60 protein-coding genes (2 of these 60 cut by a window edge) are annotated in these 54,788 nt (G+C 61.6%); 43 read left to right on the forward strand and 17 right to left on the reverse strand.

Features of this window, described 5'->3' with window-relative positions:
• The 17 genes from ATY02_RS10750 to ATY02_RS10830 all read left to right on the forward strand — a co-directional run.
• Window positions 1-748, forward strand: the 3' portion of a protein-coding gene (locus tag ATY02_RS10750) for a major capsid protein (protein ID WP_068577820.1). 248 nt of this gene lie to the left of the window's left edge; the window shows 748 of its 996 coding nt (coding positions 249-996); its start codon lies off the left edge, out of view; the stop codon is at window positions 746-748.
• A gap of 2 nt (window positions 749-750) precedes the next feature.
• Window positions 751-1,065: a hypothetical protein gene (locus ATY02_RS10755; RefSeq protein WP_068577818.1), complete on the forward strand. Its 315-nt coding sequence runs from the start codon at window positions 751-753 to the stop codon at window positions 1,063-1,065.
• Window positions 1,062-1,712, forward strand: a complete 651-nt coding sequence (locus ATY02_RS10760; RefSeq protein ID WP_068577816.1) for a hypothetical protein — start codon at window positions 1,062-1,064, stop codon at window positions 1,710-1,712. The genes ATY02_RS10755 and ATY02_RS10760 overlap by 4 nt, the downstream gene beginning before the upstream one ends.
• On the forward strand, window positions 1,705-2,232 hold the full coding sequence (locus ATY02_RS10765; RefSeq protein WP_068577814.1) for a hypothetical protein: 528 nt from the start codon (window positions 1,705-1,707) through the stop codon (window positions 2,230-2,232). The genes ATY02_RS10760 and ATY02_RS10765 overlap by 8 nt, the downstream gene beginning before the upstream one ends.
• Window positions 2,229-2,819 (forward strand): phage baseplate assembly protein V, encoded by a 591-nt coding sequence (locus ATY02_RS10770; RefSeq protein WP_068577811.1) that lies wholly within the window; start codon window positions 2,229-2,231, stop codon window positions 2,817-2,819. Before ATY02_RS10765 ends, ATY02_RS10770 begins: the two co-directional genes overlap by 4 nt.
• A gap of 43 nt (window positions 2,820-2,862) precedes the next feature.
• Window positions 2,863-3,078: a hypothetical protein gene (locus tag ATY02_RS10775; protein ID WP_068577807.1), complete on the forward strand. Its 216-nt coding sequence runs from the start codon at window positions 2,863-2,865 to the stop codon at window positions 3,076-3,078.
• Window positions 3,079-3,082: 4 nt separating this feature from the next.
• On the forward strand, window positions 3,083-3,409 hold the full coding sequence (locus ATY02_RS10780; protein ID WP_068577805.1) for a GPW/gp25 family protein: 327 nt from the start codon (window positions 3,083-3,085) through the stop codon (window positions 3,407-3,409).
• Window positions 3,406-4,287, forward strand: a complete 882-nt coding sequence (locus tag ATY02_RS10785; protein WP_068577803.1) for a baseplate assembly protein — start codon at window positions 3,406-3,408, stop codon at window positions 4,285-4,287. The genes ATY02_RS10780 and ATY02_RS10785 overlap by 4 nt, the downstream gene beginning before the upstream one ends.
• A gap of 1 nt (window position 4,288) precedes the next feature.
• Entirely contained in the window at window positions 4,289-4,900 is a 612-nt protein-coding gene (locus ATY02_RS10790) for a phage tail protein I (protein ID WP_068577801.1), read from the forward strand.
• On the forward strand, window positions 4,897-6,618 hold the full coding sequence (locus tag ATY02_RS35960) for a phage tail protein (RefSeq protein ID WP_228022264.1): 1,722 nt from the start codon (window positions 4,897-4,899) through the stop codon (window positions 6,616-6,618). The genes ATY02_RS10790 and ATY02_RS35960 overlap by 4 nt, the downstream gene beginning before the upstream one ends.
• A gap of 1 nt (window position 6,619) precedes the next feature.
• Entirely contained in the window at window positions 6,620-7,048 is a 429-nt protein-coding gene (locus ATY02_RS10800) for a phage tail assembly chaperone (RefSeq protein ID WP_164823637.1), read from the forward strand.
• A gap of 97 nt (window positions 7,049-7,145) precedes the next feature.
• The gene (locus tag ATY02_RS10805) at window positions 7,146-8,309 is read left to right on the forward strand and encodes a phage tail sheath family protein (protein ID WP_068587727.1); all 1,164 of its coding nucleotides are present in this window, start codon (window positions 7,146-7,148) and stop codon (window positions 8,307-8,309) included.
• A 12-nt stretch (window positions 8,310-8,321) separates the two neighbouring features.
• Window positions 8,322-8,831 carry a phage major tail tube protein gene (locus ATY02_RS10810; RefSeq protein ID WP_068587724.1) on the forward strand — a complete coding sequence of 170 codons (510 nt, stop codon included), beginning with the start codon at window positions 8,322-8,324 and terminating at the stop codon, window positions 8,829-8,831.
• Window positions 8,832-8,842: 11 nt separating this feature from the next.
• Complete coding sequence (locus tag ATY02_RS10815) at window positions 8,843-9,145, forward strand: phage tail assembly protein (protein ID WP_068587723.1); 303 nt, start codon at window positions 8,843-8,845, stop codon at window positions 9,143-9,145.
• Window positions 9,146-9,281: 136 nt separating this feature from the next.
• Entirely contained in the window at window positions 9,282-11,900 is a 2,619-nt protein-coding gene (locus ATY02_RS10820; RefSeq protein WP_068587721.1) for a phage tail tape measure protein, read from the forward strand.
• An 8-nt stretch (window positions 11,901-11,908) separates the two neighbouring features.
• Window positions 11,909-12,754 carry a phage tail protein gene (locus tag ATY02_RS10825; protein ID WP_068587719.1) on the forward strand — a complete coding sequence of 282 codons (846 nt, stop codon included), beginning with the start codon at window positions 11,909-11,911 and terminating at the stop codon, window positions 12,752-12,754.
• Window positions 12,729-12,935 (forward strand): tail protein X, encoded by a 207-nt coding sequence (locus ATY02_RS10830; protein ID WP_068587717.1) that lies wholly within the window; start codon window positions 12,729-12,731, stop codon window positions 12,933-12,935. The genes ATY02_RS10825 and ATY02_RS10830 overlap by 26 nt, the downstream gene beginning before the upstream one ends.
• On the opposite strand, the gene ATY02_RS10835 is transcribed toward ATY02_RS10830, so the two are convergent.
• Window positions 12,932-13,402, reverse strand: coding sequence for a hypothetical protein (locus tag ATY02_RS10835; protein ID WP_068587715.1), 471 nt, complete (start codon window positions 13,400-13,402; stop codon window positions 12,932-12,934). The genes ATY02_RS10830 and ATY02_RS10835 overlap by 4 nt on opposite strands.
• A gap of 79 nt (window positions 13,403-13,481) precedes the next feature.
• Between ATY02_RS10835 and ATY02_RS10840 the strand changes: the two genes are divergently transcribed.
• From ATY02_RS10840 to ATY02_RS10850, 3 genes are read left to right on the forward strand one after another with little or no spacing between them, the layout of a single operon-like run.
• Window positions 13,482-14,525, forward strand: a complete 1,044-nt coding sequence (locus ATY02_RS10840; RefSeq protein ID WP_068587714.1) for a phage late control D family protein — start codon at window positions 13,482-13,484, stop codon at window positions 14,523-14,525.
• 27 nt (window positions 14,526-14,552) lie between these two features.
• Entirely contained in the window at window positions 14,553-15,104 is a 552-nt protein-coding gene (locus ATY02_RS10845) for a glycoside hydrolase family 19 protein (protein WP_068587712.1), read from the forward strand.
• The gene (locus ATY02_RS10850; RefSeq protein WP_068587710.1) at window positions 15,101-15,622 is read left to right on the forward strand and encodes a lysis system i-spanin subunit Rz; all 522 of its coding nucleotides are present in this window, start codon (window positions 15,101-15,103) and stop codon (window positions 15,620-15,622) included. Before ATY02_RS10845 ends, ATY02_RS10850 begins: the two co-directional genes overlap by 4 nt.
• A gap of 1,157 nt (window positions 15,623-16,779) precedes the next feature.
• Here ATY02_RS10850 and ATY02_RS10855 read toward each other — a convergent pair.
• From ATY02_RS10855 to ATY02_RS10870, 4 genes are all read right to left on the reverse strand, one after another.
• Window positions 16,780-17,460, reverse strand: coding sequence for an SOS response-associated peptidase family protein (locus ATY02_RS10855; protein WP_068577339.1), 681 nt, complete (start codon window positions 17,458-17,460; stop codon window positions 16,780-16,782).
• 30 nt (window positions 17,461-17,490) lie between these two features.
• Complete coding sequence (locus tag ATY02_RS10860) at window positions 17,491-18,210, reverse strand: hypothetical protein (RefSeq protein ID WP_068577337.1); 720 nt, start codon at window positions 18,208-18,210, stop codon at window positions 17,491-17,493.
• 348 nt (window positions 18,211-18,558) lie between these two features.
• Window positions 18,559-18,963, reverse strand: coding sequence for a hypothetical protein (locus tag ATY02_RS10865; RefSeq protein ID WP_068577335.1), 405 nt, complete (start codon window positions 18,961-18,963; stop codon window positions 18,559-18,561).
• Window positions 18,960-19,268, reverse strand: coding sequence for a hypothetical protein (locus ATY02_RS10870; protein WP_068577333.1), 309 nt, complete (start codon window positions 19,266-19,268; stop codon window positions 18,960-18,962). Before ATY02_RS10870 ends, ATY02_RS10865 begins: the two co-directional genes overlap by 4 nt.
• 126 nt (window positions 19,269-19,394) lie before the next feature.
• Here ATY02_RS10870 and ATY02_RS10875 point away from each other — a divergent pair, with 126 nt between their 5' ends.
• Together ATY02_RS10875 and ATY02_RS10880 are read left to right on the forward strand one after the other, a co-directional pair.
• On the forward strand, window positions 19,395-20,219 hold the full coding sequence (locus tag ATY02_RS10875; protein ID WP_206600610.1) for a hypothetical protein: 825 nt from the start codon (window positions 19,395-19,397) through the stop codon (window positions 20,217-20,219).
• An 85-nt stretch (window positions 20,220-20,304) separates the two neighbouring features.
• The gene (locus ATY02_RS10880; RefSeq protein ID WP_068577328.1) at window positions 20,305-20,742 is read left to right on the forward strand and encodes a hypothetical protein; all 438 of its coding nucleotides are present in this window, start codon (window positions 20,305-20,307) and stop codon (window positions 20,740-20,742) included.
• 4 nt (window positions 20,743-20,746) lie between these two features.
• On the opposite strand, the gene ATY02_RS10885 is transcribed toward ATY02_RS10880, so the two are convergent.
• A complete protein-coding gene (locus ATY02_RS10885) occupies window positions 20,747-21,754 on the reverse strand; it encodes an alpha/beta hydrolase (RefSeq protein WP_068577326.1) in 1,008 nt (335 codons plus the stop codon).
• Window positions 21,755-21,846: 92 nt separating this feature from the next.
• Here ATY02_RS10885 and ATY02_RS10890 point away from each other — a divergent pair, with 92 nt between their 5' ends.
• Complete coding sequence (locus ATY02_RS10890) at window positions 21,847-22,485, forward strand: TetR/AcrR family transcriptional regulator (protein ID WP_164823638.1); 639 nt, start codon at window positions 21,847-21,849, stop codon at window positions 22,483-22,485.
• A 66-nt stretch (window positions 22,486-22,551) separates the two neighbouring features.
• On the forward strand, window positions 22,552-22,884 hold the full coding sequence (locus ATY02_RS10895; protein WP_068577323.1) for a DUF2388 domain-containing protein: 333 nt from the start codon (window positions 22,552-22,554) through the stop codon (window positions 22,882-22,884).
• Window positions 22,885-23,161: 277 nt separating this feature from the next.
• Here the strand turns inward: ATY02_RS10895 and ATY02_RS10900 are convergent, their stop codons facing one another.
• Window positions 23,162-23,380: a hypothetical protein gene (locus tag ATY02_RS10900; RefSeq protein WP_164823639.1), complete on the reverse strand. Its 219-nt coding sequence runs from the start codon at window positions 23,378-23,380 to the stop codon at window positions 23,162-23,164.
• Window positions 23,381-23,812: 432 nt separating this feature from the next.
• On the opposite strand from ATY02_RS10900, the gene ATY02_RS10905 reads away from it, so the two are divergent.
• The 3 genes from ATY02_RS10905 to ATY02_RS10915 all read left to right on the forward strand — a co-directional run bounded on the left by ATY02_RS10905 (window position 23,813) and on the right by ATY02_RS10915 (window position 25,290).
• A complete protein-coding gene (locus tag ATY02_RS10905) occupies window positions 23,813-24,178 on the forward strand; it encodes a glycine zipper domain-containing protein (RefSeq protein ID WP_083235850.1) in 366 nt (121 codons plus the stop codon).
• Between the two features lie 105 nt (window positions 24,179-24,283).
• Complete coding sequence (locus ATY02_RS10910; protein ID WP_164823640.1) at window positions 24,284-24,445, forward strand: hypothetical protein; 162 nt, start codon at window positions 24,284-24,286, stop codon at window positions 24,443-24,445.
• A gap of 149 nt (window positions 24,446-24,594) precedes the next feature.
• Complete coding sequence (locus ATY02_RS10915) at window positions 24,595-25,290, forward strand: HAD-IA family hydrolase (RefSeq protein ID WP_068577318.1); 696 nt, start codon at window positions 24,595-24,597, stop codon at window positions 25,288-25,290.
• A gap of 81 nt (window positions 25,291-25,371) precedes the next feature.
• On the opposite strand, the gene ATY02_RS10920 is transcribed toward ATY02_RS10915, so the two are convergent.
• On the reverse strand, window positions 25,372-26,118 hold the full coding sequence (locus ATY02_RS10920) for a 3-oxoacyl-ACP reductase family protein (protein WP_068577316.1): 747 nt from the start codon (window positions 26,116-26,118) through the stop codon (window positions 25,372-25,374).
• A 125-nt stretch (window positions 26,119-26,243) separates the two neighbouring features.
• Between ATY02_RS10920 and ATY02_RS10925 the strand changes: the two genes are divergently transcribed.
• Entirely contained in the window at window positions 26,244-27,167 is a 924-nt protein-coding gene (locus ATY02_RS10925; RefSeq protein WP_068577314.1) for a LysR family transcriptional regulator, read from the forward strand.
• A gap of 12 nt (window positions 27,168-27,179) precedes the next feature.
• Here ATY02_RS10925 and ATY02_RS10930 read toward each other — a convergent pair whose 3' ends face one another.
• The 3 genes from ATY02_RS10930 to ATY02_RS10940 all read right to left on the reverse strand — a co-directional run bounded on the left by ATY02_RS10930 (window position 27,180) and on the right by ATY02_RS10940 (window position 30,699).
• On the reverse strand, window positions 27,180-27,908 hold the full coding sequence (locus ATY02_RS10930) for an aspartate/glutamate racemase family protein (RefSeq protein WP_068577312.1): 729 nt from the start codon (window positions 27,906-27,908) through the stop codon (window positions 27,180-27,182).
• Between the two features lie 58 nt (window positions 27,909-27,966).
• A complete protein-coding gene (locus ATY02_RS10935; protein ID WP_068577310.1) occupies window positions 27,967-29,514 on the reverse strand; it encodes an NCS1 family nucleobase:cation symporter-1 in 1,548 nt (515 codons plus the stop codon).
• A gap of 450 nt (window positions 29,515-29,964) precedes the next feature.
• Entirely contained in the window at window positions 29,965-30,699 is a 735-nt protein-coding gene (locus ATY02_RS10940) for a phosphoadenylyl-sulfate reductase (protein ID WP_068577308.1), read from the reverse strand.
• Window positions 30,700-31,140: 441 nt separating this feature from the next.
• Here ATY02_RS10940 and thrH point away from each other — a divergent pair, with 441 nt between their 5' ends.
• Window positions 31,141-31,758: a bifunctional phosphoserine phosphatase/homoserine phosphotransferase ThrH gene (gene thrH, locus ATY02_RS10945; protein ID WP_022643230.1), complete on the forward strand. Its 618-nt coding sequence runs from the start codon at window positions 31,141-31,143 to the stop codon at window positions 31,756-31,758.
• A gap of 133 nt (window positions 31,759-31,891) precedes the next feature.
• On the opposite strand, the gene pabB is transcribed toward thrH, so the two are convergent.
• From pabB to ATY02_RS10965, 4 genes are all read right to left on the reverse strand, one after another.
• Window positions 31,892-33,235: an aminodeoxychorismate synthase component I gene (gene pabB / locus ATY02_RS10950; protein ID WP_164823641.1), complete on the reverse strand. Its 1,344-nt coding sequence runs from the start codon at window positions 33,233-33,235 to the stop codon at window positions 31,892-31,894.
• Window positions 33,236-33,387: 152 nt separating this feature from the next.
• Entirely contained in the window at window positions 33,388-34,374 is a 987-nt protein-coding gene (locus ATY02_RS10955; RefSeq protein ID WP_022643231.1) for an alpha-L-glutamate ligase-like protein, read from the reverse strand.
• Window positions 34,374-35,906, reverse strand: a complete 1,533-nt coding sequence (locus ATY02_RS10960; protein ID WP_068577304.1) for an inactive transglutaminase family protein — start codon at window positions 35,904-35,906, stop codon at window positions 34,374-34,376. Before ATY02_RS10960 ends, ATY02_RS10955 begins: the two co-directional genes overlap by 1 nt.
• Window positions 35,907-35,911: 5 nt before the next feature.
• The gene (locus tag ATY02_RS10965) at window positions 35,912-36,448 is read right to left on the reverse strand and encodes an ATP-dependent zinc protease (RefSeq protein WP_068577302.1); all 537 of its coding nucleotides are present in this window, start codon (window positions 36,446-36,448) and stop codon (window positions 35,912-35,914) included.
• A gap of 267 nt (window positions 36,449-36,715) precedes the next feature.
• On the opposite strand from ATY02_RS10965, the gene ATY02_RS10970 reads away from it, so the two are divergent.
• The 6 genes from ATY02_RS10970 to prpD all read left to right on the forward strand — a co-directional run bounded on the left by ATY02_RS10970 (window position 36,716) and on the right by prpD (window position 45,062).
• Window positions 36,716-37,438, forward strand: a complete 723-nt coding sequence (locus ATY02_RS10970; protein ID WP_068577300.1) for a GntR family transcriptional regulator — start codon at window positions 36,716-36,718, stop codon at window positions 37,436-37,438.
• Entirely contained in the window at window positions 37,435-38,319 is an 885-nt protein-coding gene (prpB, locus tag ATY02_RS10975) for a methylisocitrate lyase (protein WP_068577298.1), read from the forward strand. Before ATY02_RS10970 ends, prpB begins: the two co-directional genes overlap by 4 nt.
• Before the next feature lie 82 nt (window positions 38,320-38,401).
• A complete protein-coding gene (prpC, locus tag ATY02_RS10980; protein WP_068577296.1) occupies window positions 38,402-39,559 on the forward strand; it encodes a 2-methylcitrate synthase in 1,158 nt (385 codons plus the stop codon).
• A gap of 2 nt (window positions 39,560-39,561) precedes the next feature.
• A complete protein-coding gene (acnD, locus tag ATY02_RS10985) occupies window positions 39,562-42,174 on the forward strand; it encodes a Fe/S-dependent 2-methylisocitrate dehydratase AcnD (RefSeq protein WP_068577294.1) in 2,613 nt (870 codons plus the stop codon).
• 61 nt (window positions 42,175-42,235) lie between these two features.
• Entirely contained in the window at window positions 42,236-43,426 is a 1,191-nt protein-coding gene (gene prpF / locus ATY02_RS10990) for a 2-methylaconitate cis-trans isomerase PrpF (RefSeq protein WP_068577292.1), read from the forward strand.
• 151 nt (window positions 43,427-43,577) lie between these two features.
• Window positions 43,578-45,062: a 2-methylcitrate dehydratase gene (prpD, locus tag ATY02_RS10995; protein WP_068577290.1), complete on the forward strand. Its 1,485-nt coding sequence runs from the start codon at window positions 43,578-43,580 to the stop codon at window positions 45,060-45,062.
• A gap of 98 nt (window positions 45,063-45,160) precedes the next feature.
• On the opposite strand, the gene ATY02_RS11000 is transcribed toward prpD, so the two are convergent.
• Window positions 45,161-45,979, reverse strand: coding sequence for a pyruvate, water dikinase regulatory protein (locus ATY02_RS11000; RefSeq protein ID WP_068577288.1), 819 nt, complete (start codon window positions 45,977-45,979; stop codon window positions 45,161-45,163).
• A 174-nt stretch (window positions 45,980-46,153) separates the two neighbouring features.
• Here ATY02_RS11000 and ppsA point away from each other — a divergent pair, with 174 nt between their 5' ends.
• The 8 genes from ppsA to ATY02_RS11040 all read left to right on the forward strand — a co-directional run bounded on the left by ppsA (window position 46,154) and on the right by ATY02_RS11040 (window position 54,287).
• Window positions 46,154-48,529 carry a phosphoenolpyruvate synthase gene (ppsA, locus tag ATY02_RS11005; RefSeq protein ID WP_068577286.1) on the forward strand — a complete coding sequence of 792 codons (2,376 nt, stop codon included), beginning with the start codon at window positions 46,154-46,156 and terminating at the stop codon, window positions 48,527-48,529.
• A gap of 101 nt (window positions 48,530-48,630) precedes the next feature.
• Window positions 48,631-49,620, forward strand: a complete 990-nt coding sequence (locus ATY02_RS11010) for an alpha/beta fold hydrolase (protein ID WP_068577283.1) — start codon at window positions 48,631-48,633, stop codon at window positions 49,618-49,620.
• A gap of 255 nt (window positions 49,621-49,875) precedes the next feature.
• On the forward strand, window positions 49,876-50,367 hold the full coding sequence (gene rraA / locus ATY02_RS11015; protein WP_068577280.1) for a ribonuclease E activity regulator RraA: 492 nt from the start codon (window positions 49,876-49,878) through the stop codon (window positions 50,365-50,367).
• Between the two features lie 25 nt (window positions 50,368-50,392).
• Complete coding sequence (locus tag ATY02_RS11020; protein ID WP_068577277.1) at window positions 50,393-51,388, forward strand: zinc transporter ZntB; 996 nt, start codon at window positions 50,393-50,395, stop codon at window positions 51,386-51,388.
• A gap of 63 nt (window positions 51,389-51,451) precedes the next feature.
• Window positions 51,452-51,697, forward strand: a complete 246-nt coding sequence (locus ATY02_RS11025) for a CrfX protein (RefSeq protein ID WP_068577275.1) — start codon at window positions 51,452-51,454, stop codon at window positions 51,695-51,697.
• A 2-nt stretch (window positions 51,698-51,699) separates the two neighbouring features.
• Window positions 51,700-52,524, forward strand: coding sequence for a mechanosensitive ion channel family protein (locus ATY02_RS11030; protein WP_068577274.1), 825 nt, complete (start codon window positions 51,700-51,702; stop codon window positions 52,522-52,524).
• Window positions 52,525-52,611: 87 nt separating this feature from the next.
• Window positions 52,612-53,202 (forward strand): RNA polymerase sigma factor SigX, encoded by a 591-nt coding sequence (gene sigX, locus ATY02_RS11035; RefSeq protein ID WP_068577272.1) that lies wholly within the window; start codon window positions 52,612-52,614, stop codon window positions 53,200-53,202.
• 107 nt (window positions 53,203-53,309) lie between these two features.
• Window positions 53,310-54,287, forward strand: coding sequence for an OmpA family protein (locus ATY02_RS11040; RefSeq protein WP_068577270.1), 978 nt, complete (start codon window positions 53,310-53,312; stop codon window positions 54,285-54,287).
• A gap of 71 nt (window positions 54,288-54,358) precedes the next feature.
• On the opposite strand, the gene cobA is transcribed toward ATY02_RS11040, so the two are convergent.
• Window positions 54,359-54,788 carry the 3' portion of a uroporphyrinogen-III C-methyltransferase gene (gene cobA / locus ATY02_RS11045; RefSeq protein ID WP_068577268.1) on the reverse strand. It continues 311 nt past the right edge of the window, so the window shows 430 of its 741 coding nt (coding positions 312-741); its start codon lies beyond the right edge, outside the window; the stop codon is at window positions 54,359-54,361.

A 54,788-nucleotide genomic window follows, 5' to 3' on the forward strand; every position in this document is an offset into this window, starting at 1 on the left:
CGTGCATTTGCCGCAGCGCTTCGCTATCAAGGCCGATGAGATCCAGGGCATTCGTGCTTTCGGCACCCGCAGCGAGCTGCAGTCGGTTCAGGATGTGGTTAACAAGCGCCTGGCCAAGTGCCGTCGACAGTTGGATGTTACTCACGAGTTCCAACGTATGGGCGCCTTGAACGGTCAGATCCTCGATGCCGATGGCAAGACGGTGCTGCTGGACATCTACAAGACCTTTGGGGTGAGTCGTAAGAAGATGTCGATGGGGCTCAACGACCCTGCCACTGAAATCCGCGTCAAATGCGGCGAGGCCCTGGACCTGCAAGAGGATGCCTTGGGCAGTATCACCAGCACTGGAGCAAGGGCTTTCTGTGGCAAGAATTTCTGGCCCAAATTGATTGCCCACGCGAAAGTCAAAGAAACCTTCGTCAACACTCAGCAGGCGGCAGCACTGCGGGGGGATGCCCGTGAGAGCTTCGAATTCGGCGGTATTGTCTGGGAGCGCTATCGCGGCAAAGTTGCTGGGGTTTCGTTTGTTCATGACGACAAGGCGCTGCTGATCCCCGAAGGTGTGCCAGATCTGTACATCTCGGTGTTTGCTCCAGCCGACTACATGGAAACGGTCAACACCGAGGGCTTGCCGTACTACAGCAAGATCGAGCCGCTGCCGTTCAACAAGGGCATGGCCGGCGAAGCTCAGTCGAACCCGCTGCACCTGTGCACGCGGCCGCTCGCGCAGATCATGCTGGAGATGTGACCGTGGGCATTCGCGACTTGGTGGCGGATGTCGACGAGGTGGTGTTTGAAGTGCTGGCGGACACCGCCTACATCGAGGGGCGCGAGGTGCGGGGGATGTTCTCCGCGCCTTGGCTGCAACCCAGGCTCGGCAAGATGTCTACGGCCCTGCGCGAGCCGCATGTGGTGATTCGTGTGGCAGACGCCGAGGGCGTAGAGATCCGGCAACAGGTGCGGATCGACCTGCCGGAGCCTGATGGCGGTGGGGTTTACACCCTGATCCAGGTGGAGCCGACGGGGGATGGCCTGGTGACGCTTGTTCTGAGGATCAACCCATGAATGTTAGCTATGCTCGGGTAGCCGCCAGCAATGGCGTTATCACTTTGCAATCGTCGCCTGCGGATCTACAGGCGTTCAAGGACTTTGCCGCTCTGGTCCCGAAAGCGGCGGCGGTGGCCCAGCGCCGGGCGATCAACAAGACGTTGCGCTGGCTGCGCACCTACATTTCCCGGGGAGTTAGTAGCAAGGAGCGTATAGCGGTGGGGGCTGTTCGCCAGCGCCTGCGGGCCTATCCGATCAACAGCGCCGGGCAGGGCAAGCTCTGGTTCGGTATCAACCCGATTGAGTCCAGCCGAATCGGCCGCGCCCGCCAGAACCGGTCGGGTGTGTCGGTGGCGGGCAGGCGTTATCAGGGGGCGTTTTACAAGCAGGTCTATGGAAGTCAGGCGGATATCTGGATTCGTACCGGCAGCCGCCACTATGACCCAGCTGACTATCCCGAAACCCGCGAGGGGCGACGGCGCTCGGGCTTCATCAACGAGAACGACAACCGCTTCCCCCTGGCCAAGGCCAAGGTATCGCTGGATGACGTGCGGCCCATCTTCGATGAATGGGTTAAACGGGCAGATCAGCGGCTGCTGGAGATCCTGGAGCAGGAGCTGAACTTTGAGCTGCAAAAATACTTGAGAGGTAGCAAAGGTGTCTGAACCCCTCGATCTAGACCAGCTCTACCAGGCCATCGAACAGCATATCCGCGAGGCTATTCCCGGCCTGTTTGATGTAGCCGTGATGCCTGACAAGCTTGGGCGCATAGCACTTCCGGCCGTGATTGTTGAGCTGGTCGAACTGGAGCCTGGAACCGACCCGCTGACCGGTGAGACGGCGCTGGAAGCCCGCTTTGAAGCGCGGGTGATGGTGGGAGCTGAGCAACCTCAATCTCAACGGCAGGCGCTGTTCATTGCCTCGCAGCTTGCGGTTTTGCTACGCATGCAGACCTGGGGTCAGCCGGTAGAGGCTGCGCAGTTTGTCCGCTCTGGCCAGGATTGGACGCGGCCCGAGCTGGACGGCTACACAATCTGGGCTGTGGAATGGACCCAGGGCTTATACCTCGGCCTCGAGGAGTGGCCATGGCCCAACCAGCCACCTGGAACTCTGGTGTTTGGGTTCAGTCCTGACATCGGCCCGGATCATCAGGGCGGTTACCTGGGCCCGGAGGAGATGGCATGAGCTACGTTTCAGCAGCGCATGACCGCATGATCGCCGGCCTGATCATTCCCTGTAGCGTGGTCGCGGTCGATCTGGCCGCCGCCATGGTGCGGGTGTCTGATGGTGCCGGCTGGACCAGCGCCTGGGTGCGTTGGCACAGCCAGGCCGCTGGTAAGGCCCGGCACTGGCGGGCGCCGAGCTTGGGCGAGCAGGGCGCTTTGATCAGCCCCAGCGGTGAGCCTGCTCAGGGGACCTTTGTACCGGGGTTGTACGGTAATGCTGGGGCCCAGCCGGACAACCGCGACCACGTCGAGGTTTGGCGCTTCGACGATGGCGGCTCGCTGGTCTACGACTGGCAGGCCAAGAGCTACAGCATCAACCTACCCAGCGGCACGGTGACTATCCAGGTTGGCGGTAGCTCGGCGGTGATCACCGATAGCGCGATCACCGGCAAGGCCAACACCATCACCCTGACCGGGCAAATCACCTTGAACGGTGACGTACAAATCAACGGCGCGAGCCTAAAGCACAACGGGGTCAACGTCGGTTCGACTCATACCCATTCGGGCGTGATGCCCGACAGTGGATCGACAGCAGCACTTCAATAACCAGCGGCCCGCAGCAGCGGGCTTTTTTTCGCCTGGAGCAAACATGACCACAACCAAGAAACCCGCCGAGCAAACCGGCGGGGAGCCGGCAGCGCCCGGCGCTTCGGTGTTCCTCGACACCCTCTATACCTCCCGCGTGCTGATCCTGCCGGATGGCCGTCAACTGCCGGTGAAGCAGGGCCACGTAATGGCCGAGGCAGGCGACCAGGTGGCGCTGGACTACCTGCGCTCGCATTCGGATTTACTGCCGCAGGGGTGACGCGATGATCGGAATGGATCGCCGAACGGGCCAGCCGCTGTCGGGCCTTGAGCATGTGCGGCAGTCCATCGAGGACATCCTGACCACGCCGCTGGGCAGCCGGCGGATGCGCCCGGAGTACGGCAGTGACCTGCGCCGCTACGTCGACTTGCCCGTCACCGGCGGCTGGAAAAGCGCCGTCCAGGCCGAGGTGGCTCGGGCGCTGTTGCGCTGGGAGCCGCGCTTGAAGCTGGAGCGGGTGCAGGTGGTGGCAGTGGTAGGTGGGCAGATCAGCTTTCAGCTGGTGGGCCAGTACCTGGGGGATAGCGCAGTGTTGGAGGTGACGGCATGAGCATACTGGACTTGTCGGCGTTGTCGGCGCCGCAGGTGCTGGAGCCCCTGGACTATGAGAAGTTGTACCAGCGCAAGCTGGCGCTGTTCCGCTTGGCCATGGGCGAGAACTGGACCGCCGCGGTCGAGAGTGACTCGGTCGTCAAGCAGTTGGAGCTGGTGGCCTACGGCGACATGCAGATGCGCGCCCGGGTCAACGACGCGGCCAAGGCGCTGCTGCTGGCTCATGCCAAGGGCTCGGACCTGGATCACCTGGCGGCAAACGTCAAGCTTCCTCGCCTAGTGATCCGTCCAGCCGATCCGCAGGCGGTGCCGCCTGTAGGGGAGGTCAAGGAGACCGATGATGCTTTGCGCGAGCGCGTCCAACTGGCCTACGAAGGGCTAACAACGGCAGGCCCACGCAACAGCTACATCCTGCATGCGCGCAACGCCTCGGCACTGGTGGCCGATGCCGAGGCTGAAAGCCCCTCGCCGGCGTGTGTCACGGTGACAGTGTTGGGGCTCGATGGTGACGGCCAGGTCGGGGCCGAGCTGTTGGCGACGGTCGCGGCGGCCCTCAATGACGAGAACGTTCGGCCGCTGGGGGACCGGGTTACGGTACAGAGCGCGCAGGTGCTGCCGTACCGCATCGATGCGGTGTTGCATATGAAGGGCCCAGGCCCTGAAAGCGATGCTGCCTTGGCCGAGGCCCAGCGCCGCTTAGCCGACTGGGTGAATCCGCGCCGGCGGCTGGGGCTTGAGGTTGCCCGTTCGGCCATCGATGCCCAGTTGCACGTCGCCGGAGTTTCCAGGGTCGATCTGGCCAACTGGCGCGACATCACTCCGACTCGGGCCCAGGCTGCGTACTGCACCGGCTACAGCGTCACGCTGGGGGGCTGATATGACCAGCCTACTACCGATCAACAGCACGCCGTTGGAGCGGGCCATGGAGGCCGCAGGGGCTCGGCCAGGGGAGGTTTCCCAGATCCTGCGCACGCTCTACAACCCCGACACCTGCCCGGCGCATCTGCTCTCGCAATTGGCTTGGGCCTGGTCAGTGGATCGCTGGGACCCGGCCTGGTCGGAGACGGTCAAGCGCAGCGCTATCAAAGCGTCGTTTTTCATTCATGCCCGCAAGGGAACCATCGGCGCGCTACGGCGGGTAGTGGAGCCTCTGGGCTATCTAATCGAGGTGATCGAGTGGTGGCAGGCGGTGCCGCAAGGCCCGCCGGCCACCTTCGCCCTGAAAGTTGGGGTTCTGGATACCGGTATCACGGAAGCGATGTATGCCGAGCTAACGCGCCTGATCGATGACGCCAAACCGGTTAGCCGCCACATGACTGGCTTGGCCATCAGCCTGGAAACCTCGGGGGTGATCCATTTCGGCGCCTACGTGGACCAGGGCGAAGTGATCGACGTGTATCCGCCTGCGCCCCGTGATATCGAGGTGACCGGCCGTTATGGTCAGGTCGTTTGCATTGACGAAATAGACACTCTGGATGTGTACCCATGATCGATTCCAACAGTCAGTTTTTCGCTATTCTGACGGCGGTGGGGGAGGCGAAACAGGCCAATGCCACCGCCCTGGGCATTCCCTGGACCTTCAAAGATATGGCGGTTGGGGATGCCAACGGCACAGCCCCCATGCCAGATCGCAGCCAGACCAAGCTGATCAACGAGTGGCGCCGGGCTGCGGTCAACCAAGTGCGTACCGATCCCGCCAATCCGAATGTCATTATCACCGAACAGGTGATTCCGTCGGACGTCGGGGGGCGCTGGATACGCGAGATCGGCTTGTATGACGCTGCCGGCGACTTAGTGGCGGTGGCCAACTGCGCGCCGAGCTTCAAGCCCTTGCTGGCTCAGGGCACCGGCAAGACCCAGATCATCCGCATGAACTTCATCGTGTCGAACACCGCCCAGATTGTGCTCAAGATCGATCCGGCGGTGGTGTTGGCCACTCGGCAATATGTCGATGATTCGCTGGCCGCTGCGCTGCCGGCGAACAAGACACCAGGCACTTACCGACAGGTGACCATCGACAAACGGGGCCTTGTTGTCAGCGGCGATAACCCGACGACTCTGACTGGTTATGGCATCACCGATGCCTTCACCAAGTCGGAAGCGTCGGCGGCGGTCAATCAAGCGGTGGCTGCTCTTGTTGCATCTGCACCTGGCGCACTCGACACATTGAAAGAGCTTGCAGATGCGCTCGGCAATGATCCGAACTTTGCCACCACCATGACAAATGCTCTGGCTGGCAAGGCGAACAAGGCCGCCACTCTCGCTGGCTACGGTATTACTGATGCATTCACTAAGCCTGAAACCACAACGGCTATTCAACAAGCGATAGCGAGTCTGGTGGCATCGTCACCTGCAGCACTTGATACCTTGAAAGAGCTGGCCGATGCGCTGGGCAATGACCCGAATTTTGCCACCACCATGACAAATGCTCTGGCAGGCAAGGCGAACAAAGCAGCCACTCTCGGTGGCTACGGCATTACTGATGCTTATACAGCTACCCAGACTAATAGTCTGCTTTCAGCAAAATTGTCTCGCGAATCAATTCTGAGTGTAGGGTTTCAAAACGATGACGTTAGACTCCCTTACATGTTGCGCGAGTCAGACTTAGGGATGTATTTCCTTGAGCCGAAAATTGGCTATACCACCGTTCAGCAAGGCGGAGGCATTGATCAGCTACCGAACAAAATTAAAATCGGTTACTCCCTACAAGGGGTACGAATAACGGTCGATACGACTGACGCGGGCATAATTTGGACTTCTGGAAATTACGATCCAACCAAAAAGGCCGATGCTGATTCCGTATTGCAAGCAACTGAGAGCAAACGAGGCACAGCCCGCATAGCTCCAATCGCTGATGTAAATGCAGGTGTCGATGACGCAGCGTTTGTAACTTCAAAAAAATTGCGTTGGGGCTTTTCAGCCAGTCTCGCCATCAATGGCTATATCGCGCTGCCCAGCTGGCTCGGCGGTCTGGTCATTCAGTGGGGGAGATCTGATCTTGCAGGATCGCAATTCGGCAATGTGGCGTTTCCAGTCGCGTTTCCAAACAATGGATTTATCGCACTTGCAGTAGATGCAGTTGTTGCGGGTACTCCGAGCACTCTCTCCGCTGTTGGTGTAACAGTTCCAACGACTGCGGGATTCAGTCTTGTTTCAGCGTCTGCATCTGCAGCAGGCATCCAGATGTGGGCGGCAATAGGTAACTAAAATGGCCAGTAAAAATCGACTCTATAGCCAAACAACTCAGACCACGTATTTAAAGGGGATACATTCAGATATACCAACCGATGCCGTTGAGATATCTGAGGAGTTGTATTTGAAAGTTATTGGAAATCCGCCACCTGGCAAGATACGAGAGCATGACGAAAAAGGTTTACCTTATCTCGTAGATGCTCTCCCTGATCGGCAGACCGTCGAACGTGCCTGGCGGGATGGCGAGTTTGCCGGCGTGTTGTGGTTGCGTGAGCGGCATCGAGATCAGTTGGAAGTGAGCGCCAATCCTACGCTGAGTGTTGAGCAGTTCCAGGAGCTGCTGACATACATTCAGGCCTTGCGAGACTGGCCGCAATCAAAGGCCTTTCCGGATACCGATCACCGCCCAAACCCGCCGCCCTGGCTTGCCGAGCAAACCCGCTAAACGCCCCGCACAGTCGGGGCGTTTTCATTCCCGCGCTTCGGCGCCTGTTCCACCCACGGCCTCGCACATGCGGGGCCTTGTCATTTCTGGAGACTCTATGAGCTTTTTCCACGGCGTCACTGTCACCAACGTGGACACCGGCGCACGCACCATCGCGCTGCCCACGTCCTCGATCATCGGCTTGGTGGATACCTTCACCGAGGGTCCAGGCGTTAGCGCCAAGGCCAATGACCTGTTGTTGATCACCAGCGAGCGCGAGGCGATTGCCGCCTGGGGCCCGGATGCGGCGATCACTAAGGCCTGCCAGGCCATCTACCAGCGGGCCAAGGCGGTGATCGTCGCCTGTGGCGTGGCCAAGGTCGCGGACGCGGCGCAACAGACCTCGGCGATCATTGGCGGGGTCCTGGCCAGCGGCAAACGTACTGGTCTGCAGGCGCTGCTCGATGGCAAGAGCCGTTTCAACGCCCAGCCACGCCTGCTGGTGGCGCCTAAGCACAGCGCGACCCTGGCAGTCGGCACGGCCCTGGTGGCCCTGGGGGACAAGCTGCGCGGTCTGGCCATCATCGACGGGACCAGCACCACCGACGAGGCGGCCATGGAGTACGCCAAAAACTTTGGCGCCAAGCGCGCCTACCTGGTTGACCCAGGTGTTCAGTATTGGGATGGCCAGGCCAGCGCCACCGTCGACGCCCCGGCCTCGGCCTGGGTCGCTGGCTTGTTCGCCTGGACTGATAGCGAGTACGGCTTCTGGGCCTCGCCATCGAACAAGGAGTTCGTCGGAATCACTGGCACAGGCCGGCCTGTCGAGTTTCTGGACGGCGACGAGACCTGCCGCGCCAACCTGCTGAATAACGCCAACATCACCACCATTATTCGCGACGCCGGCTTTCGTCTGTGGGGTAACCGCACGCTGTCCAGTGATCCCAAATGGGCGTTCGTCACCCGCGTGCGAACCATGGACATCGTCATGGACGCGATTCTCTACGGGCACAAATGGGCGGTGGATCGGTCGATCACGGCCACCTATGTGAAGGACGTCACCGAGGGCCTGCAAGCCTTCATGCGCGACCTCAAGAACCAGGGGGCGATTATCAATTTCGAGGTCTATGCCGACCCGGAGTTGAACACCGCCAGCCAACTGGAACAGGGCAAGGTGTACTGGAATATCCGCTTCACCGACGTACCGCCCGCCGAGAACCCGAATTTTCGTGTCGAGGTTACCAACCAGTGGTTGACCGAAGTCCTCGATAAAGCCGCTTAAGGAGCCGCAGCAATGGCAATGATTCCCGAAACCCTGGCGAACATGAATTTGTTTGTCGACGGCATCAGCTTTCAAGGCGACGTGCCGAGCCTGACCCTGCCCAAGCTCACCCTCAAGACCGAGGAACACCGGGCCGGCGGCATGGATCTGCCGGTGGAACTGGACATGGGCATGGAGAAGCAAGAAGCCGGCTTCACCACCACCGGCGTGCGCCGCGAGTCGCTGCGCATGTTCGGTCTGTCTGATGGGACCGCGTTCAACGGCGTGTTCCGGGGGGCCTTCAAGGGCCTCAAGGGCAAGACCACCCCGGTGATCGTGACCCTGCGCGGCCTGCTCAAGGAAGTCGACATGGGCGACTGGAAGGCGGGCGACAAGGCCGAGATCAAGCACAACGTGGCCTTGACCTACTACAAGCTGGAGGTCGACGGGCGCCTGATCTACGAGATCGATGCCCTCGGCATGAAGCGCGTGATTAACGGTGTCGACCAACTCGCCGCCCAACGTTCGGCCCTGGGCCTGTAAGGAAAACCCTCATGACTCAAGCAAAGAAAACCCCGGCCTGGATGACCCTGACCCCCGATAGCGTCGCAGTGACCCTGACCAAGGCTGTCGAGCTGAACGGCGTGCGGTGCGACACGGTCACCCTGCGGGCCCCCACCGTGCGCGACGTGCGCGCAGCGAACACCGCCGCCGGCGGTGATGACGAACAACGCGAGCTGGCGCTGTTTGCCAGCCTGGCCGAGGTCGGCAGTAAGGACCTGGAGGGCATGACCCTCAAGGACTACCAGCGCTTGCAGGCCGGCTATTTTCGCCTGGTGCAAGACGACGAACTTTGACCCGGCGGTGTTGAAGATGGCGGCAAAGCGGCTCGCGAGCGAGCTGCATTTTTCCGCCGAGGAGATTATGACCATGCGCTTTTCCGACATGGTCTGGTGGCTCACGGATTGAGCCTCACGCGTGTAGGGGGATCAGATGGCACGCAATATTGCGTTGGGGCTGGTGATCGGCGGCGCCGTGAGTGCAACAGTCGGCGCCGCATTCAAGACCGTTGAAAACCGCATCAAGAAGCTGGAAGAGCAGGGCAGCAGGGCCAAGGTGCTGAAAAGCACCATCGGCGAAACCATGCGCCTGCGCGATGAATGGAAGCGAGCCCACGACAGCGGCGCCGCCTCTGCGGCCGGCCTGCTTAGCAAGCTGGAGCGCAACCTAAGCAGCCTGCAAAAGCAGGGCGTTCAGGTCGGCAAGCTGCGCCAGGAATACCAGGCCCTCGGCCGGGTGGCCAAGGGCGCAGATTTGCAGCTCAAGGGGCACCAGCAGATCCAGCAGGGCAAGGAAGGGTTCAAGTCGAGCATTGGCCAGGCCGTGGCCGGGACTGCGGCTGTAGCGATCCCTACCAAGATCAGTGCTGACTACCAGGCAATCATTCGGGATATCGCGATCAAGGCTGGCATTGCCAACAAGCCCGAAGAGCAGCAGATGACACGGACGATCATCGAGACTTCCCAGCAGACTGGAATGGGTCGAAACGAGGTGGCGGACCTTGTGAACCAATTGGTGGCTGCTGGCCTGGAGCTGGACAAGGCGCTGTCCTATGCGCCGCTCGCTGCAAAGTTCGCGGTCGGTCAGGGCTCGGGCGGTGAAGAGACGGCGAAAATGATTTTTGCGTTGCAGCAGAACGCCAAGATCAACGATCCGAAAATCATGGAAAAGGCGCTGGAGGCTATCGCCGTGCAGGGCCAGTCGGGCAGTTTCGAGGCGTCCGACATGGCGCGCTGGTTCCCCAAACTGCTGGCCAACATGGGTAACACCCAGTTGTTTGGCATGGATGCTGTTGTGCAGTTGGGGTCGATGCTGCAAGTGCAGATGAAGACTGCCGGCAGTGCGGACGAGGCGGCCAACAACCTGATGAACTGGATGGCCAAATCGGGGGCGGAAGATGTCGTGAAGGCCTACAAGGACGTTGGCATTGATTACCAAGCGTCGTTGAACACGGGGATTCAGGGCGGAAAGTCGACCTTTGAATCGACCTTTGAACTGGCCATGCGATACATCAAGGCCACGGACCCGGCGAAGGCCGCGAAGATGCAGGAAGCCCAGGCCAAAATCAGCAAGGAAGCCGATCCGGAGGCGGCCAAGGCGCAGTTGATCGCGCTGGAGGAGTCGTTGCGTACCGGAAACCTGTTCGCTGACATGCAAGTCAAGATGGCCCTTCTGGCGTACTCGCAGAACCGCGAGCTGTACGAGCAGCAGAAAAAGAACTCGCTCAACGGCAAGGGCATCCTTGATCAAAACCTGGCCGAGCGGCGCGAGACGTCCGCCCAGCTTTGGACCGAAACCGTCCAGGCAATTAACGACGGCATGCGTGCGGTGGGTGATGCGCTGCGGCCGGCGACGGATGCGGTGGCCAAGGGTGTTCGAACGGTGGCCATGTCGTTGACCGGGCTCACGGAAAAGATGCCGGGTGTTGTCGCCGGAGTGGTGGGCGTAGGTGCGGCGTTGGTCGCGCTGGGTTCAGCATTCAGCATGTTCAAGATGGGGAAGGGGCTTTTCAACGTTGCCCGGGGTTCGCTGATGGGCAACCCGAATGTGATCCAACGGGTGTTCGTCACCAATGCCGGTGCCATGGGGGGCGGTGATTACGACTTCGATGGAGGCCGTGACAAGAAGGGCGGAAAAGGGGCTAAGGGCGGCAAGGCGGGCGGCGGTGTACGTGGTCGGCTCGGCCGGGTCGGGCGTGCGTTGCGCTCTGCGATCCGGCCCGGCGTTCTGGGCCGCACGGCGCGGTTGGGTGGCGCAGCATTGAAGGGTGCTACCAGCTTGGGCTTGTCGGCAGTGAAAAGTATCGGCGGGCTGGTCAAAGGGATGTCACCCTGGGTGAAAGGTGGCGGTGCGCTTGCGGCTCTGGGGGCGGGGATCAAGATTGCAGACACCTATCAGAACGCAAAGACCAAGGACGAAAAGGCAGAAGGCTATGGTGGCGCCGCCGGTGGATTAGCCGGTGCAATGATCGGCACCAAGGCAGGCATGGCGTTTGGTGCTGCCATTGGCACGATTGTTCCGGGGCTCGGCACGGCCATTGGCGGGGCTGTGGGGGCCGTGGTAGGTGGCGCTTTGGGTTACTGGGGCGGTGATGCCCTGGGCGCAATAGCCGGGAAAGCGCTGTTCGGTTCTGACGACTCGCTTAAACGAATGCCCTATGCAGGCCCGCTGATGATGCGCGATGCCGGCAAGAACATCCCGCCCGTCCTGGGCGATATCGCCAAGTCCTTCAAGGCCAGCCCGGCCCCGCTGATGCTCAAGGCCCCCGAGGCAGCTAAACCCATGATGGGGCAGGTGGTGCGCTCGATGGCGGGGACAGCGTCGCCAGTCGCAACGCCGGCGATGATCAAGCCGCCTGAGTTGGCGAAACCATTGCCGCCGAAGGTCGACCAGCAATTCAGTTTTGCTCCGGCGCTATCGGTCACGGTCCAGGGTGATGTTAAGGACCCGGCGCAGTTGGCCCGGGAGCTGACCCCCCATCTGCGTTTACAGTTCGATGAATACAGCCGCCAGGCCGCTGCTCGGCAGCTGTCGGATGAACCACATGTTTAGGAGGCCCCATGGCTTATATGGAACAGCTGCAATCGGGGCTCCAGTCCCTTGTTGCAGCCGGGGAGGCCGGGCGCACTAGCGCAGACGGCATGTTGACCCCGTTGAACGGAGCCATCGGCGATATTACGGGAGCTGCGTCCGAGCTGGAGAATGTGCCGTTCGTGGGCCCGGAGATCGGCGCGAAGCTGCAACGGACCCTACGCGGTATCACGGCTGCGCAATCGGTCGTGGGTCAGGCCGCCGCCGGCTACAGCCAGGCCGTGTCGGCGGCGGGGCAGATCCAGCAGCGCTTGGGGTCCTTGCAGGAGCAGACGGCCAGGGCGGGGGCTGCGATCAACCGCATAGGCGGGCAAGTCAGCCCGGCCCTGGGGAACATCCTACCCAGCGGTGCCCTGGGCGGCCTCGGCACGCCGGCAGCGGCCGCAGTGAAGCCGTTCCCGCACCTGCTGATCATTCACCCGCTGCGCCCAGGGGCACAGCCCTACTACTTCAACCTGGACACGGCGGCCTTCGACGAACTGCGCCGGCAGACGGCGTTTCGCTGGGCGGGTCAGGAGCGTCTGACCCGCAGCATTGCCCAGCAGGCTGTGGGGCAGGGGGACGATAAGATCACGCTCAAGGGCGCGGTGTTCCCGGGTTTCAAGGCCGGCCTCGGCCAGTTGCAGAAGCTGCGCAGTATTGGCCGGCGGCTCCAGCCCTTGAGCCTTACCACCGGTTATGGCGAGGTCCTGGGCACCTGGTGTCTGACAAGCCTTGAGGAAGAACAGAGCCACTTACTGGCCGGCGGCGTGCCACGCAAACAAGGCTTTTCATTGGAGTTCGTGAGCTATGGCGACGACCTGCAGAACGTCTAGCGGGGATCTGCTCGACACGATTTGCTATCAGTTCTACGGCCATCTGAACGGCAGTGTGGAGGCTGTGCTGGATGCCAACCAGGGGCTGAGCGATGAACCCCAGCCATTCCGGGCTGGGGTGCTGATCGTGCTGCCGGAGTTGCCGGCGGCAGTCGATGCGATGGTTCAGCTCTGGGACTAGCTTGCCGCCTTGGCGCACTGCGCGGCGTTGGCCAAGTAGGACTTATGGTAATCAATGAACTCTTGGGTTTTCTTGAAAATCATTCCCTGCCAGGACATCGCAGCATCAATAGCGGCTGAGTGGCATTTGGCGAAGGGGGCGAACATTGTTCCAAATCGGTCGCTTTCATCTTGCAGCTTGTTCAGCGCAATGGCCTGGTCCCGAGATTGCTTGCCATTCATTGTTCCCGACCGCGCAAGGTCATGGCCGTATTCCACTCTTTCGGCCAGACGTTTAAGGAATTCTAGGGCCTCTTCGGGCTTGATCTTTTTAGCGGCTTCCTGGGCCGCCATGGCCTGCCTTCCGCGCTCTGCGGCTTCGGCGCTGACAGGCTGGCCGTCGTTCAGGTCGATGACTCGCAGTTTCTGCTCGGCATGAGCCATCGAGGCGGCCAGCAGGCAGAGCGTTAATCCAAAAATCCTTTTCATTACTTCAACTCCTGTAGGGCAATGGTTGCCGGATTCTATGCAGTCCTGGCGGCCCCGTCACTTGGGGGAGGTCTATTGCATGACACCCATTTTCCGAATTGTCGCCGATGGTAGCGACATAACGGCTCTGATCAATGACCGGCTGATAACCCTGCGCACCTCGGACAAGCCGGGCATGGAGTCGGACGAGTTTGAATTGCGCATCGATGATCGCGCCCAGGCCGTGGCGCTGCCCAGCCGGGGCGCCAGTATCGAGGTGTTCATGGGCTACAGCGGTCAGGCGCTAGCGCGGCTGGGGCGCTATACCGTGGATGAAGTGGTGGTCAGCGGCCCACCGGACACCATCGAGATACGCGGCAAGGCCAGCGACATGCGAGGCAGTGGCAAGACCACCCGCAGTGGCAGTTGGGAGGATGTACCGCTGCAACAGATCGTGCGCGACACTGCCGCCCGCAACGGCTGGACGCCCGTGTGCCCGGTCACAACCAAGGTGCCTCGGGTCGACCAGCTCAACGAGTCCGACTTTAACTTCATCACCCGCCTGGCCAAACAGTACGACTGCACGGCCAAGGTGGCCGACGGCAAGCTATTGGTGTTGCCCCGCCAGGCCGGCCAAAGCGCCAGTGGTAAAGCCCTCGGCATGGTCACCATCACTCGCCGGGACGTGAGCCGCTACCAGTTCCGCTTTGGCGATCGCAGTACGCATAAGGCCGTGCAGACCAAGCACCAGGACAAGAAAAACGGCAAGTTGCGGGTGGTCGACCTGGGTAACGACGACTCCCCAGATGGCCTGCCACCGGTGCATACCGACCGCCATATCTACCCCAACAAATCCGCCGCAGAGCAGGCCGCTAAGGCCCGGCTGGCTGCATTCAACCGCAGCACCGCCGGCGTGCGCCTGGAGATGCCCGGGCGTACCGACCTGTTCGCAGAACGCATGATCAACGCCCAGGGCTTCAAGGTTGGGCTGGATGGTGAATACCTGGTCGACTCGGTCGAGCAGGTGTTTACCCAATCGGGCTGGAGTACCACCGTCGAATGCAACGGCGGCAAGAAGGGCAAAGCGAAAGCCAAGGGCAAGAAAAAGAAAGCCACCAAGCCGCTCAGGGTCGAGCAGCTTTAAACCCCATCACCACTGGAGACACGACATATGCCAATCACCGAGCAGCAGTTGCTGCAAATCCTTCCCAACGCCGGCGCTAAAGCCGGCGTTTTTGTTCCTGCCCTCAACGCGGCCATGAGCAAGTACGCGATCATTACCCGACTTCGAATCGCGGCGTTCATCGCACAGATCGGCCATGAGTCCGGCCAGCTGCGTTATGTCCGCGAGCTAGGCAACGACCAGTACTTGAGCAAGTACGACACCGGCACCCTGGCCGCTCGCCTGGGCAATACGCCGCAGGCCGATGGCGACGGCCAGAAGTACCGGGGGCGGGGGCTGATCCAGGTCACCGGCCGGACCAACTATGAAGCGTGCAGCGAAGCGCTGTTCGGCGACTCGCGATTGCTCAATACCCCTGAGCTACTGGAAAACCCGGTCTATGCAGCGCTGTCGGCGGGCTGGTTCTGGCAGAAGGCCGGCCTGAACACCCTCGCCGACAAGGGCGACTTTCTCACGATCACCAAACGCATTAACGGCGGCACCAACGGCCTGGCAGATCGCCAGGCGCTGTATGAGCGTGCCCTTAAGGTGCTGGCGTGAAGGCCCCGGGCTGGTTGTTGCCAGCCCTGGCCCTGGTGCTGGGGTTCGCCCTGGGCGGTTGGCTGGCCTGGTCCTGGCAGGCCAACGCCTACGGCAAGGCCCTGGCAGAACAGGCCGAGGCGTACAGCACGGACCGTGAGCAGGCCGCTACGGCGGTGATCAACTGGCAGGGCGAGCAGCAAGACGCCCGCCGGGCTCTGGAGGATCGCCAGCAAGAAAGCGATAAAACTCACTACAAGGAATTGCGCGATGTTCAATCGAACCAGGTTCGCCTGCGTGACAAGCTTGCTACTACTGAGTTGCGGCTGTCATTCCTACTCAACACCGCCGCCTCGGCTGGTCGCTGTGGGGTGCCAGCCACCGCCGGCGCCGGCGGCATGGATCATGGAGCGGCGAGAGCCGAACTTGACCCAGCGGCTGCTCAACGAATTGTCGCCATCGCGGGAGACGGTGACCAAGGATTGATCGCCCTGGCCGCGTGCCAGGACTACGTGAAGGGAGTTGTTTCAACGAAGTGAAAAGGCGCGGCCAGTAGAGATACACCAATATCTTTACTGGCCACACAGCCGCAGAAACAAATGCGGATCTAGTCAAAAAGGGGGGGGTGAAATGGTTAATGTTTGAATGGTTTAATTGCTAGTTGGAGTAGGCGAACGGTTTCGATATAAGCGATTAGCAATAGTGTTTTCATCATTTTTTTTACCTCTAATATTGGTCAGGCACCGCATGTGTTGCGGTGTCCGAAGGTTTATTTTTGTGCTGCCTTAACAATCTATGTTGGGTGTAGCTAGTTGGTCAATACTTGGCAGGGATTTTTTTGTTCGCACACTTTTTGTGTTTGTGTTTTTGTTAAATCCGATTATGGGAAGTGAAGAATAAATGTGGCATTTATATGCCACTGAAATCCGAAGCTGGGAAGTGAAGAATAAACGTGGCATTTATGTGCCACTGAAATCCGAAGCTGGGAAGTGAAGAATAAACGTGGCATTTATGTGCCACTGAAATCCGAAGCTGGGAAGTGAAGAATAAACGTGGCATTTATGTGCCACTGAAATCCGAAGCTGGGAAGTGAAGAATAAACGTGGCATTTATGTGCCACTGAAATCCGAAGCTGGGAAGTGAAGAATAAACGTGGCATTTATGTGCCACTGAAATCCGATGCTGGGAAGTGAAGAATAAACGTGGCATTTATATGCCACTGAAATCCGATGCTGAGAAGTGCAGAATAAACGTGGCATTTATATGCCACTGAAATCCGATGCTGGGAAGTGAAGAATAAACGTGGCATTTATGTGCCACTGAAATCCGAAGCTGGGAAGTGAAGAATAAACGTGGCATTTATGTGCCACTGAAATCCGATGCTGGGAAGTGAAGAATAAACGTGGCATTTATGTGCCACTGAAATCCGAAGCTGGGAAGTGAAGAGTAAGCATGGCATTTATATGCCACTGAAATCCGATGCTGGGAAGTGAAGAATAAACGTGGCATTTATATGCCACTGAAATCCGATGCTGGGAAGTGAAGAATAAACGTGGCATTTATATGCCACTGAAATCCGATGATGGGAAGTGAAGAATAAACGTGGCATTTATATGCCACTGAAATCCGATGATGGGAAGTGAAGAATAAACGTGGCATTTATATGCCACTGAAATCCGATGATGGGAGGTGCTGCCTAGGTTAAGGGAGTAATGATTGAGGGGGATTGGCTTCTCACCTTTCCAACCTCAGTACTGACACGGAACCACTCGAAGGCGTCGGCGGGCTCGCCCTGGTGCAATGCTAACTGTTCGGCACGCTCCTTCGGCGTTGCCGGATCGAGCCATTCCCTGGCCAGGTCCGGTGCTAGGACTACAGGCCGTCGGTCGTGGATATCGACCATGCCGCCCTGGGCGTCGGCGGTGATGATCACAAAGCCGTCGCGCTCTCCGGCCCCTTCGTCCGGATCTGGAAGTTGCCCGATTGAGGTGCAAAGGATAGGGGAGCCGTCGCGATGCCGGATCAGGTAGGGCTGCTTCTTTGGGCCTCCTTCGTCTACCCACTCGAACCAGTTGTCTATCGGGCAGATAGCGCGATGCGGCCAGATCTGCCGGAAGAAGGGCCCATGCGCGACTTTCTCGACCCGGGCATTGATCGGCGCGGCGCGGTCTTTCGCCCAGTGCGGCCGCCAACCCCAGCGGACAGCGTCGGCGTGTAGCTGGTCGCCGGCAGCATGAAGGAGGGCGAGCTGCATCGTTGGTGCAGCGTTGTAGCGCCCTAGGGGCAGATCACCGACGTTGTTCTGCCAGGCGCCGGGCATGCTGAGGACAGCCACAAAATCGTGAATGCCGCGATACTGCGAAAGTCGTCCGCACATCTTGAGACCTCGACCCAGCGTAGGCGATTTTTACACTGTAGACCCTGGGCCACCCCTGACAACGAACCCCCGACCGGCGCAGGCCTTGCAGTCTTCGCGGGCAGCGAATTGGTCCAGGCATTCGGGGCACTTCTTGAATGCTGCGGCTAGAAGCAACGGGCGTGCGCGCCGGTACGTTTCGAAGTGGTGATTCTCAAGTGCCAGGGTGGCGCTATCGGCAAGCGCCCGATAGACGTCCGGATCATCGATGTTCGTGTATTCGATGCCGTTGATTCGTTGGCCGGTGATCACCAGATCATGCGCTCGCCCGTCCGGCGTTGTGATAGTCATGCCGTCCATTTTCCATGCGTCGCCGGTCATGCGGAAAACCAGGCGCCGGCTTCCCCGTTCCCCAATGACTTGCGCGGCATAATCGCTGCTGCCAGCAGGATAGTAGATGCTGCCCGAAAGCCGGCCGATGCTAGGGCTGCCGTCGCGCGCAACCAGGTCGTAGAAACCCGACGGCATGAAGTCCGGCTCACAGTCGATCAGCGTTTCGACGGCGTGCCAGTACGCCGCATCTGCGATCTCGTCGAGTTCGAATTTTTCTGCGGCGCTGATGATCTGCTCGTTGAGCATGTCTTGCGAGATGAGGCGGCACATTGAGCGATGCACTTCTGGGTAGTTGAAGCGACTGTCATGGTCGTCAAGGTAGCGTCGCCAGTGTGCCATCCGCTCGGCTTTCGCGTGTGCAGGGGGTGGGGTTTTCATGGGATCAGACTACATAACTGATACTGGTTTTATATACAGTAATTGATGTACAAGCAGTCTGCGATTTCAGCCGACGAATTGCGTGAGGGGGAGGGGAATGTTTAGGGCAAATTTAGGGCAAAACCGAGGCCGCTACTGTCCGTTTTAGGCTGCTCGCCTTGGCTCGATACCTAGCATTTGCTGGCCTGTACCGGCCTGTCGGTTCACGCGAAGGGGTTCGAATCCCTCCTTCACCGCCATATTCGATACAAGAAACCCCTGAAGGCTCTTAGCTTCCAGGGGTTTTTTGTGGCCTGCAGAAATAGCCTCCCGCCGAGAACTTCATCGTTCTCGGTTGCACTGATGCGCTCAGGCGGGGTGCCTGTCCCTGGGCAATTCCACGCTTGCCCTTTCCAGCATCGCCTCCACCTGCGCCACGAAGTGCCGGGGTAGCGTCGAGTCCTGGCCGTACATATCTACCAGGCCGACTTCCACGACATTGCAGGCCAGCGCCTGCAACTGTTCGGCTTGTTGCGTATCGAGCATTGCACAGAGCGAGGCCGGCATGTCGTCGCCCCGGCCGTTCAGAGCCAGGCCGGCGCCGGCCTGTTCCCACAAGGCCAGGTTCGGGTAGCCGGCCATGGATCGCAGATGCTCCAGCAGTTCGTCGATGCACGGGTGCGCGATGCCTTGCGCCTGGCAGTAGGCATCCAGGCAATGGGCGGCGTACTCCTGTAAGGCCGATAGGGATGCACGCGAGGGACTGGCGTTCATCGGTGGCATCCGTGGGGAGTGCCGGCGCTGTCGCCGGTCGTGGTTTGCGGGGCGTGTTCGCTGGCCTGCTCGCTATTCACCAGCACCAGGTCCACGTGGAGCCGAGGATCGAAGTCGGCCCAGGCATCCTGCAGGTGCAGGTGTTCCATGCCGTCTTCCTCCATGCATTGTGCCGCGTGCACCAGGAAATCCCCCAGCGCCTTGAGAGTGGCGGGCGAGGCGAGCAGGGTTATTTCGTCCAGCGGTATTTGCGTAGGCGAACCGGTTCGGGTGCCGTATGCCTTGAAGGCGTCGATCGTTATCATTGCGCGATTTTCCCGGGGCAGGTGCTTGGCTGCAGGCCGCCATTGAAACAAACAACGGCCACAGCGGATATGCCTGCTGTAGCGCCCCGGATGGCACTGGACAATGCATCGAATGGAGATGAGCTTGTGAAACATCAGCAGTTGCTGGAGAAACTGGCCGCCAGGCACCTGGTCCAGGCCTTGGACGAGGATCTTGCCCGGCTGGCCTGGAAGGCGATGGTCGCACAGCAGCAGGGTCACCAAGGCTCGCTGAACGATGCGGTGTTGCCAAGCCTCCTGGCTCGCTGGAATTGCGTGTTGCTGGCGGATGAGTCGCAGGTGGCGCCGCTTTACCGGCACAAGGCCTGGCTCGCGTTGGCCACGCTGCTGCATAAATATGGCTTGGCCGAGCCGAGTATTACCGCCCGGGCCGTGGAAGCGATCGAGGAGCTGAATCGAGCGGTGGCCCTGGGGGACAAGTTTCATCAGCGCTCGCAGGAATTCAGCGCTGGCCTGCAAGCGCCTCCCGTGGCCCTGGCGCGCAAGCCGGCGCTCCCTGACTCCATAACGTTCTACCGCGCTGGCGATGTCTTGGCCATCCACCTGGAGGGCAGGTTCTACGCCGCTTATGTGCATCGCCTGGGCAGCATCAACGAAAGCCCGATCATCGAGTTCTATGCCCAGGTGTTCGACCAGGTGCCGACGCTTGAACAGTTGCAGCAAACGCCCGCCCGGGGAGAGTTGTACAACGATGGCATCCGGCGCAAGAGCCTGTATGGCGTGAGTGGCATCAAGTTCCAGCCCGATCCTGCCGGCCAGGTGACGCTGATTGCCGCCTGTGTCGCCCATCCTCCGGATAGCAGCCATCTGGCGCCTTCGGTGGGGCTGTACGCGGTCTCGGATATCTTGCGTATCCAGGACACTATCCGCCGTATGTTCGAAGTCCCCGTCCCGGCGACGGCACAGGCCTGAAGAGCTGGATTGCCTGGCGCCCGGGTGTTCGCCGACGGGCCCGACAGATCATCCACGGCGGATAACCACTGGCAGTGGAGACACCATGACGATTTCAAAGAAAGGCCGCTACAGGTACGGCAGCGAAGACGCGGATATCCAGCCGGAGATCCGCCGCTATAGCCAATCAAGCTACGAAGCGGTGAGGTTCAACGCTGCCCGATGCGCCTGCGGGAACGACCGGTTCACCCTGGAAACCGACGAGGAGGTCGGCGCCGGCAGAAGCACCTGCACCCGGTGCGCAGCCGTCAAGCTGCTGGGCGACAGCGCCGACTACGCAGTGCAGGCGGCTTTCGAGAACCATATCTGTGTCTGTGATCACGAACATTTTGCGATCACTTCGGCAGTCGCGCTCTATGCCGACAGCAACGATGTGCGCTGGTACTACATTGGCTGCCGGTGTGATTCCTGCAATCTGGTCGGGGTGTTCGCCGACTGGAAATGCGAAGGCGGCGACGCCGACAGCTTCCTGGCCCGGACCTGAGGGCTCAACTGCGTTGGCCCAGGGACTCGGGGTGGTTCTGGGCACCGGGGGTGGGCGGCGTCCCGCTGGTACTGGCCAGGACCGCCTCGATGAATTGAAGAATGGCCTGGTTCATCTGGGTCAGCCCCGGCTCTTCCAAGGGATAGTGCCCGGCGTTCTCCAGCAGGCGGGTCTGCACCTCGACCTGTGCCAGTCGCTCGAGGAACGGTTGGCTGAGCTTAAGTGGGGTCCAGCGGTCCGCTGCCGGCTGGGTCAGCAGGACCGGACAGGCCTTGAAGTCTTGGGGGGCGATCACTGGCACGTAGTTCAGGTAGGAGCTCAGAAAGCGCAAGCTGGCCCAGTTGCCGGCCGAGGTACGGTCCTTGAGGCAGGCTTTTAATGCGGCTCGGTCATTGACCAGGGTATGCATCTTGCTGGCCAGCCACATCGGTATCTTCAGCCCGGCCAGCGGAGTGTTCGCCAGAGCGTGTATCAGTGGCCCACCCAACCGGCCCAGCAGCGGGGTTAGGGCGGTCTGTTCCCTGACCAGGGGCACGCGCTGATCGAGGAAGGTCATGCCGATGATGCCCGCCACCTTCTGGTTCATGGCAGCTGCGTGGTAGGTGAGCATGCCACCGGCGCTCAGACCATAGAGAAAGATCGGCCGCGAGTCCCGGCGATGCTCGTGTTCAATGAGCGCGTGGGCCAGTTCCACCCAGGTGTCATAGCGTACCTGGGCCTTTGGGGCGACCTGGGTCTCGCCGTAGCCGGGCATGTCGATCGCCACCGTTTCCAGCCCCAGGCGTGCAAGAGGCAAGCCGGCTATCGTTGACATCTGCCGCCCGTTGGTACCCACGCCATGGAACAGGATGACCTTGGCCGGTGCTGTCGGATTGACGAAGCGATCCAGATGCACATCATGGCCACGCCACGACCAGTATTCCTCCAGTGGGGCGTTGTTGGCGTCGATCTGGTAGGCCTTGGGCAGGAAGGCTTGGATGGCTTTCCACTGATGCTGGTCTTGGTAGCTCATTGCGGACCTCGCTCTGGACAGGGAAGATAGGGCGCTTTGTCAAAAGTGACATTTGTCACGTTTAAACATAACTTATGTCGGATTTTTCTCCCATGCAAGACACTTCGTCGGCTCCCAAGGGCAAGAAGGGCGCAAGGCTGCCTCAACAGGAGCGCTCGCAATCCCGCATGGCCAAGGTGCTGGCGGCTGCCGAGCAACTGCTGCAGGAGGTGGGTCCCGATGCTGCATCGATACCCGAGATATCCAAGCGCTCCGGGGTTCCGAGGGCGAGCATCTATCAGTTCTTTCCGGACAAATACGCGTTGCTCGCCCACCTGGCGAGCCTGCAGATGGAGCGTATCGCCGCGCTGATCGATAACTCCCGGCCCGGCCCCGAGGGCGACTGGAAGCAGGCCATCGGTCGGGTCATCCGCGGCGTTGCCGGTTACTACAACGCTCACCCGGCCGCCAGCCTGCTGCTCCTGCGCGGTAACTTCACCCCGCTGGACAGCCAGGCCCACGAGCGCAAGGACGCCATGATCGGTAGCTTGCTGCGCGACTACCTGCTGGCCCGGGGTGGCTTCGACAGCCTGCCCCGGCAGCCGGACGTGACTACCCTGGCGGTGGAAATCGCATTTGCCTGCATGAAGTACGGCTACCTGGCCGAAGGCAGCATCAGTGAAACCATTTGCGTCGAGGCGGAGCAGGCAATGATCGCCTACCTATCTCGCTGGCAATCACCCGCAGCTTGAGGCTGCGTTTGGACACGCCGGATGCTAAGTTGCGCGCTTGCCTTGGCCCAGGATGGCGATCCATTGATGAAGAGTTGCAATCAGGCGTTATTGATCTGTGCGTTGTGCGTCGCCCCGTTCGTGGTGGTGGCGGGAGAGGAGAGGAACCCCGTGGACCGCGCCTCGATGATGGTCACCGGGGTAACCGGCCTGACCACGTTCGGCACCTTGGGCACCACATCCAATCCTGGCGAGATCTTTCATTCGGCCAAAGGCGATGCCCTGGCCTTCGTCGGTTCCGGGGGCCAGATTCGCGGCGCCCAGCTGGAGCAGGCACTGCGTTGCTATCGGACACTGCATCCTGCCAGTGAGGCTGACGACATGCGCCTGGCCCGGGCCCTGGCGGCGTACGACAGCTGAGCACCGACGGAAAATTTGCCCTGGATCAGTTTTTCTTCCACTGGCTGGCCGCTCGTCGGCGTCCGCGGTGCTTTGGTCGGCAGGTCGGTAAATGACTGTCTAGTCTGAAGCGCCGTGACGATCAGTATTTTCCAGGCCACCGGGAGCGTCGCCGGTACTGATCGGTTGTTGGAGGGAGCTGGGAGATGAGGAGTCTTGCTTATATCGAAGACAACGGGGATGAGTTCCCAATCAACAACTTGGTGCGCTGTGGACAGGCGGCATTCGAAGCCGATGCTCAGGTTTCCTTGAGTGCTGTCAGGAAGAAATCCACCGCGGCAGCGGTCGCCAGCAATACGATGTTCTTCCCCAGGGCACAGCCTAAGCGAAAGCGTTCCTGACGACCGAAAGCCTCGCCTTTGCGGTAATTGTAGGAGCGAGGCTTGCCCGCTATGAGTTTCAGAGCGCTGCGTGTATCCCGTAAACGCGCACTCCTGTTAACCACCATTGCGAGCAAGCTTCGCTCCTACAGGGGATCACTTCGCTTTGAGTGAACAGCGTTACGCCTTGGCGGGGCTTTCTATTGGGCCTGAGCCAGCACGTTCAGTGTGTTGGCTCAGATACCCTGGGAAATTTTTTACATTTCCGATGGCCGGCCCAACCCCGGGCTCCCGGGCGCAATAAGCAGAGGGTAGGAGAATGTATGGTCGGCTGGGGATTTTTTTCACGATTTCTTCACATCTGCCTGAGTAGGCTCAAACCATCCGTTAAAAACGCAACACCCTAGCCCGTTCCCCAGCGGGCTTTTTTTTGCGTGGTCATTAAACTCTTTTAAAATCAGCGGTCCAACTCCCCGGCAATTCACTGGGGGTTGTCGCGTCGAGCCATCCTGGCTGGCGCGGCCCTGGGTTTTTGTGTCGGTCCGACAGTCTTTTTCGAGGTTCAACTCATGCGTTTAACTCTACCTGCCCTGGTTATGGGACTTCTCCTGGCTCAAGGGGCGATGGCCGGTGACGGCGGTGCAGCCGTTGGCGGCGGCCTGGGTGGCGCGCTGGGCAATGTGGTGGGGCAGAAGCTCGGTGGCAGCACCGGTGCCGCCATCGGTGCAGGTGTCGCCGGAGCGGCTGGCAGCGCAGCCGGAGCGCGCAAGGGAAGCCGGGCCAAAGCGGCTATCGGCGGTGGCCTGGGCTCGGCCGGTGGTTCGCTGATCGGCAACCAGCTCGGTGGTAAGACTGGCGCTACCGTGGGTGCTGGTATCGGTGGTGCGGCAGGTGGTGCCTTGGGTAGCAGCATGGGTCACAAGAAACGCCATTGATCCTTGCGATCAACCTGAGAACCCGGCCCTGTGCCGGGTTTTTTGTGCGCCTTGGCCGGGCTTCGCCATACTTGGGGTCATGGCCCATAAGGCGAGGAGGCGACCATGGCCCAGCAGACTTCAGAGGGTGCTCAGCCGGGGGACGACGATCCCCAGGTAATCAATGATCCGGGCAACGAAGACCCCGGCTCCCTGCTCGACGATGCGCGAGTGCCCCTGCAAGAAGAGACCGACGCGCAAGATCGCCAATCCGACAAGCGCGACTGATGGCTGTCGTCTTGTCGTCCCAGCCCAGGTTGCCCCTGACACAATGCCACCGCTATGCTGCTGAACCCTTTAACCCAAAGGCTTCCCAGTGCTACGGGTCGTACCTGAGCCGCTCCCTGGAATGTACTTTTGCTAACGGATCAGATGCGATGAATGCACAGTTGAACGATTTAGGACCGATCAAGGCGGTCATATTCGACATGGACGGTCTGCTTCTGGACACCGAGGGCATCTACACCGAGATCACCCAACTGATCGCCGAGCGTTATGGGCGTACCTACGATTGGAGCATCAAGCAGAACATCATCGGGCGTGGGGCTGGCGATCTGGCGCGCTATATAGTCCAGGCCCTGGACTTGCCGATCAGTGCCGAGGAATTCCTGGTGATGCGCGAGCCGCTCATGCGCGAGCGTTTCCCCCGGGCGCAGGCGATGCCCGGTGCCCGGCAACTGGTGCAGCATCTCAAGGAGCACCGCATTCCGATTGCCGTGGGTACCAGTTCTTCGCAGATGTCCTTCGCTGAGAAAACTACCCGCCATGGCGACTGGTTCGCGCTGTTCGACACCATCGTCACTGCCGACGATCCAGAGGTGACGGCGGCCAAGCCCGCGCCGGATATCTTCCTCACGGCCGCCCGGCGCCTGGGGGTGGAACCTGCAGAGTGCCTGGTATTCGAGGATTCGCCCTTTGGCGTGACGGCGGCCAAGGCCGCTGGCATGAGCGCCATTGCGATACCCGACCCGGCCATGGAGGATGGCAAGTTCGCCCACGCCGATGCGATCCTGCGCTCGTTGAAGAGTTTCCAGCCCGCGGCCTGTGGGCTGCCGCACCTGGTGTGGAGCTGAAGCTGAAGGCTGGCTAGGTGGCACTCGGGTTATGACGCCGGATCGACCGCGAGGGGATCCGGCGTTTTTGTGTCGGGCTGTTCAGGCGCCGAAGCCACCGTCGATGCTCAGGCTGGCGCCAGTGATATAGGCGGCTTCAGCACTGGCCAGGTAGGCCACGAAGCCTGCCACTTCTTCGGCACGGCCATAGCGGCGCACCGCCATGAAGTCCATCAGGCTGGCGGCAAAGTCGCTGTCGGCCGGGTTCATGTCGGTATCCACTGGCCCTGGCTGCACATTGTTGATGGTGATGCCCCGAGGGCCCAGGTCCCGGGCCAGGCCTTTGGTCAGGCCTACCAGGGCAGCCTTGCTCATGGCGTAGGGCCCGCCACCGGCAAAGGGCATGCGATCGGCATTGGTGCTGCCGATGTTGATGATGCGACCGCCTTCGCCCATGTGCCGGGCCGCTTCCTGGGTGGCGATGAAGACGCTGCGGATATTGATCGCCAGGGTCCGATCGAAGTCTTCCAGCGAGAACTCGTCCAATGGCGCCACGGCCAGTACGCCAGCATTGTTGACCAGGATATCCAGGCGCCCGAAAGCCTCGACCGTACTGCCCACGGCGCGACGAATGGCTGTGGCATCGGCACTGTCGGCGCGGATTGCCAGGGCCTTGCCACCCCGGGCGATGATGCGCTCCTGCAGGGCTTCGGCCTTGCCTGCGGAACTGATGTAGGTGAAGGCCACGCTGGCGCCCTCGGCGGCCAGGCGCTCGACGATGGCCGCGCCGATGCCGCGGGAACCGCCCTGGATCAGGGCCACTTTGCCACTCAGGTTGAACGTGCTCATGTGTATCTCCAGAAGTCGAAGGCGGATTGCCTCGTGTCTGGGGTCGAGTATCGGCCGCTGATCCAGCCCTGTGTAGCGGGTAATCCTTATACTCTGTGTAAACCAAAAGTTTAGAGTGAGGCAGTATGGAAGCCTTCGGCAGTATCGAGTGTTTCGTTCGCAGTGCCGAGGTCGGCAGTTTTGCCGAAGCGGCGCGGCGCCTGGGCCTGACGCCGGCGGCGGTGGGCAAGAGCGTGGCCAAGCTGGAGGCGCGGGTGGGCGTCAGGCTGTTCCAGCGCAGTACCCGACGCTTGGTCCTGACCGAGGCCGGGCGGGTGTTCCTGGCTGAGGTCAGCGACAGCTTGCATACGATCCAGAATGCAGTGGGTAGCCTGGCCAATGCCCAGGGGCGGCCTGCCGGCACGCTCAAGGTCAGCGTGGGCACGGTGTTCGGCTGCCTGTATATCGTGCCGCTGCTGGGGGTGTTCCTGGCGCGCTATCCGGACATCCACCCCGATTGGCATTTCGATAATCGCCAGGTGGACCTGATCGGCCAGGGGTTCGATGCCGCCATCGGTGGTGGTTTCGAATTACCGCCAGGCGTGGTGGCTCGGCGTTTGTCGCCTGCCCATCGCGTGTTGGTGGCCAGCGACGCCTATCTGCGCTCCCGGGGGGCGATCGAGGAGCCCGCCGACCTGCGCGACTGCCGCGGCATCCTGATTCGTTCGCCCCAGACCGGGCGCATCCGTACCTGGCAGCTGACGGGACGAGCAGGGGCCATGCAGCCCTTGGAGCTCAAGGCCGCGATGACCATGAGCGACTCCGAGGCGGCTTGCATCGCCGCAGGCCAAGGGCTGGGGGTAGCCCTGGTGAGCATGCCGTTCGCCGTCAACCACCTGCGCTCCGGCGCCTTGCAACGGGTACTGCCGGACTGGTACGTGGACGATGGCTTCACCTCGATCTACTACGCCGAGCACAAGATGTTGCCGGGCAAGACCCGGGCCTTCGTCGATTTCGTGATCCAGCAGTTTGCCGAGCAGGGCCTGGCCCAAGCCTTCAGCGCCGTATAGCGGTTGGCTGGTTCAGCGTCCCTGGCGCATCGGCCAGCCGATCACGCGCTTGGGGCGTGGCGTGGCATAGGTGCGTACCTTGGAGGTCGACAGCCCCTGGCGTACCAGGGACTCGGCGATGGTCACGGCGGCGGTCACCCCATCCACCACCGGCACTCCAGTGCGCTGGCGGATCTGCTCGTCGAGCCCGGCCATGCCGCCACAGCCCAGGCAAATGACTTCGGCCTTGTCCTGGGCCACGGCCAGCTCGGCCTGGTGGACGATGGCTTGCACTGCCCGCGCCGGATCTTCCTCCAGCTCCAGCACCGCCAGGCCACTGGCTCGCACCGAGGCGCAGCGTTCGTACAGGCCCGACAGCCTGAGGCGGTCCTCGATCAGCGGCACGGTGCGGTCCAGGGTGGTGACCACCGAGTAGGCGTGGCCGAGGAACATGGCGGTGCTGGCGGCGGCATCGGTGATATCCACCACCGGTACATTCAGCAGCTCCTGCAAGCCTTCGCGGCCGTGCTCGCCATAACCGGCCTGGATGACCGCGTCGTAGGGCTGGTCGTAGGCCAGAACCCGGTCCATCACGGCGATGGCGGCCAGGTAGCTTTCGAAGTTGCCCTCTACCGATTCGGCGCCGAAGTAGGGGGTGAGGCCGACAATCTCGGTGCCGGGGGCGGCTATGGCTTGGGCCTGGCGGGCAATGGCCTGGGTGATGCTGTCGCTGGTGTTGACGTTGACCACGAGAATTCGCATTGGGGTTCCTTGGTGGTTGGCTGAGTCCAGGCCCGGCATGCCGGGCCATTTACATCGATCAATGGCTGGCGTTGTCCACGGCGATCGATTCGCCGTCGATGTCCGCATAGTAGGGTTGGCGCCTGGCGATGATCAGGTACAGCAGGCCGGCGATGCCGGCGCCGATCAGCCAGGAGAATGGCGAGACGCTGGCAAACCCGGGCACCAGGGCCAGGGTAATGGCGATCAGCGCGGCGGGAACGAATGCCGCCACTGCTCGCAGGTTGACGCCGTGGCTGTAGAAGTACGGTCCTTGAGGGTCTTCGCTGTACAGCTGCGGCACGTTGACCCGGCCTTTGCGCAGGATCCAGTAGTCCACCATGATCACGCCGTACAGTGGCCCCAGCAACGCCCCCAGGCCCGACAGGAAGTACACGATCACCAATGGGCTGTTGTACAGGTTCCACGGCAGGATCAGCACCGCGATGGAGGCGCTGATCAGTCCTGCGCGGCGGAAGTTCAGGTACTTGGGAGCCAGGTTGCTGAGAACGAAGGCCGGGGCTACGAAGTTGGCCATGATGTTCACTGCCACGGTGACGATCAGGAACGCCAGGCACCCCAGGACCAGGAATGGGGTGCTGGGGATCGAGGCGATGATGTCGGTGGGGCTGGCGATGATCTTGCCGTTGATCTGCAGTTGTGCGCCGCACAGCAGCACCGTGATGCTGGCGAACACCAGGATGTTCACCGGCAGGCCCCAGAAGTTGCCCACGGTGATGGTCTTGCGGCATGGCGCGGAGCGGGCGAAGTCACAGAAGTTGAGCACCATCGTGCCGTAGATCGCCAGCCACAGCGTGCCGCCGGCAAAGATCTGCCGCCACATTTCACCACCGCTCAGTGGCTCGCGGATCGACCAGGCAATGTGCCCGTCGGCCTGGGTGTACATCCATCCGGCGAGGCAGGCCACGGTCAACAGGATGATCGGGCCGGCGAAGGCTTCGTAGCGGCGGATGGTCTCCATGCCGTAGGCCAGGATCGCCAGCTGCACCAGCCAGATGATCACGAAGCAAGCCCAGCCCAGGGTCGACAGGCCGAGGATCGAGTCATGGTCGTAGGCGGCGAAGCCCGGGTGGATGGCGGTGAGCAGTACGCGAAACACCACCGAGGCCAGGTAGGTCTGGATACCGAACCAGGCGATGGCGATCACGGCGCGGATCAATGCCGGAATCTGCGCGCCGTGGATGCCGAAGCTGATCCGGCTGATGACCGGGAACGGTACGCCGGTCTTCTGTCCCATGTAGCCGGACAGGTTCATGAAGCCATAGACCAGAGCCGCGCCGATGGCCAGCGCCAAGAGGATCTGCCAGCCACCCAGGCCCAGGGCATACAGGCCGATGGCGAAGGAGTAGTTGGCGATGTTGTGCACATCGTTGGTCCACAGGGCGAAGATGCTGTAGCCGCCCCAGCGCCGGCCTTCGATCTTGGTGGGGGCCAAGTCGTTGTTATGCAGGCGTGGGCTGAGGGTGACGGGTTCCCAAGACGTGTCGACCACCGGTTGCTGGAGGTTGTGGGAGTGCAGGGAGGAGGGCGGGTCCAGTGCGATGTCATTGGAAGGGCGGGTGTGCATGCCGGCGTACTCCTGATTCCATCCCTGGATGACACTGCCGAGCCTGGGCCGGACAATCTTCGTCGCAGGTGGGGAATCACTGGGTTCGGGACGTCTGCAGCTTGAGTCGGGGCAAGCGTGCGGACAGTGAGTGTATGTATGTTTTGATTATTTTTGTATACAAAACATGCTTCGACTCAAGCCACTTCTATGCCAGTTCCAGCACTATGCTTTTTACTGCTGATTTCGTTTCGTTATTTAGAAGGCATAACTCGTTGAAATGGTGTGAATAAAAATTGACCATTTGAACAGGTATTTATTTTTCAGGTGCCAGCCGTGGAATCCGCGAGGAGATCGCGGTGTAACTTTTCAGGGCGGATGGTGCTTGAAGTGCACACAAAAATGGCACTCTGGGTGACATTTATGTGTACACGTTTGCTCTGTCGGCGCTCGAACGAGCGCCGGGCGGGTTCAGGCTTTGCCGATGAGGTTGCCGGCGTGCAGGCCGCATTCCTTCTGGGTGGCTTCTTCCCACCACCAGCGACCTTCGCGTTCGTGCTGGTTGGGCAGGACCGGGCGGGTGCAGGGCTCGCAGCCGATGCTGATGAAACCGCGTTCGTGCAGGCTGTTGTACGGCAGTTCGAGCATGCGGATATAGCCCCAGATCTCCTCGCTGCTCATCTGCGCCAGCGGGTTGAACTTGTACAGCGTGCGCTCCGGGGTGGAGAAAGCGCTGTCGATCTCCAGGACCGCTACCTGGCTGCGGGTGCCCGGGCTCTGGTCGCGGCGCTGGCCGGTGGCCCAGGCACTGACGGTGGACAGCTTGCGCCGCAGGGGTTCGATCTTGCGGATGCCGCAGCATTCGCCATGGCCATCCTTGTAGAAACTGAACAGGCCCTTTTCCTTGACGAAGGGTTCGAGCTTGCTGTGATCCGGCGAGATCAGCTCGATGTCGATCTTGTAGTGTTCGCGCACCTGGTCGATGAAGCGGTAGGTCTCCGGGTGCAGGCGCCCGGTGTCGAGGCTGAAGACCCTGACGTTCTTGTTCAGCTTCCAGGCCATGTCCACCAGCACCACATCCTCGGCACCGCTGAAGGAGATCCACAGGTCATCGCCGAACTGGGAGAAAGCCAGCTTGAGAATGTCCTGGGCGGATTTGTTGGCATAGGTCGCGGCGAGTTCAGCGACATCGAACGATGGGGTCATCAGGGCGGTTTCCTACAGGTCGGTGGCGCTGTGCGCTCTATAGGGGGGCGATCTTAGCAAAATCCACCCGGCCCTGGCGCGTTCGTCTGCGTTGCGCCCATGGGGGCGAGTCGCTAGGGTCTGTTGCCATTTCGCCGCGACCGCGCCGGAGCCGGTTTTAGCGCGGAGCTAGGCACGAGACGCGAGGTTTGGCATTCCAAATGAGCCGTCGAGTAACGACGCGCCGCGCTAAAACCGGCCCGTCCCTTCGGGTTGCGCGGCAAATGGCGCCATGCGTCGTTGCAGGACTTGGCAAGGGAGCGACCATTGCCTGCGTCCTACGCCTAGCCTGGCGCCATTTGACGCGGCAACGCGGTTTGCGCCGAAACGGCAACAGACCCTATAGTTCGGCCGTCCTTTTGCTCGCTCAATATCAATAATCAGAACCAATGGGAGTGTCTTGTGGAAATCGCCTGTCTCGATCTGGAAGGTGTACTGGTCCCGGAAATCTGGATCGCCTTTGCTGAAAAAACCGGGATTGAATCCCTCAAGGCCACCACCCGGGATATTCCCGACTACGACGTACTGATGAAGCAGCGCCTGCGCATTCTCGACGAGCACGGCCTGAAGCTCTCGGACATCCAGGAAGTGATCGCCACCCTCAAGCCGCTGGACGGCGCGGTGGAGTTCGTCAACTGGCTGCGCGAGCGCTTCCAGGTGGTGATCCTCTCCGACACCTTCTATGAGTTCTCCCAGCCGCTGATGCGCCAGTTGGGTTTCCCGACCTTGTTGTGCCACCGCCTGGTCACCGATGACAGCGGTCGCGTCACCGGCTACCAGTTGCGCCAGAAGGACCCCAAGCGCCAGTCGGTGCTGGCCTTCAAGAGCCTGTACTACCGGGTGATCGCCGCCGGCGACTCCTACAACGACACCACCATGCTCGGCGAGGCGGATGCCGGCATCCTGTTCCACGCGCCGGACAACGTGATCCGCGAGTTCCCGCAGTTCCCGGCGGTGCACAGCTTCGCCGAGCTCAAGCAGGAGTTCCTCAAGGCCTCCAACCGTAGCCTGAGCCTGTAACGACCAGGCCGCGTGCGGCGGCAATCGCGCGGGGGATCAGGCTTCGCGTAGCCGCTGCCGCAGGCTGTGTACGGGCGCGTGGCGGCCGCGAGATCGGGTAGCCGCTACCATCAGCTCCTGCGGGCAGCTGTCGTCAGAGCTGCTGCAGGGTGTCCAGCAGGACTTGCACCTTGGTGATCGACTCCTGGTATTCAGCCTGCCAGTCCGAGTCGGCCACGATTCCGCCGCCGCCCCAGCAACTGATCTGCCCGTCCTTGGCCAGCAGGCTGCGGATGGCGATGGAGCTGTCCATTTCCCCGCGCACGTCCAGGTACAGCAGCGAGCCGCAATACAGCGCCCGGCGCGTGGGTTCGAGCTCATCGATGATCTGCATCGAGCGGATCTTCGGCGCGCCGGTGATCGAGCCGCCAGGGAAGCTGCCGGCGATCAGGTCCAGGGCGTCCTTGTCTGCCGCCAGCTCGCCGGTGACGCTGCTCACCAGGTGGTGGACGTTGGGGTAGCTCTCCAGGCTGAACAGCTCCGGCACCCGCACCGAGCCGATGCGGCAGGTGCGCCCCAGGTCATTGCGCAGTAGGTCGACGATCATCAGGTTTTCCGCCCGGTCCTTGGGGCTGGCCAGCAGTTCGGCGGCGCTGGCCGCGTCCTCGGCGGCATCCCGGCCGCGGGGGCGGGTACCCTTGATCGGCCGGGTTTCCACCCGGCCCTGGCTGACATGAACGAAGCGTTCCGGTGACAGGCTCAGCACCGCGCCACCGTCGGGCAAGCGCTGGAAGCCGGAGAACGGCGTGGGGCAGGCCGCGCGCAGCGCACGGTAGGCCACCCATGGATCGCCCTGGTACCGGCCGCGAAAGCGCTGGGCGAAATTCACCTGGTAGCAATCGCCGGACCGGATGTAGTGCTGGATGCGTTCGAAAGCCTGGCGATAGTCATCGGCGCCAAGGTCGGCCTGCATGGGGCTGGTCAGCTGGAACGAGGTGCTGGGTGCCGGCAGCGGCTGACTGAATAGCTGGAGCAGGCGCTGGCGCTCGCTCGGTGCCAGGCTGGGATGGAACACCAGTTGGCTGGTGCCCGCCTGGTGATCGTTGACCAGCGCCCAGGCATACAGGCCCAGGCGTGCATCGGGCAGGTGCAGGTCGTCCCGGGCCTGGCTGGGCATGCGCTCCAGGTGCCGGCCGAAGTCATAGCTCAGGTAGCCGATCAGGCCGCCGGCGAACGGCAGGTCGTAGGGGGCGGGAATCTGTGCCGGGCCCAGTTGCGCCAGGTTGTCCCGCAGGCGTTGGAGGAATGCGCCGCCACTTTCCTCGGCGGCCACCGTCAGTTGCGCCAGGGGCCAGGCACTGAGCAGGTCGTAGCGGCCGCGCTCGGCGCTGGGGCGGCCGCTATCGAGCAGCACGGCGCCGGGGGCGTGTTCGATTGCCGCGAAGTAGTCGGCGGGATTGTCACGATAGGGGAGCGGGTGTACGGAACAGGTCAACATGCGGGGCAGATCAGCCATCGGGGCGCGGCTGGCGATTGTAGTCCCCCCGGGGATTTGCTCCTAGGGGGGAGGTCGGCAATGGAGTGGTTTGCGACGTACCGCTTGCATTGGCCATGGCCACCGGCTGCGCCAGGACCTTCAGGCAGCCGCGATCAGCCTTCCACGGCGGGGATATGGCCGAACAGCTGCTGGGCGAAACGCACCCGCTCCTCGACGCTTTCCTCGATGCCCTGGGCCTTGAGCTGTTCCAGGTGGGCCTCGATGGCGTGGGTGCGCTGGGTCAGGCCGCAGTCGTTGGCGATCTGGATGTTCAGGCCCGGGCGGGCGTTGAGCTCGAGAATCAACGGCCCCTTGTCCTGGTCCAGCACCATGTCCACGCCGATGTAGCCCAGGCCGCACAGCTCGTAGCAACCGGCCGCCAGCTTCATGAAACCGTCCCAGTAGGGCAGCTGCACGCCGTCTACCGCGTTGGTGGTATCCGGGTGCTTGGTGATGATGTTGTTCAGCCAGGTGCCGCGCAGGGTCAGGCCGGTGGCCAGGTCGACCCCGACGCCGATGGCGCCCTGGTGCAGGTTGGCCTTGCCGCCGGACTGGCGGGTCGGCAGGCGTAGCATGGCCATCACCGGGTAGCCCATGAGCACGATGATGCGGATGTCCGGCACGCCTTCGTAGCTGATGCTCTTGAAGATCTGGTCCGGGGTTACCCGGTACTCGATCAGCGCGCGGTCGCGGTGGCCGCCCAGGGAGTACAGGCCGGTGAGAATGCTGGAGATCTGATGCTCGATTTCCTCATGGCTGATGATCTTCCCGGAGACCGTGCGATAGCGGCCCTCGAAGCGGTCGGCGATCACCAGGATGCCATCGCCGCCGGCGCCCTGGGCTGGCTTGATGACGAAGTCGTTGCGCCCACCGATGATCTCGTCGAGCTTGTCGATTTCCTTCTCGGTGGAGATCACCCCGTACAGTTCCGGTACGTGGATGCCGGCCTTGAGCGCCCGTTCCTTGGTGATGATCTTGTCATCGACGATGGGGTACAGGCTGCGCTTGTTGTACTTGAGCACGTAGTCGGCGTTACGCCGGTTGATGCCCATGATCCCGCGCGCTTCCAGGGCCTTCCAGGTCTTCCACAGGCCGAACATCAGGAGTCAGCCTTGACGAAGGCTTTGAAACGCACCAGCTCCGTCAGCCGGTAGCCGCGGTAGCGACCCATGGCCAGCATGAAGCCCACCAGGATCAGCAGCATCGCCGGGAAGGTGAAGACGAAGTACGTCAGCTCCGGCACGCTCATGATCAGGTGCGCCAGGGAGGCGGCGAACAGCGTGCCGATCGCGACTTTCATCGCATGGCCGCCGCCACGTTCTTCCCAGGTGATGGACAGGCGCTCGATGGTCATGGTCAGGATCACCATCGGGAACAGCGCCACCGACAAGCCGCGCTCCAGGCCCAGCTTGTGGCTGAACAGGCTGATGGCGGCGATCAGCACCACCACGAAGGTCAGCACCACCGACAGGCGCGGCAGCATCTGCAGCTTCAGGTGTTCCAGGTAGGAGCGCAGCGACAGGCCCAGGGCAGTGATCACGGTGAACAGCGCGATGCCGAAGCCCAGCTGGGTCTCGCGAAAGGCCAGGGCGATCAGCACCGGGGTGAAGGTGCCCAGGGTCTGCAGGCCGATCAGGTTGCGCAGCACCAGGATCACCAGCACGCCGATGGGGATCATCACCATGATCATGAAGGTCTGCTGGGTTTGCAGCGGCAGGCCGTAGAGCGAGTATTCGAGGAAGTTGGCGTCGGTGTTCTCGTCGGTCAGCTTGGCCAGGCGGATGGCGTTCATCTCGCTGTTGTTCATGCTGAAGGTGACGTTGGCTTTCTTGCCGCCATCGACGGTGATCAGGTTGTCGTCGCCGGTCCACCACAGCAGGCGATCGCTGGGCAGGCCCTGCTCGCCGGTCTCGGGGTTGAAGTACAGCCAGTCGGTGCCGTTGAAGCTGCGCAGCCACAGCTCCGGAGTCTGCGGCTGGTCGGCCACCAGGCGGATGGTGTGGACCTTCTCGGCCGGCACATGGGCGATGGACAGCAGCAGCTCGACAATCTTGGCCTTGTTGGCGCTGGAGGAGTCGCCGGCCAGCAGCAGCTTGGCATTGTCGTCGCTGGCGTTGTTGACCCGCTTGATGGCTTCGCTGATGAAGGTCTCGACGTCCGCCGAATGCTGGCGGATCGGCGCCAGCAGGGCGTCGGCGGCAATCTTCTCCGGCCCTTCGATGGCCATGCTGTCGCGGAAGGTCGGGCCCTTGACCTTGGCTTTCTCGGCGCTGTAGCGCTTGGTCAGGACCAGGCGGTAGTACAGGGTCTGGTTGCCCTTGGCCCGGCGTGCCGACCAGGTGACCTTGCGATTGCCATCGACGCGGTTCACCGCCACGCCATAGTTGTTGGAAATGAAACTCTCGTTGAGGCTCACATAGTCGCGGCTCAGGGGCGGCACGAACATCTGGATCTTGATCGGGTCCTTGCCGTTGGCGACGAACTCGACCTTGGCATCGATGTTCCACAGATCGTCAGTGGCGTCCTCGGTCACCGGAATGCCAAGCACGAAGATCTGATAAGCCGTGATCGAAATGCCCAGCACCACCAATACGGCGATCAGGACTTTCAGATGGAGGGTAAGAGAGCGCATTGGAATTACTCTGCGGTATGAGCGTCAGTGGCGCAGGCAGGTTTGCCAGCAGCGTATTTAAGACTGGGGTCGACCAGCGCATCGAAGCGCTTGAGGGCTTCGGAGCCGATCAAAAGCGGGTATTGGAATGCGCTACGGTCGGTCAAGTTCACTTCGATACTGCGTAAAGCGCTGCCCATGCAGACCTGCAGGGCGATCACCGGGCGTGCGGTGTAGTTCTTGCCCTCATCGGGATCATAGTCGCCGGCGCGGCGCTTGATCTTGCTGACCCGTGCCAGGGGGCGTTCGATGGGGTGGGAATGAGCCGTGTCGATGGCCAGGTAGAAACGCACCCAGGATTCGCCATCGCGCTTGAAGCGCTTGATGTCGCGGGCACTCAGGGAGGCGGTCTTGGCCCCGGTGTCGAGCTTGGCGGCGACCTCCAGGTCGATGCCTGCAAGTTGGGCGTATTCATTCAAGCCGTAGACGGTCTTGCCGGCGGCGAAGCCGGTGCCAGGAAGGATGAATAGGCAGAGCAGTGGGAGAAGGGCCTTGAGAGTCATAGATCCTGGTGGTCATGGGTTCTTCAGTTCAAGGCGACCGGCATTGCTGCGCAAGCTCCCTCGTGTGCTTGCCATAAAAAGATGACAGGCCGATGCGGGCGGCATTCTAGCATGCTGGTTTTATGGCGCCAGCGCCGGGGGTGGGCCTTTTGTCTCGTTTTGATGCAATCAGTTATTAGACGATTGTCGACAATCTCTATTTTTCCTTTGACTGCGATGGGGCTATTGGCTAATTTTCGCCTCATTGATTTTAAAGGTGTCGACAATATGCTGGATCAACTGGAACCCTCGACGCCGGCCCAAGACGACTCCGAGACCCTTTCCGAAAACGTCTTCCGGCGTATCCAGGCCGCCATCGTCAAGGGCGAGATCGCCCCGGGCAGCAAGATCTCCGAGCCGGAGTTGGCCCGCACCTACGGCATCAGCCGTGGTCCGCTGCGCGAGGCCATCCACCGCCTGGAGGGCCAGCGCCTGCTGGTGCGCGTGCCCCATGTCGGGGCCCGGGTGGTTTCCCTGAGCCATGCCGAGCTGATCGAACTCTACGAAATCCGCGAATCCCTGGAAGGCATGGCTTGTCGCCTGGCGGCCGAACGCATGAGCGTGGCCGAGATCGACGAACTGCGCCGCGTGCTGGAGACCCATGAGCGCGATGCGGCGTTCCAGGCTGGTGTTGGCTATTACCAGCAGGAAGGGGATTTCGACTTCCATTACCGGATCATCCAGGGCGCTGCCAACCAGACCCTGACCAAGATGCTTTGCGGCGAGCTCTACCAACTGGTGCGCATGTACCGCCTGCAGTTCTCCAGCGTGCCGAACCGGCCGCGCCAGGCTTTCGCCGAACACCACCGAATTCTCGATGCCATCGCCGACCGAGACGGCGAACTGGCCGAGTTGCTGATGCGCCGTCATATCGGTGCCTCCAAGCGCAATATCGAGCGCCATTACCAGGAAGCGCTCGTCAACCCGTCCAAGACACGAGGTGAGTCATGAGTCAGAAAACCGCCGGCCAGCGCTTCCGCGACGCCATTGCCGAGGAACATCCGCTGCAGGTCATCGGCGCCATCAACGCCAACCACGCGCTGCTGGCCAAGCGTGCCGGCTTCAAGGCCATCTACCTCTCCGGTGGCGGTGTCGCCGCCGGCTCCCTGGGCCTGCCGGACCTGGGCATCAACACCCTGGACGACGTGCTCACCGACGTGCGCCGCATCACCGACGTCTGCGACCTGCCGTTGCTGGTGGACATCGACACCGGTTTCGGCCCCAGCGCCTTCAACATCGAGCGCACCGTCAAGAACCTGATCAAGGCCGGCGCCGCCGCCGCCCATATCGAGGATCAGGTGGGTGCCAAGCGTTGCGGCCACCGTCCGGGCAAGGAAATCGTTTCCACCGAGGAGATGGTCGATCGCGTACGCGCCGCCGCCGATGCCAAGACCGACCCGAATTTCTTCCTTATCGCTCGGACCGACGCCATCCAGGCCGAGGGCGTGGACGCCGCCATCGAGCGCTGCCAGCGTTATGTGGAGGCGGGCGCCGACGGCATCTTCGCCGAGGCCGCCTACGACCTGCCGACCTACAAGCGCTTCGTCGATGCCCTCGATGTGCCCGTGCTGGCCAACATCACCGAGTTCGGCGCCACCCCGCTGTTCTCCCGCGATGAGCTGGCGTCGGTGGGCGTCGCCATCCAGCTCTACCCGCTGTCGGCCTTCCGTGCCGCCAACAAGGCGGCCGAGGCGGTCTACACCGCTATTCGCCGCGATGGCCATCAAAAAGAGGTCATCGATCTGATGCAGACTCGTGCCGAACTGTACGACCGCATCGGCTACCACGCTTTCGAGCAGAAGCTCGACGCCCTGTTCGCTGCCAAGAAATGACCGGACCCGGGCCGCTCCCCGGGAGCGGCCTGCGGATATAACAAGACGCAAGCAACCGGATAAAAATGAGGAGATTCACGCGATGAGCCCCAGCGAAACCACCACCGCCTTCAAGCCGAAGAAATCCGTGGCCCTGAGCGGCACCGCCGCCGGCAACACGGCCCTGTGCACCGTCGGCCGTACCGGCAACGACCTGCACTACCGCGGTTATGACATCCTCGACTTCGCCACCTCCTGCGAATTCGAGGAAATTGCCCACCTGCTGGTCCATGGCAAGCTGCCGAACGTCGCCGAGCTGACGGGCTACAAGGCCAAGCTCAAGGCCCTGCGCGGCCTGCCGGCCGGGGTCAAGGTGGCGCTGGAGCAACTGCCGCCGTCCGCCCACCCGATGGACGTGATGCGCACCGCCGTTTCCGTGCTGGGTTGCCTGTCGCCGGAGAAGGACGACCACAACCATCCGGGCGCCCGTGACATCGCCGACAAGCTGATGGCGTGCCTCGGTTCTGCGTTGCTCTACTGGTACCACTTCAGCCACAACGGCAAGCGCATCGACGTGGAGACCGACGACGATTCCATCGGCGGCCATTTCCTGCACCTGCTGCACGGCGAGAAGCCGCGTGAGTCGTGGGTGCGCGCCATGCACACCTCGCTGATCCTCTATGCCGAGCACGAATTCAACGCCTCCACCTTCACCTCACGGGTGATTGCCGGTACCGGTTCCGACATGTTCTCCTGCATCGCCGGGGCCATCGGCGCATTGCGCGGTCCCAAGCACGGTGGCGCCAACGAGGTGGCCTTCGAGATCCAGAAGCGCTACGACAACCCGGACGAAGCGGAAGCTGACATCCGCGCCCGCGTCGAGAAGAAGGAAGTGGTGATCGGCTTCGGCCATCCGGTCTACACCGTGTCCGACCCGCGCAACAAGGTGATCAAGGAAGTGGCCCGCGAGCTGTCCGTCGAGCAGAGCAACAGCAAGATGTTCGACATCGCCGAGCGCCTGGAATCGACCATGTGGGAAATCAAGAAGATGTTCCCCAACCTCGATTGGTTCAGTGCCGTCAGCTACCACATGATGGGCGTGCCCACCGCCATGTTCACCCCGCTGTTCGTGATCGCCCGTACTTCCGGCTGGTCTTCCCACGTCATCGAGCAACGCATCGACGGCAAGATCATCCGCCCGAGCGCCAACTACGTTGGCCCGGAAGACCTGAAGTTCGTGCCCCTGAAGGACCGCAAGTAATCATGAACAGCCAATACCGCAAGAACCTGCCTGGTACGGCGCTGGACTACTTCGACACCCGCGAGGCGGTGGATGCCATCGCCCCGGGTGCCTACGCCGGCCTGCCGTACACCTCCCGGGTGCTGGCCGAACAACTGGTGCGCCGGTGCGACCCGGCGCAGCTCACCGACTCGCTGAAGCAACTGATCGAGCGCAAGCGCGACCTCGACTTCCCCTGGTACCCGGCCCGCGTGGTCTGCCACGACATTCTCGGCCAGACCGCGCTGGTGGACCTGGCCGGCCTGCGCGATGCGATCGCCGACCAGGGTGGCGACCCGGCCCTGGTCAACCCGGTGGTGCCGACCCAGCTGATCGTCGACCACTCCCTGGCCGTGGAATTCGGCGGTTTCGACCCGGACGCCTTCGAGAAGAACCGCGCCGTCGAGGAGCGCCGCAACGAGGACCGCTTCCACTTCATCGAGTGGACCAAGACCGCGTTCAAGAACGTCGATGTGATCCCCGCCGGCAACGGCATCATGCACCAGATCAACCTGGAGAAAATGAGCCCGGTGATCCAGGCGCGCGGCGGCGTGGCCTTCCCCGACACCTGCGTCGGCACCGACAGCCATACCCCCCACGTCGATGCGCTGGGCGTGATCGCCATCGGCGTCGGTGGCCTGGAGGCGGAGACCGTGATGCTCGGTCGCGCGTCGATGATGCGCCTGCCCGACATCGTCGGCGTCAAGCTCACCGGCAAGCGCCAGCCCGGGATCACCGCCACCGACATCGTCCTGGCCCTGACCGAGTTCCTGCGCAAGGAAAAGGTGGTGGGTGCCTACGTCGAGTTCTTCGGCGAAGGGGCCGACAGCCTGTCCGTTGGCGACCGCGCGACCATCTCCAACATGTGCCCGGAGTACGGTGCCACCGCGTCGATGTTCTACATCGACCAGCAGACCATCGACTACCTCAAGCTCACCGGTCGCGAGCCGGAGCAGGTGGCCCTGGTGGAGAACTATGCCAAGACCACCGGCCTGTGGGCCGATGCCCTGGTCACTGCGGAATACGAGCGGGTGCTGACATTCGATCTGTCCACCGTGGTGCGCAACATGGCCGGTCCGTCCAACCCGCACCGGCGCTTGCCGACCTCGGCCCTGGCCGAGCGGGGTATCGCCGACGAAACCAAGCTGGCCGCCGGCAAGGTCGAACAAGCCGAGGGCCTGATGCCCGATGGCGCGGTGATCATCGCGGCGATCACCAGCTGCACCAATACCTCCAACCCGCGTAACGTGGTGGCTGCAGGTCTGGTGGCGAAGAAGGCCAACGCCCTGGGCCTGGTGCGCCAGCCTTGGGTCAAGACGTCCTTCGCGCCGGGTTCGAAGGTCGCCAAGCTGTACCTGGAAGAGGCCGGCCTGCTGCCGGAGCTGGAGAAGCTCGGCTTCGGCATCGTCGCCTACGCCTGCACCACCTGCAACGGCATGTCCGGCGCCCTGGACCCGGTCATCCAGCAGGAAATCATCGACCGCGACCTGTATGCCACCGCAGTGCTGTCGGGCAACCGCAACTTCGACGGCCGTATCCACCCCTACGCCAAGCAGGCGTTCCTCGCCTCGCCGCCGCTGGTGGTGGCCTATGCGATCGCCGGCACCGTGCGCTTCGACATCGAGCAGGACGTGCTGGGCCATGACCAGGCCGGCAACCCGGTGACCCTGAAGGACCTGTGGCCGAGCGACGAGGAGATCGACGCGATTGTCGCCGCCTCGGTGAAGCCCGAGCAGTTCCGCCAGATCTACATCCCGATGTTCGACCTGGGCACCGTCAAGGAAGCCGAGAGCCCGCTGTACGACTGGCGCCCGATGAGTACCTACATCCGTCGTCCGCCGTACTGGGAAGGCGCGCTGGCCGGGGAGCGCACGCTCAAGGGCATGCGTCCGCTGGCGGTGCTGCCGGACAACATCACCACCGACCACCTGTCGCCGTCCAACGCCATCCTGGCGGACTCCGCGGCCGGTGAGTACCTGGCGAAGATGGGCCTGCCGGAGGAGGACTTCAACTCCTACGCCACCCACCGTGGCGATCACCTGACCGCCCAGCGCGCGACCTTCGCCAACCCGCAGTTGGTGAACGAGATGGCGGTGGTCGATGGCGAGGTGAAGAAGGGTTCCCTGGCCCGTGTCGAGCCCGAAGGCAAGGTCACGCGGATGTGGGAAGCCATCGAGACCTACATGGAGCGCAAGCAGCCGCTGATCATCATCGCCGGTGCCGACTACGGCCAGGGTTCGTCCCGCGACTGGGCGGCCAAGGGCGTGCGCCTGGCGGGTGTCGAGGCGATCGTCGCCGAGGGCTTCGAGCGTATCCATCGCACCAACCTGGTGGGCATGGGCGTGCTGCCGCTGCAGTTCCTGCCGGGCACCGACCGCAAGACCCTGGGCATCGACGGCACCGAGACCTACGACGTGCTCGGCCAACGCACTCCCCGGGCGCAGTTGACCCTGGTGATCCACCGCCACAATGGCGAGCGGCTCGAGGTGCCGGTGACCTGCCGCCTCGACACCGCCGAGGAGGTGTCGATCTACGAGGCCGGCGGTGTGCTGCAGCGTTTTGCCCAGGACTTCCTGGAATCGGCCACAGCCAGTTAAGCGACGTACCGGGGGCGGGCCGCAAGGCACCGCCCCCGGTCTTTATCAGGACCTGAAATCCATGGCATTTGTAGCGCAAATCAAGATTCCGGCCACCTACATGCGTGGCGGCACCAGCAAGGGGGTGTTCTTCAACCTGCAGGACTTGCCCGAGGCGGCGCAGCTGCCCGGCGCGGCCCGCGATGCCTTGCTGCTGCGGGTGATCGGCAGTCCCGATCCCTACGACAAGCAGATCGACGGCATGGGCGGCGCCACCTCCAGCACCAGCAAGACGGTGATCCTGTCCAAGAGCATCAAGCCCGACCATGACGTCGACTACTTGTTCGGCCAGGTCGCCATCGACAAGCCCTTCGTCGACTGGAGCGGCAACTGCGGCAACCTGTCGGCGGCGGTGGGCTCCTTCGCCATCAGCAGCGGCCTGGTGGACCCGGCGCGCATTCCCCACAACGGGGTGGCGGTGGTGCGCATCTGGCAGGCCAACATCGGCAAGACCATCATCGCCCATGTGCCGATCACCGACGGCGCGGTCCAGGAGACCGGCGACTTCGAGCTGGACGGCGTGACCTTCCCGGCGGCGGAAGTGCAGTTGGAGTTCCTCGACCCGGCGGCCGAGGAGGAGGGCGGCGGTGGTTCGATGTTCCCCACCGGCAACCTGGTGGACGACCTGGAAGTGCCGGGTATCGGCACCCTCAAGGCGACCCTGATCAATGCCGGGATCCCCACCATCTTCGTCAATGCGGCGGACATCGGTTATCGCGGCACCGAACTGCAGGGCGTGATCAACGGCGATCCCAAGGCCCTGGCGATGTTCGAGACCATTCGTGCCCACGGCGCCTTGCGCATGGGCCTGATCAAGCACCTGGACGAGGCCGCGCAGCGCCAGCACACGCCGAAGGTGGCCTTCGTCGCCGCACCGGCGGACTACCAGGCCTCCAGCGGCAAGGCGGTCAAGGCGGCGGATGTCGACCTGCTGGTGCGCGCCATGTCCATGGGCAAGCTGCACCACGCGATGATGGGCACCGCGGCGGTGGCCATCGGCACGGCGGCGGCGATCCCCGGGACCCTGGTCAACCTCGCGGCCGGTGGCGGCGAGCGTAGCGCCGTGCGTTTCGGCCATCCTTCGGGCACCTTGCGCGTAGGCGCCGAGGCCACCCTCGAGGGCGGTGAGTGGAGCGTGGTCAAGGCGATCATGAGCCGCAGCGCGCGGGTGCTGATGGAAGGCTGGGTGAGAGTGCCCGGCGACACCTTCTAAGGACCGGCGGTGGCGAGGGAGCCGGCTCCCTCGCCACCGATGCCGTTATCGAATCATTGAGCAGACGCAGACCTGCGATGCCGTTATTGACCTGAACCTGCAGCCTGAGGAATCAACCTACCCATAACCCCGTCATTGGAGTGCACGCTCCATGAGCGCCAACGTTGATCTGAACAACCGTCCCAATTACGACCCGGTTTTGCAGGACATCGCCGATTATGTCCTGGAGTATCGCGTCGACTCCCCCCTAGCCCTCGATACCGCCCGCCATTGCCTGATGGATACCCTGGGCTGCGGCCTGCTGGCATTGCGTTTTCCTGAATGCACCAAGCACCTGGGGCCGCTCGTCGAAGGCACCGTGGTGCCCCATGGCGCCCGCGTGCCGGGTACCAGCTATCGGCTGGACCCGGTGAAGGCCGCCTGGGATATCGGCTGCATCGTGCGCTGGCTCGATTACAACGACACCTGGCTGGCGGCGGAGTGGGGGCACCCGTCGGACAACCTCGGCGGCATCCTGGCCGTGGCCGATCATCTTTCGCAGAAACGCGTCGCCAACGGCGAGGCGCCGCTGAGCATGGGCGATGTGCTGCAGGCGATGGTCATGGCCCATGAGATCCAGGGAGTGCTGGCCCTGGACAACTCCTTCAACCGCGTCGGGCTCGATCATGTGCTGCTGGTAAAGGTGGCCTCCACGGCCGTTTGCGCCCGCTTGATGGGGGCCAATCGCGAGCAGCTGTTGGCCGCGCTGTCCCATGCCTTCGTCGATGGCCAGGCGCTGCGTACCTATCGCCACGCGCCCAATGCCGGGTCGCGCAAGTCCTGGGCGGCGGGGGATGCCTCGAGCCGCGGGGTGCGCCTGGCGGATATGGCCCTGCGCGGCGAAATGGGCATTCCCGGGGTGCTCAGCGCACCGCAGTGGGGCTTCTACGATGTGCTGTTCAGCCATACCAACAAGGACCTGGCGCTCAAGCCCGAGGGCCAGCGGCGCTTCAGCCTGCCCCAGGGGTACGCCAGCTATGTGATGGAAAACATCCTGTTCAAGATCAGCTTTCCGGCCGAGTTCCACGCGCAAACCGCCTGCGAGGCGGCGGTGGCCCTGCATCCCCAGGTGCGCGATCGGCTACAGGAGATCGAGCGAATCGTCATCACCACCCATGAATCGGCAATCCGCATCATTTCCAAGGTCGGGCCGTTGGCCAATGCCGCCGATCGCGACCATTGCCTGCAGTACATGACCGCCGTGCCCCTGGCGTTCGGCACCCTGGTGGCCGAGCACTACGAGGATGATTTCCACGCGGCCCATCCGATCATCGACCAGTTGCGCGACAAGATGCAGATCGTCGAGGACCCACGCTATACCCGGGAGTACCTGGAGGCCGACAAGCGCTCGATCGCCAACGCGGTGCAGGTGTTCTTCGCCGATGGCAGTTGCACCGAGCAGGTGGCGGTGGAGTACCCCATCGGTCACCGTCGCCGCCGGGCCGAGGGCATCCCGCTGCTGGAGGACAAGTTCAAGGCCAACCTGGCCACGCGCTTCAGCGCCCAGCGCTCGGCGCAGATCTTCGATCTGTGCAGCGACCCGGCACGGTTGTCGGCCATGCCGGTGCATCGCTTCGTCGATTGGTTGGTGATCTGAGGCGGGGGAGGCAGCGCCTGGAGCGTTGCCTGTCCGGGATCGCAGGGCCTTAAAGGCCCCTGGTAACAGGAGGGAATGTCAGATTGTAGGAGCGAGGCTTACTTGAAGCGGCGCTCAACGCCTTTTTCCACCAGGATCTTGGCCGAGATTTCCTCGACAGAGAAATGCGTGGAGTTGATATGGGGGATGTTCTCGCGGCGCAATAAGTTTTCTACTTCCCGCACTTCGAATTCGCACTGGGCGAAGCTGGAGTAGCGGCTGTTGGGCTTGCGCTCGTTGCGGATCGCGGTAAGGCGGTCGGGGTCGATGGTCAGGCCGAACAGCTTGTGCTTGTGGGCGCGCAGGGCGTTGGGCAGTTGCAGGCGCTCCATGTCTTCTTCGGTGAGCGGGTAGTTGGCCGCGCGGATGCCGAATTGCATAGCCATGTACAGGCAGGTCGGGGTCTTGCCGCAGCGTGACACGCCTACCAGGATCAGGTCGGCCTTGTCGTAGTAGTGGGTCCGTGCGCCGTCGTCGTTGTCCAGGGCGAAGTTCACCGCCTCGATCCGCTCCATGTAATTGGAGTTATGGCCGATGGAGTGGGACTTGCCCACGGAGTACGACGAGTGCTCGCTCAGCTCCTGCTCCAGGGGAGAGAGGAAGGTGGAGAAAATGTCGATCATGAAACCGTTGGAGGTCGCGAGGATCTCACGAATGTCCTGGTTGACGATGGTGTCGAAAATGATCGGTCGATAGCCGTCTTTTTCGGCGGCTATATTGATTTGCTGTACCATGGCCCGCGCTTTTTCCATGCTGTCGATGTACGGCCGCGTGAATTTGCTGAACGTAATGTTCTCGAACTGCGCCAAAAGGCTCTGGCCGAGGGTTTCCGCTGTGATACCGGTACCGTCAGAGATGAAGAAAGCAGATCGTTTCATTTGCGGCTTGGGCCTTAAGCTAGTGACGATTCTTGGATATGATAGGCGCGATTTGTCGGCCGGGAATGGCCCGCATTCTCACTTATTTTCCAAGTCCAGGCCATATAGCGGGCAAACGCTCCCTGGAGCAGCCGGCTTCTGAGCTTTTCCAACACAGTTAGTGGAGAGATCACCTTGGTAGAGTACGTAGTTTCCCTCGATAAGCTCGGCAAACACGATGTTGAGCATGTGGGGGGCAAGAACGCATCCCTGGGCGAGATGATCAGTAACCTCGCGGGTGCCGGCGTCTCGGTCCCGGGTGGCTTCGCCACGACCGCCCAGGCCTATCGGGATTTCCTGGAACTGAGCGGTCTGAACGACCAGATCCATGCCGCGCTCGACGCGCTGGATGTCGATGACGTGAATGCCCTGGCCAAGACCGGTGCCCAGATCCGCCAGTGGATCATGGAAGCCGAGTTCCCCGAGCGCCTCAATACCGAGATCCGTACGGCTTTTGCCGCGCTATCGGCCGGCAACCCGGACATGGCCGTGGCCGTGCGCTCCTCGGCTACCGCCGAAGACCTGCCGGATGCCTCCTTCGCCGGCCAGCAGGAAACCTTCCTCAATATCCGTGGCGTGGACAACGTGATCCGTGCCGCCAAGGAAGTGTTCGCCTCGTTGTTCAACGACCGCGCCATTTCCTATCGTGTTCACCAGGGCTTCGACCACAAGCTGGTGGCCCTGTCCGCTGGCGTACAGCGCATGGTCCGCTCCGAAACCGGTACCGCTGGGGTGATGTTCACCCTCGATACCGAATCGGGTTTCCGTGACGTGGTGTTCATCACTGGTGCCTACGGCCTGGGCGAAACCGTGGTTCAGGGCGCCGTCAACCCTGACGAGTTCTACGTCCACAAGAACACCCTGGCCGCCGGCCGCCCTGCGATCTTGCGTCGCAACCTGGGCAGCAAGGCGATCAAGATGATCTACGGCGACGAAGCCAAGGCTGGGCGCTCGGTGAAGACCGTGGACGTGGACAAGGCCGATCGCGCACGTTTCTGCCTGACCGACGCCGAGGTCAGCGAGCTGGCCAAGCAGGCGATGATCATCGAGAAGCACTACCAGTGCCCGATGGACATCGAGTGGGCCAAGGACGGTGACGACGGCAAGCTGTACATCGTGCAGGCCCGTCCGGAAACCGTGAAGAGCCGCACCCAGGCCAACGTGATGGAACGTTACCTGCTCAAGGAAAAGGGCACCGTCCTGGTGGAAGGCCGTGCCATCGGCCAGCGCATCGGCGCCGGCAAGGTTCGGATCATCAAGGACGTGTCGGAGATGGACAAGGTCCAGGCCGGCGACGTGTTGGTCTCCGACATGACCGACCCGGATTGGGAACCGGTGATGAAGCGCGCCAGCGCCATCGTCACCAACCGTGGTGGTCGTACCTGCCACGCGGCGATCATCGCCCGTGAACTGGGCATTCCCGCAGTCGTCGGGTGCGGTAACGCCACCGAGCTGCTCAAGGATGGACAGGGCGTGACCGTGTCCTGCGCCGAGGGCGACACCGGCTTCATCTTCGAGGGCGAGCTGGGCTTTGACGTCAAGCAGAACTCCGTGGACGCCATGCCGGACCTGCCGTTCAAGATCATGATGAACGTCGGCAACCCGGATCGCGCCTTCGATTTCGCCCAGCTGCCGAACGCCGGTGTGGGCCTGGCCCGCCTGGAGTTCATCATCAACCGCATGATCGGCGTGCACCCCAAGGCGCTGCTGAACTACGCGGGCCTGCCACAAGAGATCAAGGACAGCGTCGACAAGCGTGTCGCCGGCTACCACGATCCGGTGGACTTCTACGTCGACAAGCTGGTCGAGGGCATCAGCACCCTGGCAGCGGCATTCACCCCGAAGAAGGTCATCGTGCGCCTGTCGGACTTCAAGTCCAACGAGTACGCCAACCTGATCGGCGGCAAGCTCTACGAGCCGGAAGAAGAAAACCCGATGCTGGGCTTTCGCGGGGCTTCGCGCTACATCAGCGAATCCTTCCGCGATTGCTTCGAACTCGAGTGCCGTGCCCTCAAGCGCGTGCGCAACGAGATGGGCCTGACCAACGTCGAGATCATGGTGCCGTTCGTGCGTACCCTTGGCGAAGCTAGCCAGGTGGTCGATCTGCTTGCAGAAAATGGTCTGAAGCGCGGCGAGAACGGCCTGCGCGTGATCATGATGTGCGAGCTGCCATCCAACGCGATCCTGGCCGAGGAGTTCCTGGAGTACTTCGATGGTTTCTCCATCGGCTCCAACGACCTGACCCAGCTGACCCTGGGCCTGGACCGTGACTCCGGCATCATTGCCCACCTGTTCGACGAGCGTAATCCTGCGGTCAAGAAGCTGCTGGCCAATGCCATTGCCGCTTGCAACAAGGCTGGCAAGTACATCGGTATCTGCGGGCAGGGGCCTTCCGACCATCCTGACCTGGCCAAGTGGTTGATGGAGCAGGGGATCGAGAGCGTCTCGCTGAACCCGGACTCGGTACTGGAGACCTGGTTCTTCCTGGCCGAGGGCCAGGGCGCCGCGTAATCGGTGAGTGCAGGGTCGGTCCGTCGCGAGGCGGCCGACCCTCGTAGATTCAAACAGGGCGCGCTTCTTCCGAATGCCGCCCTTTTTTGTGCAAGAAGAATATGCAAAGCAGCAGCAACCTATTTCCTGTCGCCTTGACCAGTGCCGAACGTCGAGGCGATCTCAGCGAAGATGTCTATCGCTTGAAACCTGGCAACAGCCCCGATCCTTCGGTGGAGTTGGCTGTCACCCGCTTGGGGATGGCCGACGAGCCTCAAGTCCGGGGCGTGCCCGTGATCCTGCTACATGGCAGCTTTTCCAACCGGCGCTTCTGGTATTCACCCAAGGGTATTGGCTTGGGGGCCTATCTGGCACGAGCCGGCTTTGACGTGTGGATTCCGGAAATGCGTGGCCACGGCCTGTCCCGGCGTAATGCCGGGTACCGCCAGAACCGCGTGGCCGACTACGCGCGCTACGATCTGCCGGCGATTGCCGCCTTCGTTCGCGAGCAAAGCGGGCAGATCCCTCATTGGATCGGCCACTCTCTGGGGGGCACCACTTTGGCGGCGGCGCTGGGTGGACAATACCTGGGGGAGGCGGGCGTGGCCTCCGCGGCGTTTTTCGGTACCCAGGTCAGCCGAATCTATTGGCCTTTGAAGATTCCTCTCGTGGAGTGGGGCGGACGCCTACTTATCAAGCGTTTCGCCCAGTTGTCCGGTTCACGGCTCAAGCGTGGTCCAGAAGACGAGCCTATTGGCCTGGCGCTGGAAAGCATGCGCTGGCACGGATTGTTTGGTCGCTTTGGCGATGCCGACAAGGATTGGTGGGCCGGCCTCACTGAGGTTGCGGTGCCGGCTCTGGCGGTCAGTGCGGCGGGAGACCACCAGGACCCGACCTGGGCGTGCCGCAAGTTGTTCGAACAATTGGCAAGCCCGCACAAACAGTTTGTGTGCCTGGGGCGAGAGCAGGGTTTCAGTGGCAATTTCGGGCATGTCGAGATGCTGGTGAGCAAGCCGGCCCAGGCCGAAGTCTGGCCATTGGTCGCACGCTGGCTCAAGGACCAGCAGTCGCCGTTACTGGCTTGTGCCACCGAGCAACTGGCTACGGTTTGAAGCCAGGGCTCTGACAAGGGCATTTCGTTGCATGTTGCTTGCGGCTAAGATATGACGCGCTGCGCTATTTCGGTCACATTCGGTGATGGGCTCGACTTTCCGTTCTGTCGACAGAACTGAGAAAATACTGGCCGCGTCGATGGGGCAGGTCAGGCATGCAGGCTGGACATGTAGTGTCTGGGCCCGTATCTCCTAGGCTGTCCCAGGAATCAGTGACACCGTCGATCGTGTTCTTACTGTTACAGGAGCTTCTCGATGAATCATTACCTTACTCCCGACCTGTGCGATGCCTACCCGGACCTGGTGCAAGTCGTCGAGCCCATGTTCAGCAACTTTGGTGGTCGCGACTCCTTTGGTGGTGAAATCGTCACCATCAAGTGCTTTGAGGACAACTCGCTGGTCAAGGAGCAGGTGGATCTCAAGGGGCATGGCAAGGTACTGGTGGTCGATGGGGGCGGTTCGCTACGGCGTGCCCTGCTGGGCGACATGCTGGCCGAAAAGGCTGCGAAGAACGGCTGGGAAGGCCTGGTGATCTATGGCTGCATCCGTGATGTAGATGCCATTGCCCAGACTGACCTGGGGGTGCAGGCCCTGGCCAGCCATCCGATGAAAACCGACAAGCGTGGCATTGGCGACCTCAATGTCGCGGTGACTTTTGCCGGAGTCACTTTCCGCCCGGGCGAGTATGTCTATGCCGATAACAACGGCGTGATCGTTTCGCCCAGCCCGCTGAAAATGCCTGAATGAGCCAATGGCCTGACAAGGGATGAGGATGTTCGAGGAAGAAAACGCGCAATGGGGGCTAGTGCATGCCCTGGTGCTGGATGGTGAAGGCGGTGCGCGCTCGATTGCCCGGACAGAGCTCGACGAATTGCAGCTGCAGGCCCATGAAAGCCTGTGGCTGCATTGGGATCGCAGTCATCCGCAGACCCAGACCTGGCTGCGCCGCTCCAGTGGCTTGAGCGAGTTCAGCTGTGACCTGCTGCTGGAGGAAAATACCCGTCCACGCCTCTTGGCCCTGCCTGATTCGGAGCTGTTGCTGTTTCTACGGGGCATCAACCTCAATCCCGGGGCCGAGCCTGAGGACATGGTCTCGGTGCGGATCTTCGCCAGTGCCCAGCGGGTGATCTCCTTGCGTTTGCGACCCTTGCGCGCGACCGATGAGCTATTGGTGCAGCTGGCCGAAGGCAAGGGGCCGAAAAATGCCGCTGAACTGCTGCTCTACATGGCCGAGTACCTGACGGACAAAGTGCAGAATCTGGTCAGCGACCTCTCTGAAGTGGTCGATGATGAAGAAGAAAAACTGGATGCCGACGAACGGTATACCCCCGAGCACGGCAGCATTTTGCAGATCCGTCGGCGGGCTGCCGGGCTCAAGCGCTTCCTGGCTCCGCAGCGGGATATTTTCGCTCAACTGAGCCGCATCAAGTTGCTCTGGTTCGCCGCCGATGATGGGGACTACTGGAACGAGTTGCACAACAGCCTGACCCGCTACCTGGAAGAGCTGGAACTGGCCAGAGAGCGCGTGGGGCTTGTGCTGGAGGCCGAAGACCGGCGTCTGAGCGTGCGCATGAATCGCACCATGTATCGCTTCGGAATCATCACGGGGATCTTCCTTCCCATGAGCTTTCTTACTGGCCTTCTGGGAATCAACGTCGGCGGTATTCCATTTTCCGCAAGCCCCTATGGCTTCATCATCGCCTGCCTGTTGTTGGTAGCGGTAGCGCTGGGACAATGGTGGTTATTCCGACGTTTGCGCTGGGTATAACGATGCGCCATGTGACCCGAATAAATCTGATCGCGTCTTTTTCAGACATCACCAGAGGTGCGTATGCACGATCCGTTTGAACAGTCGTTGCGTGACATGCTCAAAGCCTCGCCATCAAGCCGCGATGACGATGCCTGCCTGGGCCGCGTATTGAAAACCGCCAACCGCCAGGTTGGGGCAGGGGATCTGTTCAGCTTGCTGGGCCGTTGGCTGCCGGCGCTGATGATCGCCTTGAATAACGGATCGGCCCATGTCGCGCCGGTTTCCCGTCTTAAACCTACTGCTCGCACTGCTGATAAGGCTGATTGAATATGGAACTTGATCTCTGGACGCAGAGCCTCGTCACAGCGATGACCGCCTTGTGGACCAAGGTGGCGAACTTCATTCCGAACCTGTTCGGTGCGTTGGTAGTGTTGTTGCTGGGTTTCGTGGTGGCCAAGCTGCTCGATACCCTGTTGTCCAAATTGCTGGCCAAGCTGGGCCTGGATCGCTTGATGGGCGGTACCGGCTTGACCAAGTTGCTGTCTCGCGCGGGCCTGCAAGTACCTATTTCGACCCTGATCGGCAAGATCGTCTATTGGTTCGTCTTGCTGATTTTTCTGGTTTCTGCTGCTGAATCCCTTGGCCTTGAGCGAGTTTCGGCTACGCTCGACATGCTTGCGTTGTATTTGCCAAAGGTTTTCGGTGCTGCGCTGGTGCTGTTGGTGGGAGTCTTGTTGGCGCAGTTGGCCAACGGGCTGGTGCGCGGAGCGGCTGAAGGCGTGGGTTTGGAGTACGCCGCTGGCGTGGGGCGGATCGCTCAGGGGCTGGTGATCATCATCAGTATTTCCGTGGCGATCAGCCAGCTGGAGGTCAAGACAGACCTGCTCAACCACGTGATCGTGATCGTTTTGATTACCGTTGGTCTGGCCGTTGCGCTGGCGATGGGGTTGGGAAGTCGGGAAATTGCAGGACAGATTCTTGCGGGAATCTATGTGCGTGAGTTGTACCAGGTTGGGCAACAAGTGCGAGTTGGAGAGGTCGAAGGGCAGATCGAAGAGATTGGCACGGTGAAAACTACATTGCTGACCGAGGAGGGTGAGCTAGTCTCTCTCTCCAATCGGATCCTGCTGGAGCAGCATGTAAGTAGCCGCTAACCCGGCACCCTGCTAATGTATGTCGCCGCAAAAATGCCCATCACCGGGCTGTGGCGGACATTGACCTGACTGTCGGCACGACTCGTTTTGAATAAAACCCAACCGCTATCCACGCGCTATGACCCCCGTGAGCTCTCTGATGAGGAGTTGGTTGCGCGTTCACATACGGAGCTGTTCCACGTAACACGCGCCTATGAAGAGTTGATGCGACGCTATCAGCGAACCCTATTTAATGTTTGTGCGCGTTATCTGGGGAACGATCGGGACGCAGATGATGTCTGTCAGGAAGTGATGTTGAAGGTGCTGTATGGCCTTAAGAACTTTGAGGGTAAATCGAAGTTCAAAACGTGGCTGTACAGCATCACGTATAACGAGTGCATCACGCAGTATCGCAAGGAGCGGCGCAAGCGTCGGTTGATGGACGCTTTAAGTCTTGACCCCCTCGAGGAGGCCTCTGAAGAGAAGGCCCCGAAACCTGAGGAAAAGGGCGGGCTTGACCGCTGGTTGGTGCATGTGAACCCGATTGATCGGGAAATTCTGGTGCTACGTTTTGTCGCAGAGCTGGAATTTCAGGAGATCGCGGACATCATGCACATGGGGTTGAGTGCTACAAAAATGCGTTACAAACGTGCTCTTGATAAATTGCGTGAGAAATTTGCAGGCATTGCTGAAACTTAGTTCGGCGCAAATATCTCTTACGTCTAGGTGAGTTCTGATAGACTTACCGCCGAGTTGTCCCCCGGTATGTGGGACTGCTTTACAATCACCAGATGGGGATTTAACGGATGAAACTGAAAAACACCTTGGGCATTGCCATTGGTTCTATTGTTGCCGTGACTTCGTTCGGCGTTCTGGCGCAAGGCCAAGGCGCGGTCGAAGGTGAACTCTTCTACCAGAAGAAGTACAACGACAGCGTCAAGCACGTCGAAGATGGTTACAACCCAGGCGCATCGATCGGTTACTTTCTGACCGACGACCTGTCGTTGAACCTGACCTACGACAAGACTAACCACACCCGTTCCAACGACGGCACTGGTAAGCAAAAAATCGAAGGCGACAACTTCGGCCTGAACGCTCAGTACCACTTTGGTACTGTGGGTGACGCTCTGCGTCCATACGTTTCCGGCGGTGTTGCTCACAAGAGCATGACCAACGTGATCGCCGACGGTCACAGCGGCCGCGACAAGTCGACCTTCCTGACCGCAGGTGCTGGCGTTAAGTACTACTTCACCGACAACCTGTTCGCCCGTGCTGGCGTTGAAGCTGACTACAAGCTGGATAACGGCAAGTGGGACTACGCTCCGACCATCGGCCTGGGTGTGAACTTCGGCGGTAGCGGTGGCAAGGTTGCTCCAGCTCCAGTAGCTCCGGCTCCTGCTCCAGAACCAGCTCCAGAAGCTCCGGTTGCTGAAGTTGTTCGTGTTGAGCTGGACGTGAAGTTCGACTTCGACAAGTCTGTTGTTAAGCCTAACAGCTACGCTGACATCAAGAACCTCGCTGACTTCATGAAGCAGTACCCACAAACCACCACCGTTGTTGAAGGTCACACTGACTCCGTCGGTCCTGACGCTTACAACCAGAAACTGTCCGAGCGTCGTGCAAACGCCGTTAAGCAAGTTCTGGTTAACCAGTACGGCGTTGGCGCTAACCGCGTTCAATCCGTTGGTTACGGTGAGTCCCGCCCAGTTGCCGACAACGCAACTGAAGCTGGCCGCGCTGTAAACCGTCGCGTAGAAGCCTCGGTAGAAGCTCAAGCTAAGTAATTAGCCCTGTAGCTTGGAAAAACCCGGCCTAGGCCGGGTTTTTCTTTGCCTGGATTTTTTACCCCAGGGGTTCAGGCCTGGAGCAGGCAGGCGGCGCTAGCGCCAGCAGTTGCCGCTACTGCGCCGATTACCAGGATCGCCGGGCTCTTGAGCCCGAATTGCAGGGCATCCTGTTGCATGTTCCCCAGTACGCTGCGGCATTCCCGCTGCTCTGGCAACGAGGCATTCTCGATCATCGCCACCGGTGTCCGGTCCGGCATGCCAGCGGCGCGCAACTGTTCGCCGATCTCTGTCAGTTTCGCCACTCCCATATAGATCACCAGGGTCGTTCCGCCCTGGGCCAGTGCCTGCCAGTCCAGTGGGCTGTCATCCTGGGTATGGGCGGTGAGTAACGTCACGCCGCGGGCCACGCCGCGCAAGGTCAGGGAGATATCGCAACTGGTGGCACCGGCCAGGCCGGCGGTGATGCCGTTCACCAGTTCCACCTCGATACCGTGCTCC

The organism is Pseudomonas sp. BIOMIG1BAC (assembly GCF_001705995.2).
Lineage (GTDB): Bacteria > Pseudomonadota > Gammaproteobacteria > Pseudomonadales > Pseudomonadaceae > Aquipseudomonas > Aquipseudomonas sessilinigenes.

What these genes read in the sequence shown, in the direction of transcription:
- ATY02_RS10830 (WP_068587717.1), top strand. Translation starts at nt 12,729, where the DNA reads ATGGCGACGACCTGCAGAACGTCTAGCGGGGATCTGCTCGACACGATT.
- ATY02_RS10815 (WP_068587723.1), top strand. Translation starts at nt 8,843, where the DNA reads ATGACTCAAGCAAAGAAAACCCCGGCCTGGATGACCCTGACCCCCGAT.
- ATY02_RS10925 (WP_068577314.1), top strand. Translation starts at nt 26,244, where the DNA reads ATGGAAGCCTTCGGCAGTATCGAGTGTTTCGTTCGCAGTGCCGAGGTC.
- ATY02_RS10905 (WP_083235850.1), top strand. Translation starts at nt 23,813, where the DNA reads ATGCGTTTAACTCTACCTGCCCTGGTTATGGGACTTCTCCTGGCTCAA.
- ATY02_RS35960 (WP_228022264.1), top strand. Translation starts at nt 4,897, where the DNA reads ATGATCGATTCCAACAGTCAGTTTTTCGCTATTCTGACGGCGGTGGGG.
- pabB (WP_164823641.1), bottom strand. Translation starts at nt 33,235, where the DNA reads ATGTTGACCTGTTCCGTACACCCGCTCCCCTATCGTGACAATCCCGCC.
- ATY02_RS10930 (WP_068577312.1), bottom strand. Translation starts at nt 27,908, where the DNA reads ATGCGAATTCTCGTGGTCAACGTCAACACCAGCGACAGCATCACCCAG.
- ATY02_RS10885 (WP_068577326.1), bottom strand. Translation starts at nt 21,754, where the DNA reads ATGAGCTACCAAGACCAGCATCAGTGGAAAGCCATCCAAGCCTTCCTG.
- ATY02_RS11000 (WP_068577288.1), bottom strand. Translation starts at nt 45,979, where the DNA reads ATGAAACGATCTGCTTTCTTCATCTCTGACGGTACCGGTATCACAGCG.
- ATY02_RS10970 (WP_068577300.1), top strand. Translation starts at nt 36,716, where the DNA reads ATGCTGGATCAACTGGAACCCTCGACGCCGGCCCAAGACGACTCCGAG.
- ATY02_RS10965 (WP_068577302.1), bottom strand. Translation starts at nt 36,448, where the DNA reads ATGACTCTCAAGGCCCTTCTCCCACTGCTCTGCCTATTCATCCTTCCT.
- ATY02_RS10865 (WP_068577335.1), bottom strand. Translation starts at nt 18,963, where the DNA reads ATGAACGCCAGTCCCTCGCGTGCATCCCTATCGGCCTTACAGGAGTAC.
- ATY02_RS10820 (WP_068587721.1), top strand. Translation starts at nt 9,282, where the DNA reads ATGGCACGCAATATTGCGTTGGGGCTGGTGATCGGCGGCGCCGTGAGT.
- prpC (WP_068577296.1), top strand. Translation starts at nt 38,402, where the DNA reads ATGAGCCCCAGCGAAACCACCACCGCCTTCAAGCCGAAGAAATCCGTG.
- prpD (WP_068577290.1), top strand. Translation starts at nt 43,578, where the DNA reads ATGAGCGCCAACGTTGATCTGAACAACCGTCCCAATTACGACCCGGTT.
- ATY02_RS10780 (WP_068577805.1), top strand. Translation starts at nt 3,083, where the DNA reads ATGATCGGAATGGATCGCCGAACGGGCCAGCCGCTGTCGGGCCTTGAG.
- ATY02_RS10870 (WP_068577333.1), bottom strand. Translation starts at nt 19,268, where the DNA reads ATGATAACGATCGACGCCTTCAAGGCATACGGCACCCGAACCGGTTCG.
- ATY02_RS10895 (WP_068577323.1), top strand. Translation starts at nt 22,552, where the DNA reads ATGAAGAGTTGCAATCAGGCGTTATTGATCTGTGCGTTGTGCGTCGCC.
- ATY02_RS11010 (WP_068577283.1), top strand. Translation starts at nt 48,631, where the DNA reads ATGCAAAGCAGCAGCAACCTATTTCCTGTCGCCTTGACCAGTGCCGAA.
- rraA (WP_068577280.1), top strand. Translation starts at nt 49,876, where the DNA reads ATGAATCATTACCTTACTCCCGACCTGTGCGATGCCTACCCGGACCTG.
- ATY02_RS10910 (WP_164823640.1), top strand. Translation starts at nt 24,284, where the DNA reads ATGGCCCAGCAGACTTCAGAGGGTGCTCAGCCGGGGGACGACGATCCC.
- ATY02_RS10935 (WP_068577310.1), bottom strand. Translation starts at nt 29,514, where the DNA reads ATGCACACCCGCCCTTCCAATGACATCGCACTGGACCCGCCCTCCTCC.
- ATY02_RS10960 (WP_068577304.1), bottom strand. Translation starts at nt 35,906, where the DNA reads ATGCGCTCTCTTACCCTCCATCTGAAAGTCCTGATCGCCGTATTGGTG.
- ATY02_RS10955 (WP_022643231.1), bottom strand. Translation starts at nt 34,374, where the DNA reads ATGTTCGGCCTGTGGAAGACCTGGAAGGCCCTGGAAGCGCGCGGGATC.
- ATY02_RS10890 (WP_164823638.1), top strand. Translation starts at nt 21,847, where the DNA reads ATGCAAGACACTTCGTCGGCTCCCAAGGGCAAGAAGGGCGCAAGGCTG.
- acnD (WP_068577294.1), top strand. Translation starts at nt 39,562, where the DNA reads ATGAACAGCCAATACCGCAAGAACCTGCCTGGTACGGCGCTGGACTAC.
- ATY02_RS10860 (WP_068577337.1), bottom strand. Translation starts at nt 18,210, where the DNA reads ATGAAAACCCCACCCCCTGCACACGCGAAAGCCGAGCGGATGGCACAC.
- ATY02_RS10785 (WP_068577803.1), top strand. Translation starts at nt 3,406, where the DNA reads ATGAGCATACTGGACTTGTCGGCGTTGTCGGCGCCGCAGGTGCTGGAG.
- ATY02_RS10775 (WP_068577807.1), top strand. Translation starts at nt 2,863, where the DNA reads ATGACCACAACCAAGAAACCCGCCGAGCAAACCGGCGGGGAGCCGGCA.
- ATY02_RS10825 (WP_068587719.1), top strand. Translation starts at nt 11,909, where the DNA reads ATGGCTTATATGGAACAGCTGCAATCGGGGCTCCAGTCCCTTGTTGCA.
- ATY02_RS11025 (WP_068577275.1), top strand. Translation starts at nt 51,452, where the DNA reads ATGCACGATCCGTTTGAACAGTCGTTGCGTGACATGCTCAAAGCCTCG.
- ATY02_RS10840 (WP_068587714.1), top strand. Translation starts at nt 13,482, where the DNA reads ATGACACCCATTTTCCGAATTGTCGCCGATGGTAGCGACATAACGGCT.
- ATY02_RS10940 (WP_068577308.1), bottom strand. Translation starts at nt 30,699, where the DNA reads ATGACCCCATCGTTCGATGTCGCTGAACTCGCCGCGACCTATGCCAAC.
- ATY02_RS10790 (WP_068577801.1), top strand. Translation starts at nt 4,289, where the DNA reads ATGACCAGCCTACTACCGATCAACAGCACGCCGTTGGAGCGGGCCATG.
- ATY02_RS10855 (WP_068577339.1), bottom strand. Translation starts at nt 17,460, where the DNA reads ATGTGCGGACGACTTTCGCAGTATCGCGGCATTCACGATTTTGTGGCT.
- ATY02_RS10805 (WP_068587727.1), top strand. Translation starts at nt 7,146, where the DNA reads ATGAGCTTTTTCCACGGCGTCACTGTCACCAACGTGGACACCGGCGCA.
- ATY02_RS10770 (WP_068577811.1), top strand. Translation starts at nt 2,229, where the DNA reads ATGAGCTACGTTTCAGCAGCGCATGACCGCATGATCGCCGGCCTGATC.
- ATY02_RS11020 (WP_068577277.1), top strand. Translation starts at nt 50,393, where the DNA reads ATGTTCGAGGAAGAAAACGCGCAATGGGGGCTAGTGCATGCCCTGGTG.
- ATY02_RS10920 (WP_068577316.1), bottom strand. Translation starts at nt 26,118, where the DNA reads ATGAGCACGTTCAACCTGAGTGGCAAAGTGGCCCTGATCCAGGGCGGT.
- ATY02_RS10810 (WP_068587724.1), top strand. Translation starts at nt 8,322, where the DNA reads ATGGCAATGATTCCCGAAACCCTGGCGAACATGAATTTGTTTGTCGAC.
- ATY02_RS10760 (WP_068577816.1), top strand. Translation starts at nt 1,062, where the DNA reads ATGAATGTTAGCTATGCTCGGGTAGCCGCCAGCAATGGCGTTATCACT.
- ATY02_RS11040 (WP_068577270.1), top strand. Translation starts at nt 53,310, where the DNA reads ATGAAACTGAAAAACACCTTGGGCATTGCCATTGGTTCTATTGTTGCC.
- ATY02_RS10800 (WP_164823637.1), top strand. Translation starts at nt 6,620, where the DNA reads ATGGCCAGTAAAAATCGACTCTATAGCCAAACAACTCAGACCACGTAT.
- prpF (WP_068577292.1), top strand. Translation starts at nt 42,236, where the DNA reads ATGGCATTTGTAGCGCAAATCAAGATTCCGGCCACCTACATGCGTGGC.
- ATY02_RS10835 (WP_068587715.1), bottom strand. Translation starts at nt 13,402, where the DNA reads ATGAAAAGGATTTTTGGATTAACGCTCTGCCTGCTGGCCGCCTCGATG.
- ATY02_RS10845 (WP_068587712.1), top strand. Translation starts at nt 14,553, where the DNA reads ATGCCAATCACCGAGCAGCAGTTGCTGCAAATCCTTCCCAACGCCGGC.
- prpB (WP_068577298.1), top strand. Translation starts at nt 37,435, where the DNA reads ATGAGTCAGAAAACCGCCGGCCAGCGCTTCCGCGACGCCATTGCCGAG.
- ATY02_RS11030 (WP_068577274.1), top strand. Translation starts at nt 51,700, where the DNA reads ATGGAACTTGATCTCTGGACGCAGAGCCTCGTCACAGCGATGACCGCC.
- ATY02_RS10915 (WP_068577318.1), top strand. Translation starts at nt 24,595, where the DNA reads ATGAATGCACAGTTGAACGATTTAGGACCGATCAAGGCGGTCATATTC.
- ATY02_RS10880 (WP_068577328.1), top strand. Translation starts at nt 20,305, where the DNA reads ATGACGATTTCAAAGAAAGGCCGCTACAGGTACGGCAGCGAAGACGCG.